This window comes from Paenibacillus sp. NPDC058071 (assembly GCF_042885235.1).
Taxonomy (GTDB): domain Bacteria; phylum Bacillota; class Bacilli; order Paenibacillales; family Paenibacillaceae; genus Pristimantibacillus.
This window is the reverse complement of record NZ_JBHVSK010000001.1, coordinates 115,343-171,989: the sequence shown is the minus strand read 5'-3', so window position 1 is coordinate 171,989 and position 56,647 is coordinate 115,343. Positions and strand designations below refer to the sequence as shown.

At 52.4% G+C, this 56,647-nt stretch carries 57 protein-coding genes (2 of these 57 cut by a window edge); 8 read left to right on the top strand and 49 right to left on the bottom strand.

Going from position 1 to position 56,647, the window contains the following annotated elements; translation table 11 throughout:
- The 3 genes from ACFVTB_RS00750 to ACFVTB_RS00740 form a co-directional block, all read right to left on the bottom strand.
- On the bottom strand, positions 1–1,904 hold the 5' portion of the coding sequence (locus tag ACFVTB_RS00750; protein ID WP_387743696.1) for an ATP-dependent DNA helicase. It extends 46 nt beyond the left edge of the window; the window shows 1,904 of its 1,950 coding nt (coding positions 1–1,904); the start codon lies at positions 1,902–1,904; the stop codon falls past the left edge of the window.
- A 78-nt stretch (positions 1,905–1,982) separates the two neighbouring features.
- The gene (locus ACFVTB_RS00745) at positions 1,983–2,201 is read right to left on the bottom strand and encodes a cold-inducible protein YdjO-related protein (RefSeq protein ID WP_387743693.1); all 219 of its coding nucleotides are present in this window, start codon (positions 2,199–2,201) and stop codon (positions 1,983–1,985) included.
- Between the two features lie 101 nt (positions 2,202–2,302).
- The gene (locus tag ACFVTB_RS00740; RefSeq protein ID WP_387743690.1) at positions 2,303–3,625 is read right to left on the bottom strand and encodes an alpha-L-fucosidase; all 1,323 of its coding nucleotides are present in this window, start codon (positions 3,623–3,625) and stop codon (positions 2,303–2,305) included.
- Positions 3,626–3,742: 117 nt separating this feature from the next.
- On the opposite strand from ACFVTB_RS00740, the gene ACFVTB_RS00735 reads away from it, so the two are divergent.
- Complete coding sequence (locus ACFVTB_RS00735) at positions 3,743–4,564, top strand: AraC family transcriptional regulator (protein ID WP_387743687.1); 822 nt, start codon at positions 3,743–3,745, stop codon at positions 4,562–4,564.
- 126 nt (positions 4,565–4,690) lie between these two features.
- Here ACFVTB_RS00735 and ACFVTB_RS00730 read toward each other — a convergent pair whose 3' ends face one another.
- The 5 genes from ACFVTB_RS00730 to sleB form a co-directional block, all read right to left on the bottom strand.
- Positions 4,691–5,218, bottom strand: a complete 528-nt coding sequence (locus tag ACFVTB_RS00730) for a YceI family protein (RefSeq protein WP_387743684.1) — start codon at positions 5,216–5,218, stop codon at positions 4,691–4,693.
- Between the two features lie 386 nt (positions 5,219–5,604).
- On the bottom strand, positions 5,605–6,156 hold the full coding sequence (locus ACFVTB_RS00725; RefSeq protein ID WP_387743681.1) for a GNAT family N-acetyltransferase: 552 nt from the start codon (positions 6,154–6,156) through the stop codon (positions 5,605–5,607).
- A gap of 43 nt (positions 6,157–6,199) precedes the next feature.
- Complete coding sequence (locus ACFVTB_RS00720) at positions 6,200–6,976, bottom strand: hypothetical protein (protein ID WP_387743678.1); 777 nt, start codon at positions 6,974–6,976, stop codon at positions 6,200–6,202.
- A 24-nt stretch (positions 6,977–7,000) separates the two neighbouring features.
- On the bottom strand, positions 7,001–7,531 hold the full coding sequence (locus tag ACFVTB_RS00715; protein ID WP_387743676.1) for a hypothetical protein: 531 nt from the start codon (positions 7,529–7,531) through the stop codon (positions 7,001–7,003).
- Between the two features lie 205 nt (positions 7,532–7,736).
- Positions 7,737–8,393, bottom strand: coding sequence for a spore cortex-lytic enzyme (gene sleB, locus ACFVTB_RS00710; protein WP_387743673.1), 657 nt, complete (start codon positions 8,391–8,393; stop codon positions 7,737–7,739).
- A 255-nt stretch (positions 8,394–8,648) separates the two neighbouring features.
- On the opposite strand from sleB, the gene xerS reads away from it, so the two are divergent.
- Positions 8,649–9,752, top strand: coding sequence for a tyrosine recombinase XerS (xerS, locus tag ACFVTB_RS00705; protein ID WP_387743670.1), 1,104 nt, complete (start codon positions 8,649–8,651; stop codon positions 9,750–9,752).
- A gap of 39 nt (positions 9,753–9,791) precedes the next feature.
- Here xerS and ACFVTB_RS00700 read toward each other — a convergent pair whose 3' ends face one another.
- On the bottom strand, positions 9,792–10,322 hold the full coding sequence (locus tag ACFVTB_RS00700) for an ADP-heptose synthase (protein ID WP_387743667.1): 531 nt from the start codon (positions 10,320–10,322) through the stop codon (positions 9,792–9,794).
- Positions 10,323–10,461: 139 nt separating this feature from the next.
- On the opposite strand from ACFVTB_RS00700, the gene ACFVTB_RS00695 reads away from it, so the two are divergent.
- Positions 10,462–11,451 carry a YpdA family putative bacillithiol disulfide reductase gene (locus ACFVTB_RS00695; protein ID WP_387743664.1) on the top strand — a complete coding sequence of 330 codons (990 nt, stop codon included), beginning with the start codon at positions 10,462–10,464 and terminating at the stop codon, positions 11,449–11,451.
- A gap of 23 nt (positions 11,452–11,474) precedes the next feature.
- Here the strand turns inward: ACFVTB_RS00695 and ACFVTB_RS00690 are convergent, their stop codons facing one another.
- The 9 genes from ACFVTB_RS00690 to ACFVTB_RS00650 all read right to left on the bottom strand — a co-directional run bounded on the left by ACFVTB_RS00690 (position 11,475) and on the right by ACFVTB_RS00650 (position 19,835).
- A complete protein-coding gene (locus ACFVTB_RS00690; protein WP_387743662.1) occupies positions 11,475–12,815 on the bottom strand; it encodes a DUF4129 domain-containing protein in 1,341 nt (446 codons plus the stop codon).
- Positions 12,812–13,921 (bottom strand): DUF58 domain-containing protein, encoded by a 1,110-nt coding sequence (locus ACFVTB_RS00685; RefSeq protein ID WP_387743659.1) that lies wholly within the window; start codon positions 13,919–13,921, stop codon positions 12,812–12,814. The genes ACFVTB_RS00690 and ACFVTB_RS00685 overlap by 4 nt, the downstream gene beginning before the upstream one ends.
- A gap of 7 nt (positions 13,922–13,928) precedes the next feature.
- Positions 13,929–14,885, bottom strand: coding sequence for an AAA family ATPase (locus ACFVTB_RS00680; RefSeq protein WP_387743656.1), 957 nt, complete (start codon positions 14,883–14,885; stop codon positions 13,929–13,931).
- A gap of 65 nt (positions 14,886–14,950) precedes the next feature.
- The gene (locus tag ACFVTB_RS00675; protein ID WP_387743653.1) at positions 14,951–15,874 is read right to left on the bottom strand and encodes a polysaccharide deacetylase family protein; all 924 of its coding nucleotides are present in this window, start codon (positions 15,872–15,874) and stop codon (positions 14,951–14,953) included.
- A 92-nt stretch (positions 15,875–15,966) separates the two neighbouring features.
- Positions 15,967–16,998 carry a phosphotransferase gene (locus ACFVTB_RS00670; RefSeq protein ID WP_387743650.1) on the bottom strand — a complete coding sequence of 344 codons (1,032 nt, stop codon included), beginning with the start codon at positions 16,996–16,998 and terminating at the stop codon, positions 15,967–15,969.
- On the bottom strand, positions 16,995–17,642 hold the full coding sequence (locus ACFVTB_RS00665) for an MOSC domain-containing protein (protein WP_387744877.1): 648 nt from the start codon (positions 17,640–17,642) through the stop codon (positions 16,995–16,997). Before ACFVTB_RS00665 ends, ACFVTB_RS00670 begins: the two co-directional genes overlap by 4 nt.
- A gap of 325 nt (positions 17,643–17,967) precedes the next feature.
- The gene (locus tag ACFVTB_RS00660; protein ID WP_387743647.1) at positions 17,968–18,267 is read right to left on the bottom strand and encodes a hypothetical protein; all 300 of its coding nucleotides are present in this window, start codon (positions 18,265–18,267) and stop codon (positions 17,968–17,970) included.
- Between the two features lie 71 nt (positions 18,268–18,338).
- Positions 18,339–18,950, bottom strand: coding sequence for a DUF3298 and DUF4163 domain-containing protein (locus tag ACFVTB_RS00655; RefSeq protein ID WP_387743644.1), 612 nt, complete (start codon positions 18,948–18,950; stop codon positions 18,339–18,341).
- Positions 18,951–19,109: 159 nt separating this feature from the next.
- Positions 19,110–19,835 carry a phosphonate ABC transporter ATP-binding protein gene (locus ACFVTB_RS00650; protein WP_387743641.1) on the bottom strand — a complete coding sequence of 242 codons (726 nt, stop codon included), beginning with the start codon at positions 19,833–19,835 and terminating at the stop codon, positions 19,110–19,112.
- Positions 19,836–20,002: 167 nt separating this feature from the next.
- Between ACFVTB_RS00650 and ACFVTB_RS00645 the strand changes: the two genes are divergently transcribed.
- Positions 20,003–20,227: a hypothetical protein gene (locus ACFVTB_RS00645; protein ID WP_387743638.1), complete on the top strand. Its 225-nt coding sequence runs from the start codon at positions 20,003–20,005 to the stop codon at positions 20,225–20,227.
- A gap of 72 nt (positions 20,228–20,299) precedes the next feature.
- On the opposite strand, the gene ACFVTB_RS00640 is transcribed toward ACFVTB_RS00645, so the two are convergent.
- Entirely contained in the window at positions 20,300–20,437 is a 138-nt protein-coding gene (locus ACFVTB_RS00640) for a hypothetical protein (RefSeq protein ID WP_387743635.1), read from the bottom strand.
- A 156-nt stretch (positions 20,438–20,593) separates the two neighbouring features.
- Between ACFVTB_RS00640 and ACFVTB_RS00635 the strand changes: the two genes are divergently transcribed.
- Entirely contained in the window at positions 20,594–21,328 is a 735-nt protein-coding gene (locus ACFVTB_RS00635; RefSeq protein ID WP_387743632.1) for an HAD family hydrolase, read from the top strand.
- 238 nt (positions 21,329–21,566) lie between these two features.
- Here the strand turns inward: ACFVTB_RS00635 and ACFVTB_RS00630 are convergent, their stop codons facing one another.
- From ACFVTB_RS00630 to pdhA, 11 genes are all read right to left on the bottom strand, one after another.
- Entirely contained in the window at positions 21,567–23,900 is a 2,334-nt protein-coding gene (locus ACFVTB_RS00630) for a type IA DNA topoisomerase (protein WP_387743629.1), read from the bottom strand.
- A gap of 37 nt (positions 23,901–23,937) precedes the next feature.
- Entirely contained in the window at positions 23,938–25,071 is a 1,134-nt protein-coding gene (locus ACFVTB_RS00625; protein WP_387743626.1) for a hypothetical protein, read from the bottom strand.
- A gap of 54 nt (positions 25,072–25,125) precedes the next feature.
- Positions 25,126–25,443 (bottom strand): hypothetical protein, encoded by a 318-nt coding sequence (locus ACFVTB_RS00620; protein WP_387743623.1) that lies wholly within the window; start codon positions 25,441–25,443, stop codon positions 25,126–25,128.
- A 105-nt stretch (positions 25,444–25,548) separates the two neighbouring features.
- Positions 25,549–27,033 carry a glutamate synthase subunit beta gene (locus ACFVTB_RS00615; RefSeq protein ID WP_387743620.1) on the bottom strand — a complete coding sequence of 495 codons (1,485 nt, stop codon included), beginning with the start codon at positions 27,031–27,033 and terminating at the stop codon, positions 25,549–25,551.
- A gap of 274 nt (positions 27,034–27,307) precedes the next feature.
- On the bottom strand, positions 27,308–27,811 hold the full coding sequence (locus tag ACFVTB_RS00610) for a dihydrofolate reductase (RefSeq protein WP_387743617.1): 504 nt from the start codon (positions 27,809–27,811) through the stop codon (positions 27,308–27,310).
- A gap of 18 nt (positions 27,812–27,829) precedes the next feature.
- The gene (locus tag ACFVTB_RS00605; RefSeq protein WP_387744874.1) at positions 27,830–28,786 is read right to left on the bottom strand and encodes a thymidylate synthase; all 957 of its coding nucleotides are present in this window, start codon (positions 28,784–28,786) and stop codon (positions 27,830–27,832) included.
- Between the two features lie 82 nt (positions 28,787–28,868).
- Positions 28,869–29,360 (bottom strand): acyl-CoA thioesterase, encoded by a 492-nt coding sequence (locus ACFVTB_RS00600; protein WP_387743614.1) that lies wholly within the window; start codon positions 29,358–29,360, stop codon positions 28,869–28,871.
- 127 nt (positions 29,361–29,487) lie between these two features.
- Positions 29,488–30,903: a dihydrolipoyl dehydrogenase gene (gene lpdA, locus ACFVTB_RS00595; protein WP_387743611.1), complete on the bottom strand. Its 1,416-nt coding sequence runs from the start codon at positions 30,901–30,903 to the stop codon at positions 29,488–29,490.
- 6 nt (positions 30,904–30,909) lie between these two features.
- On the bottom strand, positions 30,910–32,229 hold the full coding sequence (locus tag ACFVTB_RS00590) for a dihydrolipoamide acetyltransferase family protein (RefSeq protein ID WP_387743608.1): 1,320 nt from the start codon (positions 32,227–32,229) through the stop codon (positions 30,910–30,912).
- A gap of 27 nt (positions 32,230–32,256) precedes the next feature.
- Positions 32,257–33,234: an alpha-ketoacid dehydrogenase subunit beta gene (locus ACFVTB_RS00585; protein WP_387743605.1), complete on the bottom strand. Its 978-nt coding sequence runs from the start codon at positions 33,232–33,234 to the stop codon at positions 32,257–32,259.
- A gap of 48 nt (positions 33,235–33,282) precedes the next feature.
- Entirely contained in the window at positions 33,283–34,362 is a 1,080-nt protein-coding gene (pdhA, locus tag ACFVTB_RS00580; protein ID WP_387743602.1) for a pyruvate dehydrogenase (acetyl-transferring) E1 component subunit alpha, read from the bottom strand.
- A gap of 409 nt (positions 34,363–34,771) precedes the next feature.
- On the opposite strand from pdhA, the gene ACFVTB_RS00575 reads away from it, so the two are divergent.
- Positions 34,772–35,506 carry an alpha/beta hydrolase gene (locus ACFVTB_RS00575; RefSeq protein ID WP_387743599.1) on the top strand — a complete coding sequence of 245 codons (735 nt, stop codon included), beginning with the start codon at positions 34,772–34,774 and terminating at the stop codon, positions 35,504–35,506.
- A 185-nt stretch (positions 35,507–35,691) separates the two neighbouring features.
- The gene (locus ACFVTB_RS00570; protein WP_387743596.1) at positions 35,692–36,093 is read left to right on the top strand and encodes a cupredoxin domain-containing protein; all 402 of its coding nucleotides are present in this window, start codon (positions 35,692–35,694) and stop codon (positions 36,091–36,093) included.
- A gap of 511 nt (positions 36,094–36,604) precedes the next feature.
- On the opposite strand, the gene ACFVTB_RS00565 is transcribed toward ACFVTB_RS00570, so the two are convergent.
- Both ACFVTB_RS00565 and ACFVTB_RS00560 read right to left on the bottom strand, forming a co-directional pair.
- Complete coding sequence (locus ACFVTB_RS00565) at positions 36,605–37,108, bottom strand: low molecular weight protein-tyrosine-phosphatase (protein WP_387743593.1); 504 nt, start codon at positions 37,106–37,108, stop codon at positions 36,605–36,607.
- On the bottom strand, positions 37,108–37,743 hold the full coding sequence (locus tag ACFVTB_RS00560) for a trimeric intracellular cation channel family protein (protein WP_387744872.1): 636 nt from the start codon (positions 37,741–37,743) through the stop codon (positions 37,108–37,110). Before ACFVTB_RS00560 ends, ACFVTB_RS00565 begins: the two co-directional genes overlap by 1 nt.
- A gap of 213 nt (positions 37,744–37,956) precedes the next feature.
- On the opposite strand from ACFVTB_RS00560, the gene ACFVTB_RS00555 reads away from it, so the two are divergent.
- A complete protein-coding gene (locus ACFVTB_RS00555) occupies positions 37,957–38,601 on the top strand; it encodes a thiamine diphosphokinase (RefSeq protein WP_387743590.1) in 645 nt (214 codons plus the stop codon).
- 158 nt (positions 38,602–38,759) lie between these two features.
- Here ACFVTB_RS00555 and ACFVTB_RS00550 read toward each other — a convergent pair whose 3' ends face one another.
- From ACFVTB_RS00550 to rnz, 17 genes are all read right to left on the bottom strand, one after another.
- Positions 38,760–40,724, bottom strand: a complete 1,965-nt coding sequence (locus ACFVTB_RS00550) for an endonuclease MutS2 (protein WP_387743587.1) — start codon at positions 40,722–40,724, stop codon at positions 38,760–38,762.
- A 467-nt stretch (positions 40,725–41,191) separates the two neighbouring features.
- Positions 41,192–41,314 carry a hypothetical protein gene (locus ACFVTB_RS00545; protein ID WP_387743584.1) on the bottom strand — a complete coding sequence of 41 codons (123 nt, stop codon included), beginning with the start codon at positions 41,312–41,314 and terminating at the stop codon, positions 41,192–41,194.
- A 119-nt stretch (positions 41,315–41,433) separates the two neighbouring features.
- Positions 41,434–42,216: an MBL fold metallo-hydrolase gene (locus ACFVTB_RS00540; RefSeq protein WP_387743581.1), complete on the bottom strand. Its 783-nt coding sequence runs from the start codon at positions 42,214–42,216 to the stop codon at positions 41,434–41,436.
- Positions 42,213–42,887 (bottom strand): GNAT family N-acetyltransferase, encoded by a 675-nt coding sequence (locus ACFVTB_RS00535; RefSeq protein ID WP_387743578.1) that lies wholly within the window; start codon positions 42,885–42,887, stop codon positions 42,213–42,215. Before ACFVTB_RS00535 ends, ACFVTB_RS00540 begins: the two co-directional genes overlap by 4 nt.
- Before the next feature lie 81 nt (positions 42,888–42,968).
- The gene (locus tag ACFVTB_RS00530) at positions 42,969–43,646 is read right to left on the bottom strand and encodes a GNAT family N-acetyltransferase (RefSeq protein WP_387743575.1); all 678 of its coding nucleotides are present in this window, start codon (positions 43,644–43,646) and stop codon (positions 42,969–42,971) included.
- A 55-nt stretch (positions 43,647–43,701) separates the two neighbouring features.
- Positions 43,702–44,562, bottom strand: coding sequence for a carbon-nitrogen hydrolase family protein (locus ACFVTB_RS00525; RefSeq protein WP_387743572.1), 861 nt, complete (start codon positions 44,560–44,562; stop codon positions 43,702–43,704).
- Positions 44,563–44,577: 15 nt separating this feature from the next.
- Complete coding sequence (locus ACFVTB_RS00520) at positions 44,578–45,933, bottom strand: HAMP domain-containing sensor histidine kinase (RefSeq protein ID WP_387743569.1); 1,356 nt, start codon at positions 45,931–45,933, stop codon at positions 44,578–44,580.
- On the bottom strand, positions 45,930–46,628 hold the full coding sequence (locus ACFVTB_RS00515; protein ID WP_387743566.1) for a response regulator transcription factor: 699 nt from the start codon (positions 46,626–46,628) through the stop codon (positions 45,930–45,932). The genes ACFVTB_RS00520 and ACFVTB_RS00515 overlap by 4 nt, the downstream gene beginning before the upstream one ends.
- Before the next feature lie 149 nt (positions 46,629–46,777).
- The gene (locus ACFVTB_RS00510; protein ID WP_387743563.1) at positions 46,778–48,361 is read right to left on the bottom strand and encodes a serine/threonine protein kinase; all 1,584 of its coding nucleotides are present in this window, start codon (positions 48,359–48,361) and stop codon (positions 46,778–46,780) included.
- Between the two features lie 217 nt (positions 48,362–48,578).
- The gene (locus ACFVTB_RS00505) at positions 48,579–49,601 is read right to left on the bottom strand and encodes an SAM-dependent methyltransferase (RefSeq protein ID WP_387743561.1); all 1,023 of its coding nucleotides are present in this window, start codon (positions 49,599–49,601) and stop codon (positions 48,579–48,581) included.
- A gap of 52 nt (positions 49,602–49,653) precedes the next feature.
- Positions 49,654–49,995, bottom strand: coding sequence for a cyclic-phosphate processing receiver domain-containing protein (locus ACFVTB_RS00500; protein WP_387743558.1), 342 nt, complete (start codon positions 49,993–49,995; stop codon positions 49,654–49,656).
- Complete coding sequence (locus ACFVTB_RS00495; protein ID WP_387743555.1) at positions 49,992–50,828, bottom strand: deoxyribonuclease IV; 837 nt, start codon at positions 50,826–50,828, stop codon at positions 49,992–49,994. The genes ACFVTB_RS00500 and ACFVTB_RS00495 overlap by 4 nt, the downstream gene beginning before the upstream one ends.
- A gap of 5 nt (positions 50,829–50,833) precedes the next feature.
- Positions 50,834–51,649 (bottom strand): DNA-formamidopyrimidine glycosylase, encoded by an 816-nt coding sequence (mutM, locus tag ACFVTB_RS00490; RefSeq protein ID WP_387743552.1) that lies wholly within the window; start codon positions 51,647–51,649, stop codon positions 50,834–50,836.
- A gap of 39 nt (positions 51,650–51,688) precedes the next feature.
- Positions 51,689–52,528 carry a TIGR01457 family HAD-type hydrolase gene (locus ACFVTB_RS00485; RefSeq protein ID WP_387743549.1) on the bottom strand — a complete coding sequence of 280 codons (840 nt, stop codon included), beginning with the start codon at positions 52,526–52,528 and terminating at the stop codon, positions 51,689–51,691.
- The gene (locus ACFVTB_RS00480) at positions 52,500–53,915 is read right to left on the bottom strand and encodes a ribonuclease H-like domain-containing protein (protein ID WP_387743546.1); all 1,416 of its coding nucleotides are present in this window, start codon (positions 53,913–53,915) and stop codon (positions 52,500–52,502) included. Before ACFVTB_RS00480 ends, ACFVTB_RS00485 begins: the two co-directional genes overlap by 29 nt.
- Positions 53,912–56,197: a DEAD/DEAH box helicase gene (locus tag ACFVTB_RS00475; RefSeq protein ID WP_387743544.1), complete on the bottom strand. Its 2,286-nt coding sequence runs from the start codon at positions 56,195–56,197 to the stop codon at positions 53,912–53,914. The genes ACFVTB_RS00480 and ACFVTB_RS00475 overlap by 4 nt, the downstream gene beginning before the upstream one ends.
- A 255-nt stretch (positions 56,198–56,452) precedes the next feature.
- A protein-coding gene (gene rnz, locus ACFVTB_RS00470) for a ribonuclease Z (protein WP_387743541.1) crosses the window boundary here: on the bottom strand, positions 56,453–56,647 show its 3' end. It continues 741 nt past the right edge of the window; 195 of the gene's 936 nt are visible here — the last part of the coding sequence; the start codon falls outside the window, past its right edge; it ends in the stop codon at positions 56,453–56,455.

Below are 56,647 nucleotides of genomic sequence, written 5' to 3'. Positions count from 1 at the left end.
TGCGAACGCACGTCTTCCCGGTTCAGCTGCTCGCCGAAAATAACGATACTCCCGCTGTCGTCCCTTGTCCGGATCAGCCTTCCAATCCCCTGCTTCAAGCGCAAGAGCATATATGGCATATCGACCGTTTCGAATGGCCGCTCTTCCTCCTTGCGCCGAGCGGCGAATACGGGATCGTTCGGCGGGAACGGAAGCGTCCATAAAATAACTTGGGACAAGGATGAGCCCGGAATATCCAGTCCCTCCCAGAGCGATACGGCGCAAAGCACGCTTGACTCGTCGTTTTGGAACTCCGCTATAAGCCGGCTGATTTCAGCGCCGCCTTCATAGAGGAATCGATACTCGGACAGTCGCCCGCTTTCCACTAGCAGTGCACGGAACTGATTGAGTTCCTGCTTATCGGAGAACAGCAGCAGCGTTCTGCCTTGCGACTGTTCCATCCGTTCCATCGCCAGCTCGGCTTTTTGCCGGAAGCTGTACGACCGCCCGGCGTCTTGCAGATGCACGCTCATGCGCTCTTCATATTCGTACGGCGAAGGAACGGAAAATCCGAGCGTATCGGTTACGCCGAGTGCAGCCTTCATATAATCGAACGAGCCATTCGCAGACAGCGTCGCCGAGGAAAACACGATCGGCATCTTTCGCGAAAAGACATGCTCTGCCAGCACTTCTTTCACGCCTCGCGGCATAATGACGAGAGTCAGCCCGTTCTTGTCCGGCATCGCCCAGCTGATCGGCTGCTCCTGCCGTTTGAACAAAGAAAGTGCGAGTTGAATCATTTCGATATGCTCTTCTACGATTTTAAGCTGGTAGTCATCTATCGTGAACAACCCGCTTTCGTAGACGAGCTCTTCCTCGATAAGCGACAGCGTATCCTGGAGGGCGCTTACTTCGCGCAGCAGTTGTCCGTCCCAGCCGATTTCCTTCCGGTCCGATCCTGGAGAGTCCGTGCTTTGACGTTCAATCGCCGCAAACAATTGCTCGCTCTGCACAAGCGCGTCTTCGACGGCCACGGCCAGCGTTTCTCTGACGCCGTCTTGCAGCAGCCGAGTCATGATCGATTCGAAAACGGCATGGTTCAGCTTGTAAGTGAGCGCTTGTTGAGCCGCTGTCTCCAGCAAATGGCCTTCGTCGAAAACGACGGAGCTATGCTCAGGCAAAAGCGGAAGCTGCCCTTCGCGTTTTCTCGCATCGCTCGTCCATACATGCTCCATATAGAAATCATGGGAACATATAATAAGATCGACAGCTTTCCGGTAATGGTCGCGGGACAGCGTCTGGCCGCAACGGTGACGGCGATCGCAGACAAGGCAATCCTGAAACACGTCCCAGCCGATCTTATCCCATTGCGAGTCGTTGAGCTGTTCGTAGTCTTTACGGCTGCCGTATGGAAAAAAGCTTTGCATCGCCGCCGGCTTATGAACAAAATCGGGAAGCTCGCGATAAATATCGTCATACAGCTCCGCATCGTCAAGCCCAGATCGGGCGTCGTCCAGCTTGTTCAAGCAAACATATTGGTCGGGCGATTTCGCAAGGCGTACATCGACCTGCACATCGAGATGCCGAGCCAGCTTGGCGATGTCACCCTCCTGCTTAACGAGCTGCTCGATTAGCGATTCGTCCGCGCAGGCGATGACCGCAGGCTTCCGAGTATAACGCGCATAGCAAATCGCGTACAGCAAATAAGCGAGCGTCTTTCCGGTGCCAACGCCCGCCTCTGCGAATATCGTCTGTTTCTCCGCATAGGCGCGTTCCAGCTGGAACGCCATAAAAATTTGCTCGTCTCTCGTTTCGAAGCCTGCTTCCGGCAGCTTCTCGTAAAACACGTCGGCAATCCAATCGCTCGCCTGTTGAATAAACGGCTGCTTCGGATCGAATGAAAACGGATAAGGATTCCCTGTCATATTGCCTCCATCACTGCAAACGACTGCGTGCAAGCACGCAGTCGTTTATGTAGTCCCTGATTTAAATCGGTTGTCGGATTAAAAATCGGATTTCGGTTTGCGCGGCTGCCTCTTCGGTTTGTTCTGCACGGCCGGCAAATGCTTCATGCTGCGGTGCATCGGCCCTTTGCACATCGGGCACTGCTGCTCCGCTGTTGCAAATTCTTCTCTGACCCACGCTTTACATTCCGGATTTTTGCACTTCAAAATTTTGGTAGGCAGCAGCTTCGGTTTCTCGATGTCTTCACTTGTAGCCAATGATTCGCATTCCTTTCATCTGTACGCTTACAAACAATCTCGATAAATATAGCAGATTCGAATAGCGCAAGTCAAAGGAAATCCTCATCCAGCCGCTCTATTTAGATAAGTTCCAGTTCAATAACCGTATTTCGTGAATCCGGCAATGGATAAGAGAGTGAATCCGCTTTAGAAAAATTGACGTAAGCATCATTCACAAACTCAGCTGTGTTCCAAGGCCTGCTCAAGATGAGCTCCGAGCCGTCAGCAAGCAATCGCGCTTTCTTGAGCTTGCCGGCAAGCCCGGCTAGATTAATCGGGCCGATGCTCTCTTCGAATACATGGGCATACAGCTTATTTCCGCGCTGCGTATACCGTCCCCATTCCGGCTTCGACCATTCGGAGGAGCCGCAACCATAGATACTGCTGCCATTGCGGCTCATCCAGTCGCCCACTTCGCTTAAAATATCGAGCGATTCCTTCGGGATATTGCCTTTCGCATCGGGTCCCACATTCAACAGCATATTGCCGTTTTTGCTTACACATTCGACTAATTTGCGGATGATGGTTGATGGTTTTTTATAATAGTGATCGGCTGCCGCATATCCCCAATTGTTGTTGAGCGTAACGCAGGCTTCCCAAGGCAACGGTGTCCCGTCATGCGCAACGATGCCGCCCGGCGGAATAATTTGCTCAGGGGAAGCGAAGTCTCCGGCGTAAATGGTCGGATCATCCGTATACATCGTGCCGCCGCCCTCGCTGCTGCCTTCCAAGCGGTTGTCGATGACAATATGCGGCTGCAGCTCGCGCATCATCTCCATTAGCTCCGTAGCCCGCCATTTCTCGCCGCGCATCGTATCGTAAGAAAAGTCGAACCACATAATGTCCAGCTTGCCGTAATTCGTCAAGAGCTCGCGCACTTGGCCGTGCATGTAATCGACGTAGCGGCCGAAGGTTTGCGGATCGCGTTTGAAGTTCTCATCATTCCTCATCGGGTGGAAATTGTCCCCATATGCCGGGTAATCCTCGTGATGCCAATCAATGATGGAATAGTACAAACCAACCTTTAGGCCCTCTGCGCGGAAAGCCTCCAGAAACTCGCTTACAAGATCTCGGCCTGCTTTCGTATTCGTTGATTTATATTCGGTCAGCTTGCTGTCGAAGAGACAGAAGCCCTCATGATGCTTTGCGGTTAGAACGGCATACTTCATGCCGGCCTGCTTCGCGGCTTTTGCCCATTCTCTCGGGTTATAGTCAACAGGATCAAACTCATCGAAATATGGCTCATAATCTTCCACGCTTATCTGTTCGGTCGAACGAATCCATTCGCCCCTCGCCGGAATCGCATATAGTCCCCAGTGGATGAACATCCCGAAGCGTTCTTTCAAAAACCACTCCGTCCGTTCGATTCTTTCTTGAATCAGATTTGCTTTTTGCGTGCCCATTGTATCAACCTCCGTCAGCTGGAATGACTTTGATTTTAGCAAGGTTATGATAGAATAGACAGATAGATGCCTAACCTGTACGGGTACAAAACTAACTATAATCGAGGTTAAGCCGCAATGACCGACAACCGGGATATGGCCGTCCAACAAATGGTCGCCAACATGCAGGTTCACATATGGGAGGCCAAAAAACAGCAGTGCTGGCCAGAATGGAGAGACATCGACTATACGCCGTCCTACAATAAGCTCTATTATATTTTAGAAGGAGAAGGCTGGCTGAAGATCGGAGAGCATGAGCTCTATCCGGTACCGGGGCAGCTTATCTTAATGCCGGCTCACATCCAGCAATCGTATTCAACGATCAGCGACAAGCCTTTTCTAAAATATTGGTGTCATTTCTCTGCAACGGTCGGTGACTCGGACGTCTTCCAGTGGCTGGATGTGCCATATTGCTATGATTCGCTTGATCCGGCGATCATGCGAGAGCTGTTCGGACAGCTGTCGGAGGCGAACAGGCAAAGCTCAGTAACGGCGCGGTTAAAAGAAAAATCGGTGCTGCTCGACATTCTATCGCGCATTATCGAACAAGAGCCTATCCATATTTTGCAAAACAAGACGGATGAAATGGAGCGGCTGTCCATTATTCAACAGTACATCGAGAATCATCTGCATGAAGAGGTGACAGTTGATCGAATGGCTGCCTTGCTGCATTTGCACCCCAACTATTTTATAAAATACTTCAAACGGCATTTCGGTATCCCGCCTCTCCGTTATGTGAATTTGAAACGGATGGATAAGGCAAAATTGCTGCTGCAGACAACGTCCTCGAGCATTAAAGAGATTGCCCTGTCGACAGGCTTTGAAGATGCGAACTATTTCTCGAAAATGTTCAAAAAAGAAGCGGGCTACAGCCCTTCAGAATACCGCTCTCAGCTTTAGTGCGAGTGAGTACATCGTCTAGCATGCACCCCATCTTTGGCGAAAACTGCGCAAACAGAAAAGAAGGGGCATCCCTTAGTCATCTCTGACTTTTGGGACACCCCGCCCTCTGCTATCCAAACGATTTTATTTGTTCAGCTCAATCTCAATGATGATTTGCACTTCATCGCTGATCAGTACGCCGCCCGTCTCCAACGCGGCATTGTAGGTCAATCCATAATTGCTTCGATTAATAACGCCTTTGGCGCTGAAGCCCGCTATCTCCTTGCCCGATGGATCTTTGCCTGCGCCCTCGAAAATAACGGCAAACGTCTCGGAGCGAGTGACGCCGTGCAGCTGAACTTCCCCGGTCACGTCATATTTCCCTTCACCCGTTCGTACGATGGAAGCCGCCTTGAAGGATAGGGTCGGATATTTCTCGATTTCGAAAAAGTCGCCCGTCCGTAAATGGTTGTCCCGATCCGCGTTACGCGTATCGATGCTGGCCAAATCGATATTGAACGCTATATCCGCGCTAGTCAAGTCTTGCGGGTCCGCCTCGATCAACGCTTCAAACGTATGAAAAGTGCCTTTCACATTCGCGATCATCATATGTTTAATGGTAAAGTCGATGCTGCTGTGCGTGAAGTCTACGTTCCATTTAGATTTTCCCATGATTAAAACCTCCGAATTATGTGTTAATTACTAATATATTATTAATTACTTTTAGTAAGTATATATAATATAATCGGAAGCTTTTGCCTTGTCAATCGTTTCCTCAAACTTTTTTTATCAAGCTCAAAACCGAATCAGTGCTTGACTTATTGGAGGGGAGGCGTTACGTGTCAGAGGGTTCTTCCGATCGCCATTAAAGCCCGATTCCTTTAGTTGATAGTGGTTTGCGGTAGGAATCTGGCTTTAAAAGCGAACACTTCCGTTTCTCCAGAAACCCTCTGCCCCTCCACTTTTTCTCCTTTTCCTTCAATCACTGATTTTAAGTTTGAGTCTAAGAATGAAATAAAAAAAACCGCTCGCAAACGGAACGGTTTGGTGCAGCCCTTTTACCTGGACTTGTATTCATTGCTCAGCATAGAGAAAATAACGGCATCGATAAACTTTCCCTTTTCCCAATAATATTCGCGGAGGTATCCTTCTTCCCGAAATCCCGACTTCTCAAGCAACTGCCGCGAACGGTCGTTGGCGGAGTGGATAAGCGCTTCTATGCGATTCCAGCCCATCTGTTCAAACCCGAATTCAATAACGGCAGCGAGTGCTTCCGCCATAATGCCCTTTCCCCAATAAGCAGGATTCAGCTCGTAGCCGATCTGCGTCCTGCTATGCTCCCTCCTCCAGCCGTGGAAGCCGCAAGTGCCGATGATATTCGAAGGATCATGCGAAAGGGCGATGCCAAAACGCAAGCATATGTCTTGCCTCCACCCTGCTTGCCACGTTTCTATTAAGGCCAAGGCTTGGCTTGTCTCCGTGAAGGTTTCCAAATCGTAATAATCGGTAACCCTGTCATCTGAAAAATAGCGGAACAAAGACTCGGCATCGCCAGCCGTCAGCTCCCGCAGCAGCAATCGTTCTGTTTTCAGATCTGGAAACGGAATCATCCCCGTCCACCTCGTCTCATTATCTCGGTCATTTTCGTTTACTTCACTCTTGAATAGACGCATGCGGGACCGTGTTAGTTGCGCTCGCGGATTTGCCTGCAATCAACGCTGCGGATGCGCGATATTCCTCATGGCATGACTTCAAATATCGCAACACGCCGAAGCCTCCCGTCTTAAACACCTTGCGATGCTGGCGCCATACGACGAGGATCGTGCCTTCAAACAGAATGCGATGAAAGGCGCGTGAGAGAAAATGGCGGATTGCACCCTGCTTGGCCGCCAGCTTCCGCAGCGTAAGCGACTGGAACTCCACATGCTTATTCTCGTCTCGCAATATTTGATCGCAAAGCCCTCTTAAGGCTGGCGACTTCGTGCAGTTTTTTAACGCTTCATAATATACTTTTGCAATGATTTCCGCCGTAATTAATACGGTGACGGACAATTCCAGCCCTGCAAACTTTCGCAGCTTGCGAAACACGCCGTCCACCCAGTGCGCCCGGATAAGCGGAATTTGCTGGACTTTCATAAATTGGCCTAAATCGCGTGCGTGACGTTGCTCCTCGCGAATAAAAGCTGTTATCGCCTCCAGATAGGCATAGTCGCCGGAGCGTTCCGCGTAGGCTCTCGCCTGAAACAGCAAATGCCGTCCTTCCGAACTTTCACCAAGCTGAAATTGCTGAATGGAATCGGCGATAATGGCCCTCTCGGATGCCGATAGCCCATAGGGATCATTCCAAGCGATCTCCGCCAATTGATCTTTGTTTTTACGGAAATATTCGCTCCAATCCGCAAAATCGACGATTGCTTTCTTATCTGCCATCGCAGCATCACTCTCCTTTGCCGATCAAACGCGTGAAGACCGGGCGCTGCCGATCAACGGATCGGTGCTCTCTTCTTTGACTAGCCGCCGGAAGCTGCGTTCGTCGAAGCCATTTTCTGCAAATCGGAATTGAAGGCCCGAGCGGCGCTGTGCCAAATCGATGAGTTTGCCGAGCTGAGATGACGTTTCTTCAACAAGCTGCATCGTACCGACTATATCCAGCGCTTTGCAGTCTGCGCTCTCGACAGCCTCTCCGAAAGCAGTAACGGCATTCTCAATTTCAGCGATCAGCTTAGGGGGATCGTCCATGCTGCCAGAATGTCCGGCTTCTGGTAACAGTGCGGAATCGGTCGACTTTCCGATTAATAGAGCCGTCTCGTTCCGGATGAGCCGAACAATTCGGGCAACGATTGCGCCGAAGCTGGCTTGCCCGCTTTCCTTGCGCCAGAGCGAGTCGCCGTCCATAAAAGCGGTGCATATCATTAGCATCGGCATATAATGCCTGGTCATTCGCAGCTTGACGATCGATTTATACGTATACAGCGGATTTTCCATTCGATGAATTACCCCTTTGTCCGTTTGGTTTGGATACCCCCATTGTAGGCGGAAGCCCAAAACGCGAAAAGAGAAATTTATGCCGCCGGTTTTTCCTATTTTTGCGTCCGATTCATTTCCGGTTTATATGAAAAAAACCGCCGCCCTTTGAAATAAAGGAACGGCGGTGCCTGAGCTATACCGATTGCATGGTTTGGAGCATTTGTTATCTCGCAAAAATATGATTGCCGATTTGAACCGTTTGCGGACGCGACCAAATCCATTTCGATGTCGCTGTTTTCGGGTTAAAATAATACAGCGCATCTCCCGTTGGATCTACGCCCCGCAGCGCATCCTGCGCCGCCCGGTAAGCCGTAGAGTTCGGCGTCAAATAATATTGACCGTCAGCAACCGCAGTGAACGCGCCCGATTGTTCAATAACGCCTTGAATCGTATCCGGGAATTGCGAAGATGCGAGACGGTTCAATACGACCGCCGCAACCGCTACTTGTCCGGTATAGCTTTCCCCGCGAGCTTCGGAATATACGATTCGAGCAAGCAAGTTCATTTCGCGCTCATTCGCCGACACTTTTTTTAGCGTGCTCCATGTCTGGCTGCCGGCGACGCCGTCGCTGTTCAACCCGTAATCGCGTTGAAATCTTCTAACGGCATCTTCCGTCTGTCTGCCGTAAAAGTCGGTCAGCGCGTTGTTCGTAAAATAGCCAAGCGTCTTCAGCCGATACTGCAAATCAGGAACATCAATTCCTTGATCCCCGTATTTCAGCGTCGCCGGTGCGGCCGCCATTGCCGCTTGAAGCGGCATAATCATCATTATTGTAATAATAAATAATATACTTTTTATCATAATTTTTTTATTCCTCATTATTATGAAGTCCTCCTCATAATTTTAATAATTCATATTGTAAAAAATCGGCATTAATCATGTTGCTCGGCTTATTTTTTACGAGTTTAACATAATGCCTCATAACAAGTAACCCTAATCCATTAATTACATTTATTTGCTAATGCAACATTTGGGATGATGCTTCCTGCTCCCCGCCGATGCTTTTCATTGTTCCGGACAGCCCAAATTGGTACAATATAGAAAGCGAATCGAACAAGCGAGGTGTCTGTCAGCATGAATGTCATAAAAGTAAAAGACCGTCAGGAATTGGACAAACGAGTGCCCAAGATGCCCTGGTACATAGAGAAGTTCGTCAATTACAAGCTTCCGGACCTCTCCCCCTCCTCCCTCCTGGAGTATGTGCGGGACTACGAATTGTTTTTGACCTGGATGATCGTAGAAGGCCTATCGAAAGCGACGGTGGTTAAAGACGTCGCGCTTAGCGAACTGGAACGTCTCCATATGGACAGCATCGATCACTTTCGTATGTTTCTTGCGACCGACCCGGCGCACGCCAATACGAGAACAACGATTACGCGCAAATTATCCTCGCTTCGTTCTTTGTTTCATTATTTAAGCCAAATCGCCGAGGATGACGACTTTTACCCTTTGCTCAAGCGCAATGTCATGGCGAAAGTAACGATTAAAAGGACGCATAAGCCGAAGGATACGGCGGCCAAGCTGGAAGGCAAGCTGCTGCAAGAAGAGGAAATAGCCGAGTTTATGGCCTATATCGCCCATTATTACGAGAAGGATGTCGCGGACAATAAGCAAGCGCTATTCTCCTACCAGCTCAATCAAACTCGGGACTCCTGCATCGTCAGCCTCATTCTTCATTCCGGCTTGCGTGTATCCGAGGTCGTTAATCTGAATGTGGACGATATCGACGTCAAGAAACAGCTTTGCTACGTATTCCGCAAAGGCAAGAACGACGATACGTTTAAAACGCCGGTTTATTTCCGTCAGGAGGCGACTGCCGACCTGATTGCTTATTTGCAGCTAAGGGATGTCCGTTACAAAGCGCCGAGACGCGAAAAAGCCCTCTTCCTTGCCATCGCCAACGGCAAAAAAGAAGGCTCCCGCATGACCAAGCGAGCCATTCAAGAAATGGTAATCAAATATGCGAAACGGTTCGGCAAGCCTTACTTATCAGTCCATAAGCTTCGCCATTCGTTCGCAACCGATTATTATTTACGCAACGATCTGTATATGACGCAGGAGCAGCTCGGGCATGCCTCACCGGAAACGACGCAAATCTATGCGCATTTGACTGACAAAACGATGGCTGAAGCGATTGACCGCATTCGTTCAGAAAACAAACAAGCCGGTTCCGTATAAAACGGAATCCGGCTTGTTCTATTGAGGTACCCACAGCGGCTATTCGCCGCGTAAACCCGCGTCAACAGTGGAGATGCCTTCCTCTACTGCGAATTCGAAATCCTCGATATCGTACACCTGCACCGGAACTTCGGCTTCGATCAGCCGATCCTGGAATTCAAACTGATCGGATAAAAGCGGTACGTTCAGCTTCGAGCCGGTGAGCAGAAGCTCGGTCTCGATCGGATCAAAAAATTCCCCGTAAGAAGCGTTGTCTACCGCGTGCACGACGGTAAACTGAATTTCATCGCTGAGCAGCAGCGGAGAGCTCTCCCGCCATGGCATCTGCATCGCCTTTTCGATTTTTTTCCGGTTCAGCGGGTCTTCGAAAAACGCGATCAGCTCCGAAATTTTACCGCGCACATGTGCATCGTCATCCGCATTATCCATAACCGGGTCGGACCCGTCTCTCATATCGTATAGTTCAAGTATCGTCGAATAAGGCACGACATAATCGATCGGACGGCTCGGAACGAGAAGATGTCCATAAGTTGCCACCATAACTGCCTCTATTACAAATCGCCGCCGCATGCTTGCTCCTCCTTCGGTTGAAACGGTTCCACATTATTATACAATATTCCTTTGCGTGTACAAGATAGCCAAACGCCAAATTTGCGTTATTTCCGCGCGGCGCGGTACAATTGGAAAATAGATTATAGGAGGAGAGGACATGAATCATCAGGAAGAAGCTATCATAATCGGAGCCGGCCCCTGCGGTTTAGCAGCCGCCATCGAGCTTCAGCGTATTGGCATAAAACCGCTTATTATTGAAAAAAGCAATATCGTACATTCTATTTCGCAGTATCCCACCTATATGAACTTCTTTAGTACGTCGGACAGGCTGGAAATTGGCGATATTCCTTTCACAAGCCCGTTCGAGAAGCCGTCTCGACTGGAAGCAATTAATTATTATCGGACAGCCGCTCTGCGGCACGAGCTGAATATTAATGCCTATGAAACCGTAACGAGCCTCTCGCCCTCTCCTGACGGGCGCTTCAAGCTTGAAAGCGTCGACCGTTTCGGCGACCAACAAAGCTACTCCAGTCGTTACGTGATCGTCGCCACCGGTTATTTCGATCATCCGAATTACTTGGGCATACCGGGCGAACAGCTGGACAAAGTGACCCATTTCTTCAGAGAATCGCATCCGTACACCGGCATGGAGGTTGCGATAATCGGGGGCAGCAATTCGGCGATCGACGCTGCGCTTGAACTGGAACGAGCCGGAGCGAAAGTAACCGTCATCTACCGGGGCGAAACCTATTCCCGCAGCATTAAACCTTGGGTACGCCCCATATTCGAGAAGAAAGTTGAAAACGGTACGATTCGGATGCTGCTCGCTTCCCGCGTCGTTGAAATCGACAAACGCTCAGTTGTCGTCGAGAACGGGGAAGGACAAGTTTCGCTGCCGAATGATTTCGTCTTGGCTTTGACGGGCTTTCATCCGGACCGTGAATTTTTAACGGACGCCGGCGTCGAAATTACTGAGGAAGGATTCCCTTCCTTTGATGAAAATACAATGGAGACGAACGTGCCGAGCTTGTTTCTCGCCGGCGTCGTCGCCTCCAAGCATGAAGCGAATGAAATTTTTATTGAAAGCGGACGTTATCATGGCACCAAAATCGCGGCGCACATCGTCGCTTCTCGGGTCGCTCCTTAATACGGCGAAGCCTGGTTTACTTTTTATCGGTTGCGGCTTGCATCGTCAAGCCGCTTTTTTAATTGCTCGGCCTGTTCGGCCTCCGGCTGTATATCTCCGTAACGGACCTCCGTGTATCTTTGCAGCAGCTGGTTTTCCGCTTCGCTCATCCTTTGCCCGCTGCGCCGCGAGGCGATGTCGGTCGCCGTTTCCGCTGGCGTTAAATGCGGCTGAAACGAATACCCTTGTTCAATCTCCCTTAGCAAATAACGCCGATACAAGTATCGGATGCGCTCCGCGCTTCCCGTCAATTGTTCCCATTTCAGCGCCGAAGGCGATCGCTTTCTTCGATTGGAGGGATTTGTTTTTCCCTTTCTTAATGTCGTTAAATTTTCAACCTCGTCCACATAGCCCTCATCTTCTCCCGGCCGTTCAGCGGAACGCTCCAGAAGCCGATCGGCAATGGTCCGAATCCCCTTATAGAGCCATTTGCCGATAAAGAACAGCAGCACCAGAACGCCCGCAATGATGATGAACCAAATGATCAGCTCCAGCGCCTTCTCCAGCAGCTGGAGCCAAGCAGCGGGCTCGGGCGCTTCCTCCTGCGGCAGCGGCTCGGCAGGCTCTACAGGAACGTTCTCTTCCGGAGGCAGCTCGCGTTCAACCGGACGATTAATAAAGGCAAGAATGGCTTCCCAAATCGATCGGACAAACCGTTCCACCGCCTGTTGGATTTGCCGGAATAGGCTCATAACCGTTAACGCCGCGACAAGGATAGCGACCAGCGCCCGATTATGCTTCTTGAAAGATCCGGCGGCAGATACGTTCTTCCGTCCGTCCGCTTCCGTTTCTCCAGCTACGAGTCGTTCGTTTGCAAGGAAGAAAAAGAGGATGAGAGCTGCAACGCCTGCATAAGTCAGTATCCATTCATAGGGCGCGAACAGCTCCAGCCTGCCCTTTAACGGCTGAACAAGCAAATGCGTGATTAAACCGTATAGCACAAATGAGGTCGGGAAAGCCACTCTCCAGGCGCTTCCGACACTGATAATCCCCCTCAGCGTCGATACAGTGCTGATTACAATCGACAATGCAATGTAATCATAGGAAACGGCATGACCGCCCATTGTGCTTACAGCAAACAGCAGAACGCCATGTGCCGCCCCTCCGAGACAAGCGAACAGCCACCTTGTAATTCGGCGTTCCGCCCGCGGCAGCGCAAGCACTGCGGCAGCACCGAGCGCCCCGCATAGCGGAAGAGTCAGCAGCCAAATCACCGTCATCGCGGGCACATATGCGAGTGCCCCCGAAACTGTCGCTAAAGGCAAATAAAACAGCGTCTCCGCAGCGCTTCTGACCGCGGCTTGTCCTATCCTTTTTCCATTCATATGGCGGCACCCGCCTTTTCCACATCATCCGGCTCTAATTGCCAGACTGCCACCGCATGACCGTCTGCGCGCAACCGATCAGCGATGGCTTGCAGCCCATCATTCCAGTACGCCGAAATAACGAGTATATCTTGTCTAAAAGCAAGGTTTCGGCCTTCCCTCTCCAGCAATTCGCTGAACAGCTCCGTCCGCGAGAGCGTAAGCGCTGCCATCGTCTCAAGCAGCTCCGTCAATTGTCCGCCGCCGCTTCGAGACTCTACCATCGTGCTTTCCACTCGTCCTTCCACCGTCAGGTTCGTACAGAAGCCGGCCTCCATTCCTTCCTGCAGAACGGTTTGGGCCGCTCCGGCGGCCCATTCGATGCCGCGCTCGATGAGCGCTTCATCAGTCACGTCCCGCCACATGCCTTCGCGGTCTTCACCGTTCAAATAAATCATCAGCTTTCGGTCAGCCGTGAAATCGTATTGGTGCACCTGAAGTCTGCCCGCCCTTGCAGTCGCTTTCCAATTCACTTGCTTGTAGCTGTCGCCGGGGCGATAGTCTCTCGCTCCCGTGACGACAAACGGATCCTCGACAATCCACCTTCGAACCGAACGATCTCCTTGCCAACTGCTCGTCGGCAGCTCGTGAACCGGAACTTCGGCAGGCAACGGGTAGACGATCAATTCGCCGTCTCCGTCGAGCTTCAGTTGCTTCGTCATATAGCGGGTGCCTAGCAAGTCGCTGCCGGTGAGCGTCACCGATTGCAAGCGGTAACGGCCCCGCTTGGCCGCTGTTATTTTATGCCTCCGAGTCACTTTCGTGTACGGCTTAAGGGTAAAAAAGCTTTTATGATTTTGCAGCAGCTGTCCGCTGGATACATCCAAATTATCTTGTTTCTTAAAGGTCAGTCCGGATGAAAGCTGCGACTCGACTCGAAGCCACGGTACCGGGAGCCATTTCTCGTTGGAAAGCTGCTCGATGAGCTCCAACTGCTCGCCTCGGAAGCAGGCTTGCTTTTGGAAATGCCGACTGTAAGTAATACGCCGCAAGCTATAGCGGGCAAACAACCTAGCCTGAACGAAAAGAATGAGGATAGCGAAAATGCCGAACCAAAGCAGCAGCATGGTTGACCTAACCGACGGAAAGGCCGGCTTCCGTCGGCACTTCCGTCTCCTTCAGGATGGCGGCAACAATATCGGCGCCGCTTTGCGTGCGGTGCATGCCCCGAAGCGACAGGCGATGAGCGAGCACCGGCGCGGCCATCGCTTTCACGTCGTCTGGCGTCACGTAATCGCGGCCGTTAAGAATCGCTTGTACTTGAGCGGCGCGCAGCAGCGCTTGGCTTCCGCGCGGGCTAACGCCCATCTGTACCTCGGGACGGGTTCTCGTCTTCTCGACGATCGAAAGCAAATAACGCAGCACATCGTCCGATATGCGTACGCTTCTATACGAGCGCTGCGCTTCGGCGATTTCGGATGCCGTCGCTACCGGCTGCAGCTGTTCCAGCGGATCGTCCGTTTGGAAGCGGCGCAAAATTTGCAGCGCCTCCTCCGTTGTCGGATAGCCCATAGCGATTTTAAATAGAAATCGGTCGAGCTGAGCTTCCGGCAACGGGAACGTGCCCTGGTGCTCCACCGGGTTTTGCGTGGCCAGCACCATAAACGGCTTGTCCAGCTGCCTCGTTTCGCCTTCAACGCTTATTTGACGCTCCTCCATGCACTCCAGCAGACTCGACTGTGTACGCGGCGTTGCCCGGTTAATTTCGTCAGCCAGCAATAAATGGGTAAAAAGCGGCCCGGAGCGAAATTCGAATTCGTTTTCCTTTTGATTGTAATATTGAATGCCGCTCAAATCGGAAGGCAGCAGGTCCGGCGTGAATTGAACGCGCCGGAACTGCAGGTTGAGCGATTTGGCGAGCGACTTGACGAGCAGCGTTTTCCCCGTGCCCGGAACGTCTTCGAGCAGCACATGCCCGGATGTGACAAGAGCAATGAATAGTTGGTCAACGACGCGGTCTTTCCCGACGATAACGCGGCCGATGTTGGCGCGCAGACGATCGGCAAGATCGGCAATAGCTTGATAGGACATAGTTGCAAGCTCCTTTTCGCATATAGTCATTAGTAGGAACAGCATCGAGCCGCTATTTACGGAGATTACCCTTTCCAACCGCTGCGGCTGCGCTGCAGTTTTTGCAGGTCGCGCCAATGAATGAGTTTGATCTTCTCCTCGGCTATCGTCCGTTGAATGTCTCTGTCGCGGAACAATTGAAATTCCATGCCGCGCTTCGAAGGCTGGCCGTGGAAGGACAGCAGCTCATCGGTCACGAGCGAAGGGTGAATAATAAGCTCGGTCACGCCGGGCTGCAGGCTGCGCAGTAGTGATTTCATATCCTTTTTCAACGAATCGTACGTTTCATCCGGCTGCAGCGGGAACGGCAGGCCAACTAAGTAATCAAGAATGACGACGCCCTTGGAATCAGCAAGCTGCCCCAACTGGCGCGCTTGCTCGGCCATTTCCGGCGGCGCAATTTGGCTTTCTCCGGCGGACACGCGCCGCGGCAGTCGGAATGGCAGGCCGTACTTGGCGCAGACGTCGAACACTTCGGGCAAAAAGTTTTTGCCTGTTTCCAGGCCGTATAAGCTGCCCATATGATTATCCGCATGAGTCGGCTGCATGCCATAAGACAGCGCGGTTTCGATCTGGGCAATCATCTCGGCCCGCACTTCAGCGGAATCGGCCTGAAGCTCGAACGTCTTGCAATCTTTCGGAAACCAGCCTTCGCTCGTCACAAGCGAACGGGACGCCTCCGACTTGCTCAAGGGCCCCCAGCGGTATGAGTTCCATTCGCTTGTAAATGTCAAGTGAATGCCGATATCATATTGTGGGTTACGAGCGCTCCACAAAGCGGCCTCCTTCGCAGATCTGCACGGCATCATAATGGTGGCGGAGCTGATCGCTTGTTCCTCAAGCAGCTGCTCGGCAGCCGCATTAAATGATTTGCACAAACCGTAATCGTCCGCATTCACGATTAAAAGCCGTTCTTCGCTGCCGTATCCGAGTTCCGTTCCGACATTCATGTCCGATCCGCTCCTTTATCATCATATTTATTTCCTATTCTGGCTCAAAGCCGAAATCTGTGGCTTTTGCTTCAAACGAGGGGTGCGCTAATTTAAAGTTTGAGTCCCCTATCTTCACCGCTGGCCAGATGCTGGACTGCCAGCTCGCTAAGCCATGATTCATGCTCTTCCGTCCAGCGGCAAGCCGCCTCGACGTTATCAACAATCCCGGCAAGAACGGTTGGCGAATCCAGTCGTTCCAACAGTCTAACCGCAAAATGCAGCGCCACGTCTATTAGCCTTAGCCGGACGAGATCGGGCATTAGCTCCGCTTCTATGACGGATAGCTTTCTTACGCTGCCAAACCCTTCGCAAAACAAGGCGATCCTTTCCTTACAATTCGCGTTTTGTCTGCTCAGAAGATCGGCTATAGCGACGGCCGGTTCCATGGCCCCCGCGTCCATCGTTACAAACTCAAAGTCGAGTATGGCGGTCACATCGTCCCGGACGGAAAGCGAATTTGACGCGTTCACGTCCCCGTGAATCCACTGTCGGGGCAGCGATTTGATTGCTTCCAGCCGCTCGCCCAACCGTTTTCGGCAACGGGTAATCGCCGCAAGTTTCTCGGAGCGCTTGGTAAGTTCCTCATACGAAGACGTCAACTCGGCCACCGCAGCGTCATTGATCGCGGCGTACGAGTCCTCCAACATCCAATAAGGCTCGTAAATGGGCTCTGGCAATGCCTTCAGCCTTTCTAGCGCCAGCGAGATTTCGGCAGCTGCCGCACCTAGGGAGCGAACGATTTCCGGGCGAGAGACGTCGGGCCTTTCGCCCGGAATGAATTCGAACAATGCCGCCAGCGTTCCGTCGGACGCTAATGTCACCGTATTTCTCTGCTCGTTCGGCAGCGGAACGGGCGTCAACAGCGTCAACCGCTCGTCTGTATGTAGCGCTTTCAATACGGCGTGTTCGAATTCCGCCTTCTTGCTGTCTTTATGATTGTTATATTCGCGAAGCACATAACGTTTATTTCCCGAACGGATCAACGTTGTCGTATTGTTCATGCCGCTCGGACCCGGCTCTGTTGTCCAATCCGATCCGAGCCGGTATTGCTCGAGATATACAGACATTCGTAGTCTTGTCAAAACGTCACGCCTCCCGACCGGTCTCCCCCGCTCGGGCGCTCCTCTTGCAGAAGCTTACTCAGCCGCGTCGCTATCGTTTCCTTCCAGCTGGCGGACAGCGCATCCACCGCAAGCAGCGCTTGCATACCATCTATATCCATTTTGTCTGTGTGCATGATGCGGTTTGCTTCGGTGATCGTCACACCGGACGGGTCGCGCCGCGTTAACTCAAGATGCGTCCCGGCCGCAACGTCTCCTTCAGTCAGCACCCGAAAATAGAAGCCTGTGTAGCCTGTCTGAACGACTTGGGCGGTGAGCTCCGGTCGTTCGTGCCTTAGACCGATTTTGTAGCAGGGCTGCCGCGGCTGACTGATCTGTACCATCACGTCGCCAGCCTTAAAGCAATCGCCAATGCAAAGCTGCTGCTCCGACCATTCGGACAGCGTCCAGTTTTCTCCAAAAGCGCCGAACGGCAGCGTAGTCTGGAGTACGCTTTCCCAATACGGGTAATGCCGCTCGAAATAAACGCATACTGCCTTGTCGGGACCGCCATGATGAACGAGATCGGCTTGCCCGTCGCCGGAGAGGCCGCTTTTTCCCAGCCTGTGTGTCTCAGCCGAAGACGACTTGAAAATGCCAGTCATAACCGGCTTGGCGCCATGCATCGCTTCAACGGGCTTGCCGATGTTGAGCGATACGATGAGGCCGCTATACGAAATCGTCAATGGAAGTCCTCCCATCTTCTAGGATCAATATCTCTATTATAATCGTTGTAGGGAGAAGTTGGCAAAGTAAAGAAGACACGTCGTCAGCGCCTTTCAGTTCGACATGCTTTCACTCGTTCCGGCAATCGCTGTCGAATTCGTATAATGTGTAATTATTTGCGGTTCCCCGGGAAATAGACCGTTCAACATTTCCTTATTTCCCGCCTCCGTTTATCGAGTATCCCCTCGTTCAGATGCAAAAAAAGCTTCTCCATGATCCTGCGTCCTAGCCAAGGACGCGAATCATGGAGAAGCTAAATATAGCGGCGACGATTAAGGCAACGGCGTTAATGAGCAGCCACAAACCGCGATCTTTTCCGGAGGGCAGTCTATGCTGAACTCCAACGTTAACGGCAATGAGAATGAGCAAGTACACGCCAGCAATCGCTGCGCCGGTCAATCGCTCAGTTATCGTCGGCGGCGACATGAAGCCGAACAGGAGCAGGATGCTGCCGACAAGTACGTAAGGAAAAACAGCTCCAAGCAGCAAATGGGCGATGATGGAAAGCCATTTAATCGGACTCATCGTATCATTCTCCTTTACGGGCAAGTTCGCACGCTAACGAAGGAACGCATCCGCTGCTGACTTGCTCGAGGTTAATTGTTTTGAATCATCGGACCGAGAGGTCCGTTTTCGTTCACGATATCTTCAATGTCGAAGACAGAGATCGGAAAGTATGGAAAACCAAACGCGTAAGGCGTCAGTTCGTACAGTGCGAAATAAAGGACTAGCGACCGATCCGCTACATAATAATCCTGATCGGGACGAATCGCGTGAAACGGCTCCAGCGTGCTGATGTCCCTCGTCCTAATCTGTGCGGCAACATGCTCGGAAAGTCTGGCTACGTAGTTGCTGCCCGGCTTGAACAGCTCGCTTAGCTTGTAGGCATGCCCCGTTGAAACGCGAAAAGTCAACGACGTTTGCAGCGTAAGGCCATGCGCTCCACCCGTGTAAGCGTAATTAAACAAGGATAGGCTCAATATATCCTTTTCATTCGTTTTAACTTCGTAGAAGCCTTGCATTTCCGACCGCGGATCGTCGAGCGAGCCCTGATCGTTAACCAACTGCTGCGCAGCCAGCCGAATCGATTCGTTAATCTGTCGAGTCGCCGCCTCGTTCGGTCCGCCGCTCACGTATGGAATCCATAGCTCGGCTTTCGGAAACACGGCGCGCGAGGATTGTACAATTACAGGGGATTGAAAGGCCATAATGAAGCCACCTTCCTATTCGGTAAGATGCTTCATTCTATGCACGAGAAGTACGGTCTCATGCCTTACAAACAACAAGAGACGCTCGCTTGCAGCGCGCTGGATCTGCGCCGTGCGCTTCCGACGCGCTGCAACCCCGCTGATCAGCCGCGCCTTCTCCTACAGCAGCATCTTCTCTCGCTCGGTCAGCCTTCTTCCCTTCACATCAAGCACAATTTCGCCGTTGTTCAAACCGATAATGCGGTCGGCAAAACGTTCAGCCCAATCGCCTTGATGCAGTACGGCGATTACGATAACTCCTTGCTCCGTACAGAGTCTCTTCAAATCGCCAAGCACTCGGTCGGCCGTGTGCGGATCGAGACCGGCAACCGGCTCATCGGCTACAATGACTTTTGCTCCATGCACCAGCGCCCGCGCGATGGCGATCCGCTGGCGTTCCCCGCCGCTCATTTGCACCGCCTTCTGATGAGCCTTATCGAGCAAACCCATCTTCTCGATTGTATCCATTGCGCCCATATAATCGTCATTCCGCACCATGCCTGTCCATCTGCGCCATGCCGGCGTTTGCGACACTGAGCCGATGACGACGTTTTTCAACCCAGTTTTATTCGGGAACAAGGCCGGCTTTTCTTCCAAATAGGCTATTTCTCGGCGGACTTTCATTTTACCGGCCAAGCCTTGCTTGAGCACGTCCTGCCCGTCGAACAGATAGCTGCCTCCGTCCCACTTTTCCTGCATCGAAATGCATTTCAGCAGCATCGACTTGCCGCTGCCGCTAGCCCCTTTTATGGCGATGAACTGTCCGGTCTGCGCTTCGAAGCTGATGCCTTTCAGCACTTCGGGTCCGCCCGGAATTTGTTTTTTCAAATTAGTAATTTTGATCATTTGTCCGAGTCCCCTCGCTTATGCATTACTATTTCTATAAATCTAGTTTACGGGAAACAAAAAACAGTTTCCACACGAACAAATGTTTGCTATAATAGAAATAGGAACAAACGTTCCATTTCGGTAGTTTTTAACCATTCATTTTATTATAAGGAGGCTGGATCACCATGAACCTGACTTGCGAAAACTTTCGGTATGAAGAGAGAGGATGGCCGCGCCGGGACTTGACTTTCAAGTTTTACTCGAACGGAGCACTTACCATTCTAGACAATCGCTCGGAGGAGGTGATTCAGCCGAACGATTTGAAGGGCGACAGCTTGGACTTCTATATCCGCAGAAGAATTGCTTTTATTAAGAAGCAACTGTCCGATTCGCAACTGCGGTACGCATAAGCCCCACAGCGCCCAAAGAACGGCCGCGGAGATTGCGATCTCCGCGGCCGTTCTTTCTTTGCTTGCGAACCGTTACGGAAGCTGTTTGTTAATACCGTTCAAGCTGGGCGGACGTTTGGCGAATTTGTCCATATTGACGGTGACAGCCTCTTCCTTGAACCTTGAACGATTTTGCTGATTATCCTTTTTATCGCTCTTGTTGATTGGCATGCGGATCACTCACCTCCATTCCCATTATGGGAATAACCCGCCTATTTTATGTCATGCCCCTGAGCTTTTGTCCTCGTCTCGCTTCATTGACGAATGGCTTCCTATGCGGTAGATTGTTCATACGACATGCTAATGTGTAAAGGAGTCTCACGATATATGAAGCAGCAGCTTTTTTTCGATCTTGACGATACGTTAATTCATTGTAATAAATATTTTAATTTGGTCATCGATCAATTCGTGGACGCCGTGACGACTTGGTTTGCCAGTTATCCAGATGTTACTGCCGAGGCGGTTCGAAGCAAGCAAATTGAGATCGACATCGCTGGAGTCGCAGTGTTGGGATTCAAAAGCGAGCACTTTCCGCAGTCGTTCGTCGATACGTATAACTATTTTAGCGACGTCCACGGCCGGAACCGATCCGCCAAGGAGCAGGATATGCTGTGGAAGCTAGGTCTCGGGGTCTACGAGCACGAAACTGAGCCTTATCCGCACATGGAGCAAACGCTCGATAAGCTGGCGTCGGAAGGCCATACGCTCCATTTGTACACCGGCGGAGAGATAGCGATACAACGGCGAAAAATCGAATCGATGCAGCTAGAGCGCTACTTCGGATCACGAATATTTATTCGCCGTCACAAAAATGTGGAGGCGCTCGATCAAATTTTGTCCGAGGGCGGCTTCGAACGCAATAATACGTGGATGATCGGAAATTCCATCCGCACCGACGTCGTACCGGCGTTAACGGCAGGCATTCACGCCATTCATATGCGTGCAGATACGGAATGGTTATACAACGTTGTACAGATCGACGTAGAGCCGAAAGGCGCTTTCCTGACGTTGGACAAGCTTGCCGACATTCCTCCGGCTATCGGTCAATACTTGAATAAATAATGATAACTGTGACATATAAAAGAAGGCCGCTGCCCGACGCCAAGTGCGTATCGGAAACGGCCTTCTTCTATTTTATAAAGTTAACCGGCTCAAAACCGAAATCAATGCTTGATTCTAAATGAAGGAAGCGCTGCGGATCAAAGGGTTTTCCAATTTTCAGTCAAGCTCTGATTTTATGTTTGATCCAGTTAACATCATTAACCTCATTAATTATTATATGCATTAATTAATATGGTTCTCACGTCCGCATTTCCAAAGTGCCTGAACTGCGATCAACCATTACCAATTTGCCTTTGACGGAGCTTCCGTCGGAGCGCTTGAACGTCAATGTGCTCGTCGCCCCTTTCTCCGCCAACGCTTTAACCATGGGTATAGAGATCGACTTCCCCTGCTGCTCTTTCCAAATAACGAATTTGCAGCCTTCGCGGAAGGCAGAACAGCCATAACCGCGTTTGCCTTCAATTATCGTGCCGCTGCATCCTGGACGCGGGCAAGGGACAATTGGTTGTAGGTATGGCGCAACGGTGGACACGCCAGAAGCAGGCGCTGACGCTGTATTCCGAAAAGCCGGCGCCTTGTTTCCCGAAGCGGCGCTCGTGGCTTCCACTTTCGCTCCGCGCTTAGCGGTCGTCCTAACACTCCCGCTCTGTCCGGCTGCGGTTGCTTTACCGCTTCTCGTTCCGGATTTTCGTCCGGAGGCCGGACGCTCGCGTTCCTCGAACGTTCCCGGTGCGGCTGGACGCTGCTGCCTCACCTTATCGACAACCATTTCGGCGAATTGCTTCACTTTGGCGATAAACTGCTCGTCCGAAGCTTCACCGCGCGAAATCTGATGAAGCCGCTGCTCCCACCTGCCAGTCATTTCTGGAGATGCAAGCAGCTCGACGCCTGCACTGCGAATCAAATCAATGGCCGCGCTGCCCTTTGAAGTAATTTCGAGCTTTTTACCGGACAATGCGATATAGCCGACATGCTTCAGCCGTTCGATCGTAGCTGCTCTGGTCGCCGGCGTGCCAAGCCCGCTGTCCTTCATCGCTTCCCTCAGCTCGTCGTCCTCCATCGATTTGCCGGCGCCTTCCATCGCTTTCAGCAGCGTCCCTTCCGTATAAGGCTTGGGAGGCTGTGTCGTTTTTTCCTGTGCCTCGACGTTTTTGCTCCTTACCTGCCCCTTCGGGTCGAGCCTAAACGGCTGATCGAGCTCGATCTCCTCGTCATCGCCCGCATCGTCTCCGCCTTTGCGCTTGCCTTTGCGAGCGGACGGGGCCGCATCCTGTTGAAGCACAACCTTCCAGCCCTGGTCCAGCTGTTCTTTTGCTTTCGACCGGAACGTTTCCCCCTCGACCTCGGTCAAGACAACATGATTGTTATAAACGGCCGGAGGATAGTAATGGGACAAGAAACGGCGAACGATCATGTCGTACACATTCTTCTCTTCCGCACTCAGCCCTCCGGCTTTCTTTGGCGTCGGCATAATCGCATGGTGATCCTCGACCTTAGACGGATTGCATACGGCTCTGTTGCCTTTATGCACCCTGCCGCGATCCGCTCCTGCAGCGAGCTCTCCGTAACTATCCGTGCCTTGCAGCATCGTAAGCACTTTCTGCATAACGGGCAGATTTTCTTCCGTTACATAGTTGGAGTTCGTACGCGGATACGTAATCACCTTATGCTTCTCGTACAACGCTTGCGCGATATCGAGCGTCTTTTTCGCCGAATACCCGAACCTGCCGTTAGCCTCACGCTGCAACAGCGTCAAGTCGTATAGCTTGAACGGATATTCCTTCGACTCATTGACCCGATAGTCCTTGATGGCCCCCGGCTTATTCGTCGTTTTGGCAGCAAGCGCCTCGGCCTTTTCCTTATCGGTCAACCGATCTCCTTGCCATATGCCTGTATAGGTAAAGCCGCTCTGATCGAACACCGCCTTCACGATATAATACACATCGGACTGAAAGGCGGTAATTTCTTTGTGCCGATCGTAGAGCAGAGCCAGTACCGGCGTCTGAACCCGGCCTACCGACAGCAGCGCTTTGTGCTTGATCGTAAACGCGCGTGACGCATTCATCCCTATCAGCCAATCCGCTTCACTGCGAGCCCGAGCTGCTTTCGTAAGCGGTTCGTACTCTCCGTCGCTGCGCAGGTTGTCGAACCCTTTGCGAATCGTCTCCGGCGTCAAATCCGAAATCCAGAGCCGTTCTGTCGGCTGCGACAGCTTCAAATATTGTCGGATATAGTGAAAAATAAGCTGTCCCTCTCGCCCGGCGTCGCAAGCATTGACCAGTCGTCCGCAGCGCTTGGCGAGATCGCCGATCTGCTTCAACTGATCCTTCGTTCTCGGGTTGGGCCAAAGCTTGAACGTATCGGGAATGATCGGCAAATCGCGGTCATTCCACCTTTTATAACGTTCGTCGTACCGATCCGGCTCCGCTAGCGCAACCAAATGGCCGATCGCCCATGTAATGATATAGCGCTCACCTTCCAGGTAAGTCCGCCGATTGGCCGCTTTCGGCTCCACGACTGCCGCAATCGTGCGGCCCATATCCGGTTTTTCGGCAATTATTAACGTCTTCAATCCATCGCCTCTTTACTGAATGGTTCTTGCTTCTTGCCTATTTCTCCAAATGACTTATAATCGCGCCGAACAGACTACGAACGCCTTTCGACCAATTCGGATCTTCCGCATACTTGCGATTGATCCATACGATCGGATCGGTTCCTTCTGGACGGCCCTTACTCAAATTAACGATCGTCCGCGCCGCGATTTCCGCCGAATCGTGAATCGTCGTATTGTAATCTTCCCAGCTGTGAAACACGTTGAAAGGATTATTGACGATTTCTTTCGCCAGCTTGTTTGTCTTCGGGACGAAGCCCTGTTCTTGACCCGTAATCGCGAACAGCAATACGGGATGAATATCGAACGCTTTAGCGGCATCAATAATTGCATCCATATAAGGCTGTTCCGCCAGCATCGAATTTCGTCCTTCCAAGTAGGCGGCAAGCTTCTTCTTATCGATCTGTGTGTACCGCAGCTCCGTTGGAAGCCCGTCTATCGCTGACAAGCTCTGCGGAGCTTGTGCAATCGGCTCGTTTATTTCGCTCTCCGAAGGGGCGGCGGGCGCAGCCGGTGTGAGCCCATACAGCACAGCCGAGCCTGCTAAGAGCAAGAAGAGCAAGCCGTATACATAGGGCTTGACCGGCCGCTTCGCGGGCAGGTCGGCGGGACGCGAAGCAGACGGGCCTATCGGCATTGGGATCACATTGGCCATGACCGTCGCTGCCGTCTCCGCGACAGGCGGTGCTGCGGCCGCATTCGCTTTAAAGCGCTCCCATGACAGATTACTGTGAGGCCCGTCGATTGCCGACTCTGCCGCTTGCAATTCGGTTAACATCCGTTCAAAACGTTCCGGAGCGATCGCTATGCCGGCCCGGGCTTCCGCCCACCGCCGAAGTGGCTCGACAATCTCTGACGAGTCGACGTCGAGCGCCAAGCAAGCTTCGAATATATCGTCCGTTCGAACGGGCGTTTGCCGTTCGATGACCGATGCTCGAATAAGCGAAACGGCTACCCTCCGCTTCACCTCTTCGTCAAAGTCGGGCAATTGCTTATGAATAATACGGTTTACCGCATCTGCGACGATCTGCGCTTTTTTATCTTGCGGCATTTCCGCGAATTTGTGCTGCACATACCGGCGAATGTTACTGACATCCGAGGGCGAGAGCACATAAGCTTGTCCGGCTGGCATGAGGACCGCTCCTTTTGCGTTATCTCATCCCCGATTTTACCACAACTTTCCTCCTTATGGGGAGGTTAGATTCGCAATAGCGGACTGGATTTCAGCAGATTCGACGTATGCGCGTATTTGCTCTTTCTCAAACGCCGTAAACTGGTATTCGCAATCGACATCCTCATCCTGCGGCACGATTTGAGCAATTGCACCGCTCGTCGTACAAATGACCAGCCCGCTGAAATCGATCAGATCGTCCGGTAATGGTGTATCCGCCGACAGCTCGAAACGCAGCGTCAGATCGACCCACTGTCGGTCCCTTTTCTCAATGTGGCTTCGAATAGCAATAAATTTGAGCTCTGTGACGCGTTCAGATCCATATTTAATCATCGTTTTCCCTTCGTTCACTTCTTATTGTCTATTTGATATTCCTAACGACAACAAAAGCGCCCGAAGGCGCTTTTGTTGTAAGCACTATGCTGAGGGTATTGTCGGTTAAGGCAATTGTGACGCACCCATCAAATATTTGTCAACCTCACGAGCCGCTTCGCGGCCTTCATTAATCGCCCATACGACCAAGCTTTGTCCGCGACGCATATCGCCTGCGGCAAACACTTTCTCGACATTCGTCGTATACTTTCCGTATGCCGCTTTCACGTTCGTACGGCGGTCCTGCTCCAGACCGAATTGGTCAACCAGCGTGTTCTCCGGACCTTCGAAACCAACAGCGATCATCACTAGATCGGCTGGCCACACTTTTTCCGTACCTGGCAGCTCCGTATAAATTTTACGGCCGGTTTCATCAACCGTACGTTCGATTTGCACCGTATGCAGCTCTTTCAGCACGCCGTTCTCGCCGACGAATTTCTTCGTCAAAACGGAAAATGCGCGAGGGTCTTCACCGTACAAAGCTTTCGCTTCTTCATGGGCGTAATCGAGCGTGTATACGTTCGGGAATTGCGGCCAAGGGTTGTTCGCCTGATCGCGCTTCAGAGGCGCTTTGGCATGTGTACCGAATTGGGTAACCGATTTGCAGCCGTGACGGAGCGCCGTAGCAACGCAGTCGGTACCGGTGTCGCCGCCGCCGATCACAATGACATGCTTGTCTTTAGCGTTAATGTAATTACCGTCCTCCAGATTGGAGTCCAGGTAGCTTTTAATCGTCCCGTTCAAGTAATCCATCGCCTGATGAACGCCTTGCAAATCGCGGCCTTCGATATCGACCTCGCGAGCTTTCGTCGCGCCGCCGCAAAGGACGATCGCATCGAACTGCTCCTTCAATTCGTCACCCGTAATATCTTTGCCGATCTCCGTATTCGTAACGAATTCGACGCCTTCTTCCGCCAGTAAATCTACACGGCGTTGTACGACGTTCTTTTCCAGCTTCATCGTTGGAATACCGTATGTGAGCAAACCGCCGATACGATCAGCGCGTTCGTATACCGTTACCGTATGTCCAGCTTTGTTCAACTGAGCGGCAGTTGCCATACCTGCAGGTCCGGAGCCGACAACGGCTACCTTCTTGCCAGTGCGCATTTTCGGCGGCTGCGGAACAACCCAGCCTTCTTCGAAGCCGCGATCGATAATAGCTTGTTCAATCGTCTTAATTGTAACCGAATCGCCAATCAGGCCGACCGTGCAAGAGCCTTCGCACGGCGCCGGACATACACGTCCGGTAAATTCGGGGAAGTTATTCGTTTTGTGCAGACGGTCAAGCGCTTCGCGCCACAATCCGCGGTAAATCAAATTGTTCCATTCGGGAATAAGGTTGTTCACCGGGCAACCGGAAACAGTGCCGCCGATTTCTATTCCGGTATGGCAGTAAGGTGTTCCGCAATCCATGCAGCGGGCGCCTTGGGTACGCAATTGCTCATTCGACAAATGCTTATGAAATTCTTCCCAGTCCTTGATCCGTTCAATCGGATCGCGGTCGGCAGGTAGCTCGCGTTGATATTCCATAAATCCAGTTGGTGTAGACATGATTGCAATTTCCTCCATCCGTCATTCTCTTGGCCATGCCAGCCTTCTCTCTCATCCCTAAGAAAGCGTGCAGCGCCTTCTATCTCAACGCAAAACGTTATTCCCTCGCTATCCGAGAGCGATAACCGTTTGTGTTAGGAGGCCCCAACGGAATACGACACTATTCATATCCCATATTAGCATACCATTTTTAAAAATCCTATCATTTCATTCAGGTCAACGTATATGGATTATCCGTACAATCATTTGCACTAATTGAATAACGTTCGTAATATCAACCATTCTGTTCCGCGCGAGTAAACGTCTGGAAAGTGAAATTAAAAGCGTTGGCTTCGTCTTTGCTTACTTCCGTCGCTCCAGTCAGCACCCACTCGCCCTCCGGCAAGGATGGGAAATAGGCATCTCCCTCAGCCACCTTGACATCGACTTCCGTCAACAGCAGCTTGTCTGCATGCGGCAAAAATAAGGCGTAAACTTCAGCCCCGCCAATTATCATCAGCTCCCCTTCTCCTCCGAAACGCTGAGCCGCCTCCTCCACGGAATGTACGGTTTCGCAGCCTTCGAATACGGCGCCGATTTCTCTTGTCAGCACAACGTTTCTTCGATTCGGAAGCGGCTTGCTGCGCAGCGATTCGAACGTCTTCCGGCCCATCAGCACCGTTTTGCCGGTAGTCATTTGCTTGAAATAGGCCATTTCCGCCGGCAAGCGCCAAGGAAGCTTATTTCCGAATCCGATTGTCCGGTTGCGGTCCATTGCCGCGATCATTGTAATTGACATAAGCTGTTTTCCTGCTTTCTATACGGCTACCGGAGCCTTGATGGTCGGATGCGGATCGTAGCCTTCGACTGCGATATCGGCAACATCCACGTCGAAAATCGACGCAACGTCCTTACGGATATGCAGCGTCGGCAGCGAACGCGGCTCTCGTTCCAATTGCGATTCGATCTGATCCAGATGGTTCAAATAGATATGGGCGTCGCCCAACGTGTGAACGAAGTCGCCAACCTCAAGTCCGCACTCCTGTGCGATCAGATGCGTCAGCAGCGCGTAGCTGGCTATGTTGAACGGAATACCCAGGAAAATATCGCCGCTTCGCTGGTACAGCTGGCAGCTTAGCTTCCCTTCCGAAACGTAAAATTGGAACATGGTGTGGCAAGGCGGCAGCGCCATCGAGGGCACGTCCTCCGGGTTCCAGGCCGAGACGATCAACCGACGTGAATCCGGATTTTTCCGAATCGATTGAATCACTTCTTTGAGCTGATCGATGCTGTCGCCGCGAGTCGTTTGCCAGTCGCGCCATTGCTTGCCGTACACGTCGCCTAGCTCTCCATGTTCGCGGGCAAAAGCTTCATCCTCAAGCACTTGCTGCTTGAACGAATCCATCTGCTCCGTATACAGCTTATTAAACGCTTCATCGGTTTGCGAACGCAATCCGAAATTGGTCATATCAGGTCCCGAGTAGGCGTCGCTTTCCACCCAACGTTTAAACGCCCATTCGTTCCAAATATTATTGTTGTGCTGCAGCAGATAGCGGATATTCGTGTCGCCTTTAATAAACCAAAGCAGTTCGCTCAGGATCAGCCGGAAAGGAATTCTCTTCGTCGTCAGAAGAGGAAAGCCTTCCTGCAAGTTAAACCGCATCTGATAGCCGAACACCGACAACGTGCCAGTTCCCGTGCGATCCTCTTTCTTCGCGCCGTTCGCCAGCACATAGCGGAGCAGATTCAAATATTCGTTCTCGCTTGTCTCTATTTTCGTCGTCAAATTCAAACATAATCCCCCGCTCTCATGCAAAATCATCTTCATCTATCTTACCATTAACGCTGTAAAATGACTATCGCCGTCCGTCCGATTTCCGCTCCTCTATGCGCCTTCTCCGCTGCGCAAACCGGTCGGGCGCGCTTTCGAACAGCTTATATTCCTCTTCCGACTCCGGCACGAGATACGGGACCTCCGCCGGTTTGCCGTCCGCTCCCAATGCAACAAAGGTGAAAAAGGCAGTGACGTTAGTCGTGCGCAGGCCGCTGTATAAATTTTCCGACTGCACGACCACATATACCTCAAGCGAACTCCGGTGCGTCCAAGTGACGAAAGCCTCCACCTCAATCACCTCGCCAACCCGGATCGGCGCCAAAAAATCGAGACTGTCCGTTGAGGCCGTGACAACCTGCATTCTGGCATGGCGCATGGCGGCGATCGCTGCCGCTTTATCCATATATTCCATTACTTTTCCCCCGAACATCGTCTCATGATGATTGGTGTCGGTCGGAAAAACGATCTGTGTCATTATTGTTCTGGATTCCTTCGCCAGCTTGCCGTGTTCCATCGTCCGCATCCTTCCTTCAACGGTTATGCCGTTATTATATGCAAAAGGAGGCTCGCATGCCTAGCGGCTGCGATGCCTCCCTTGTCTTGCCTGTTTATATTGCCTCTAACCCGTACGGATGAAAAGCTTACTTCACTACCGTGTGGATCGGATGGCCGAGCGCCACTTCCGCAGCGTCCAGTACGATTTCGCCAAGCGTCGGATGCGCATGGATTGTAAGCGCGATATCTTCGAGCGTAGCGCCCATTTCGATCGCGAGGCCAAGCTCGGCGATCATGTTGGATGCTTCAATACCGATAATTTGCGCGCCAAGCACGAGGCCGCTATCTTTGTCCGCAACGAGCTTCACGAAGCCTTCGTTTGCGTTAAGCGACATAGCGCGTCCGTTGATTGCGAATGGGAATTTGCCCACTTTGACGTTGTGGCCTTTTTCCTTCGCTTCTTTCTCGGAGTAGCCCACGCTAGCGCATTCTGGATCGGAGAAACATACAGCAGGCACACATTTGTAGTCGATAACGCTAGGCAGGCCGGAAATAGCTTCTGCCGCTACGCGACCTTCGTACATGGCTTTGTGCGCAAGAGCCGGTCCAGCGATGATGTCGCCGATTGCATAGACATTCGGATTGCTTGTACGGCATTGTCCGTCTACTTCTACCAGACCGCGCTCGCTGACTTTAACGCCAGCCAACTCAAGGCCGAGGTCGCCGTCAGTGTTCGGGCGACGTCCAACGGTTACGAGCAAGTAGTCAGCCGTTACTTTTTCTTCTTTGTCGCCGACTTTGTACGTCAGCGTAACATCGTTGTCTGTTTGCTCGGCGCTTTGCGCCAGAGCTCCAGTTACGATTTCCGTGTTGGTGCCTTTCAGCTTCTTCGCAACGATCGAAGACATATCTTTGTCGAAGCCTGGCAGGATCGAATCGCCGCCCTCGATGACGGTCACTTTCGTGCCGAACTTCGAGTACATTTGGCCAAGCTCGATGCCGATGTAGCCGCCGCCGATAACGATCAGGCTCTTCGGAATTTCAGGCAGCGACAGCGCGCCAGTCGAAGAGATGATGCGTTTGCTGAAAGGGAATGCTTTCAGCTCAATCGGACGGGAACCCGTTGCGATGATGCAGTTTTTGAAACGGTAACGAGGCGCTTCTTGATCGTTGAATACGCGCGCTTCGTTCTCGTTAATGAACATAACCTCGCCGTTGAAATATTGCACTTTGTTCGCTTTGAGCAAAGAAGCAACGCCGCCGGTCAGTTTTTTAACGATGCCGTTTTTGAAATCTTGCACTTTATTCCAATCCACTTTCACGTCGCCAGCCGTAATGCCGAACGCCGATGCGTGGTTAATCGATTCGTATTGATGGGAAGCCGAAATCAGTGCTTTGGAAGGGATGCAGCCGACGTTCAAGCAAACGCCGCCAACGTTCTCTTTATCTACAACCAGCACGTTTTGTCCGAGCTGCGCCGCGCGAATTGCTGCGACATAACCGCCAGGACCTGCGCCGATGACTAATGTATCGATATCTAAAGAAGCGTCTCCTACTACCATGATTCGTTACACCTCCATGATGAATAGCTCTGGTTGACCCAGCAGCTGTTTGATATAATTCATGAAATTTTGAGCCGTTGCGCCGTCGATGAGACGGTGGTCGAAGCTGAGCGACAATGCCATAACCGGAGCGGCAACGATTTCGCCATCGCGCACGACCGGTTTTTCGGAAATGCGGCCTGTACCGAGAATCGCAACTTCAGGGAAGTTGATAACCGGCGTAAAGAACATGCCGCCTGCCGAACCGATGTTGGAGATCGAGATTGTGCTGCCTCTCATCTCGCTCGCAGTCAGCTTGCCGTCGCGTCCGCGAACCGCCAGATCGCGAATGGAATCAGCAACCATCCAGATGTTTTTGCGGTCGGCGTCATCGATAACTGGAACGATAAGTCCGTTATCGGTGTCCGTAGCAATACCGATGTTGTAGTATTTGTGGTACACGATTTCTTGATTCGCTTCGTCAAGCGTAGCGTTCATGATCGGGAACTGACGGCATGCAGCCACCAATGCCTTCACGATGAATGGCAGATAAGTGAGCTTCGCGCCCTTCTTCTCTGCATATGGTTTATATTTCGCACGCAGTGCAACCAACTCGGTAACGTCCACTTCGTCCATAATGGTAACGTGTGGAGCGGTATATACCGATTTGACCATTGCGTTCGCGATTGCTTTGCGAATGCCTTTGAACGGTACGCGCTCTTCCGGACGGTAAGGCGTTCCCGCTGCAACTGGCGCCGCACTGCTTGCTGCTGCTGGAGCTGCCGCTTGATCCGCAGCTGCTGGCGCTTCTGCTGCAACTACAGCTGGAGCTGCTGCTCCGCCATTTGTTACATCTTCACGTGTGATACGGCCGTTCTTACCTGTACCTGTAACTTGCGTCAGATCCACGCCTTGCTCGCGCGCGAATTTGCGCACGCTTGGCGTTGCAAGCACTGGGCCGCCGGATACTGGCGCCACAGCCGCTGCTGCAGGTGCAACCGGCGCAGCTGCCGCTGGAGGAGCCGCTTGAACAGGCGCCGCAGCTGGAGCTGGAGCCGCAGCTGCCGGAGCTTCTGCCGCTGGAGCTACTTGCTCAGGCAATTCGCCTTCAGCATCGATGATTGCGACGATTTCGCCGATGTGGCAAACTTGACCGTCTTTCACCAATACTTCTTGTACCGTTCCGTTTACCGGACATGGCACTTCGACAACCGCTTTATCGTTTTGCACTTCCATAATAATATCGTCATCCGTTACCTTATCGCCTGGCTTGATGTGCACTTTAATAATTTCGCCTTCGTGCAAGCCTTCGCCCAGCTCTGGAAACCGGTATTCAAATTTCGCCATTGGAGTACCTCCTTTTCCCAACAATAATTAGAAGTTAATTACTTTATTGACAGCGTCGACAATACGAGCTGGCGTAGGAAGCCATTGATCCTCGATTTGTGCGAACGGATATATAGTATCTGGACCGGCTACCCGAAGAACAGGAGCTTCCAGGTGCAAAATCGCTTTTTCGTTGATTTGCGCAATTACTTCGGCTGCAATACCGGATGTTTTTTGCGCTTCTTGCACGACGATCGCACGGTTCGTTTTTTGAATGGACGCGACAATCGTGTCGATATCGAGAGGCACAAGCGAGCGAAGATCGATGACTTCTGCATTGATGCCTTGTGCAGCCAGTTCATCCGCCGCTTTCACAGCTGTATGAACCATCATGCCGTAAGCGATAATCGTTACGTCGCTGCCCTCGCGGACAACGTTTGCTTTGCCAATCTCAACTGTGTATTCGCCTTCCGGCACTTCGGCGCGGAATGCGCGGTACAAGTTCAAATGCTCCATGAAGAAAACAGGGTCATTGTCGCGAATTGCCGCGATCATCAAACCTTTTGCATCGTATGGATTGGATGGAATAACAACTTTGATGCCCGGCGTTTGTACCGCCAAGCCTTCCAAAGAATCAGTATGCAATTCAGCCGCTTTTACACCGCCGCCGAAAGGCGTACGGAATACGATCGGGGAATTGTAGCGTCCGCCCGAACGATAGCGCATGCGCGCCGCTTGAATAAACATTTGGTCCATCGCTTCGTAGATGAAGCCTACGAATTGAATCTCGGCAACGGGACGGAAACCTTGCAGACCCATTCCTACCGCCAAGCCGCCAATCGCCGATTCGGCAAGAGGTGTATCGAATACGCGATCTTCGCTGAATTCCTGCTGCAGCCCTTCCGTTACGCGGAATACACCGCCGACCTTACCTACGTCCTCACCGAAGACGAGTACGTTTTCGTCACGTTTAAGCTCCACGCGCAATCCGTCGCGGATCGCTTCCAACATATTCATTTGAGCCATTTCGTCAGATCCTCCCTCATTTTTGCTTCCGCAAATCATCAGCCTATCTTATTGAAAGTCAGCTTTTTGCTCTTCCAAGTATTTCGGAGTCGTTTCGAACATCGAATCGATCAAGCCGCTTACGGACATTTTTTCCGTTGCTTCTGCTTTCTTAATGTTCTCATTAACGGCAGCTTTCGCTTCTTCCTTCACGCGAGCCGTATCTTCTTCCGACCAGAGGCCTTTTTTCTCCAAGAATTTGCCAAAGCGAATGAGTGGATCCTTGAGGCTCCATTCCGCTTCTTCTTCTTTCGTCCGGTATTTCGTCGTGTCATCGGACATCGAATGCGGACGGAAACGGTAAGTCAGCAGCTCAAGCAGCGTCGCGCCTTCGCCGTTGCGACCGCGTTCGGCAGCTTCCGAAACCGCTTTGATGACAGCAAGTACGTCCATACCGTCGACTTGTACGCCAGTGATGCCTGCTGCAACTGATTTGTGCGCAACAGAAAGCGCAGCTGTTTGTTTTTCGTAAGGAGTTGTAATGGCAAAACGGTTGTTTTGCACCACGAAAATTGCTGGCAGTTTGAATACGCCGGCAAAGTTAAGCGCTTCGTAGAAATCGCCTTCCGATGAACCGCCGTCGCCTGTATAAGCGATCGCTACGCGCTTCTCATTGCGTTTCTTGAACGCCATCGCCACGCCTGCTGCATGCAGCACTTGCGCGCCGATGATGATTTGTGGCATCAGGACATGCACGTCTTGCGGAATTTGTCCGCCGTGCTGATGACCGCGGGAATAAAGGAAAGCTTGGTGCAGCGGCAAGCCATGCCATACCAGCTGCGGCATATCGCGATAGCCCGGGCAAATAAAGTCGTCTTTGTTCAGCGCGTATTCGCTGCCGATCATCGAAGCTTCTTGGCCGGATACTGGTGCATAAAATCCAAGGCGTCCTTGACGGCCGAGGTTAACAGCGCGCTCGTCCCAAGTGCGCGTAAATACCATACGGTACATAACTTCTTTCAATTGATCATCTGTAAGCTCCGGCATATATTCCGGGTTGACAACGTCTCCGTCGAGCGACAATACGGATAGCGGTTTTACAGGTTCCGTTTGAACTTCATAGGGCAGTTTGCTTAGCAATTTGCTCATTTTGAACGCTCACCTCAATCATTAATATTTGAATATTACTGTACTCTGTTATAGAATTATTATAAACCTGTTTACCGAAAATGGTCAAAGCAAAAAACAAAAAAACCGCTGTTTTTTCGCTTATACAACCGATTATATTAAGAAATTGTATATGTAACAGATTATATTTTTCTGTATAACAGCGTAGTACAACTCCATCATTTTCCTAGTCATGGCGCATAAATGTAAGCGTAAAGCAAACATTATGTCTGACTGCCGCTCATTTCGGGGCGCTTCTGCACTCCTACATGCCGCTGGCAAGTAAACAGGCTTTCGATGCGCAACTATGACATCGGGGCCAATCACCCTTCACCTTACTATTGTTTACCCACAAGTTGACTAATCCATTCAAATAGACAGGAGAACCGAAATGACAGACGAACGTTATTTAAAAAGAACAGTGGTCAAGGAAGTCGTTCCTAGCCGCTACTTGCCGGAGGGACAGCGCAATCTTCGCGTTTATTTGCCTCCAGGCTACAACGAAATATTGACTTACCCTGTCGTTTATTGCCAAGACGGAGAAGATTTTTTCAATTTCGGCCGTATTGCTACGACAGCCAACCGACTCATTTTGGATGAAGGGGCTGAGCCCTTTATTATCGTCGGCGTCGATGTCGACAAATCACAGCGCACCTCGGAATATTCACCGGACGGCGAGCGGCATTACAACTACATCCGTTTTTTTGCGGAAGAAATGCTTCCTTATATAGAAGAAAAATATCCGGTTCGCCGCGAGCCTGCGGAACGCTTATTGGCCGGGGACTCGCTCGGAGGCACCGTCTCCTTCCATCTGGCGCTGAATTATCCTGCACTGTTCACGAGAGTAATGTCGCTTTCTGGCGCTTATTATGATCGTTCCCGCGATATAATGGCGTCGCAGACCGATTTAAGCTGGCTTGAGCTTTATATGATCGTCGGCTTGCAGGAAACCGCTTATGAGACGGAAACAGGACCAATGAACTTTGTCGACATTAACCGCCATGCCCGGGAGCTGCTCAAGCAGCGCGGTGCGCGGTTCTCCTATAAAGAATTGAATGGTCAGCATCAATGGGGCTTTTGGCAGAAGGAGCTGCCTGAAGCGCTCCTTTACTTTCTAGGTCAGTAACGGCTGTTAGGCCCGCCAATGATGAAGCATTCTATCATCGGCGGGCCTTTTGTTTGGAGTCATTGGATTAAACCGCCGTCCTTTAGGGAAGCCTAATTCCGATGAGGTTATGCGGCAAGGCCGATCATGGAACGCATCGCCTGCTAGACTGCCTCCACCATCTGAGATACAGGAGGATTTGCAACATGCGCAACAATTATCGCTTGTTCGCGATCATGGCGGCTGTCGCCATTATGATTATGCTGACCGCATGCGGCGGCGGCAACAAAGCCAACAACGGCGGAACGAATAACGGGGGCGGTAACGCCGGCGCACCAGCCGGAGGTACTAAAGACATCACGATCAAAGCCGAGAACTGGAAGTTCAATCCGAAAGAAATTAAAGTGAACGTCGGCGATACCATCAACTTGAAAATGGAAAACGTCAGCGGCAACCACGGCATTGAAATTCCCGATCTGAACGTAAATTTGAAGAGCGGCGAAACCAAATCGTTTACCGTAGACAAAGCGGGCAGCTATGCTTTCCACTGTTCGATTCAGTGCGGTTCCGGCCATAACGATATGGTCGGCACTCTCGTCGTTTCTTAAGGTAGTTAAAACAAAACCGGTTCGCGATAGCGCGGACCGGTTTTGTTTTTTAGATGGAATGCTGGTCTCGTTCCACACGCTAGCGGGCGCTTAAGGCAGTAGCTCCTACTCTATGCTCGACGTGGGCCAAGTAACTGGCTCTTACTTTTACTCGTTACACCTGACCATACCACGCCGTTCGTCGTTTGCGCCAACTCACGGAGGAATAAATGCAAAAACGCAGTTATTTCCTCGATTCACGCCCCCCATTGCCCAATAACGTCCTTTTTGCAGTTATTTCCTGGCTTAAACCGTCGGTTGAGTCTATATAAAGAAAAATAACTGCCAAAAGGCAGTTATTCCCACATTCTAGGTTAATTCCAGGCCAAATAACTGCGGAAAGGCATTTATTTAGCCGCACAATATGATAAGGTAACTCGCAAAGGAAGCGGAGCCGAGGCAGCCAGCTAACTAACAAGATGCAAGGGAACAAGTCTAGCCACCCTGCTCTGCCCCTGCCAGCGATTCGAGATTAGTTACTTCCTTTCAACGCGCTGCGAACCTGTTCCAGCAGTCTGTCGCACCCTTCGTCCACCAGTTCATAAACATAGTCGAAGTTACCAGTGTAATAAGGGTCCGGCACATCGACGATACCCTTTTCCGGCAGCAATGACATGAAAGTGAGCACTTCCGCGCCTCTGCCCTTATCCGCACCGGACACAGCGCCGTCAATCAACTCTCGTACGTCCTTCTCGTTCTTGGTATCCATGCAAACGATGTAATCAAACTGATCGTTATCTTGTCCGATAAATTGCCGGGCCTTCATCCCGGCATAGGATATGCCTTTCAAGTCAAGCTGCTTGCGGGTGCCTTCATGCGGAGGATGGCCGATATGCCAATCGCCCGTTCCCGCCGAATCCACTTCAACGATTCCATCCAAACCCGCCTGCTGCAGCTTGCTGCGGAAGACAGCTTCCGCCATCGGCGACCGGCAAATGTTGCCTAAGCAAACAAATAAAACCCGAACATTCGACATTATACCGTTTCCCCTTTCTTCTGGATAATTTTTTGTTTGAGCGAGCGTCTAGGAAGCTTCCATTTATAGTGAACGGAGAGCATACGCAGCGTAATAATAATGACGAAAAGAAATAGAAGATGAATGGTGGAATGAAACCAGCCTTGCGCGATGACGAGACCGGCAAGCATAGCCCAAACCGCATAAATTTCATCTCGCAGCACCAGCGGCTTTCTGCCCGCCAGCACGTCGCGGATAATTCCTCCGCCAATCCCTGTAAGCATGGCCGCCACAAGCACCGCGCTTGTCGGATGCTTCATTTCGGTCGCATACAACGCGCCTTGAATCGCGAAGGCGGCAAGTCCGATTGCGTCGAAAAAAGCTTCGCTTTTCCGCCATGTTACGATCCACCTGGACGGTAAAATAAAGGCAATCAGCATCGCAATCAGCGCGATTTTAAATAGATGCCCTTGATTCCACAACGTCGTAACCGGAATACCGATCAATAAATTGCGGATGACGCCCCCGCCGAATGCCGTCACAAGACCGAGCACGAATACGCCCAAAATGTCGTATTCCTCTTCCATCGCCACAACCGCGCCGCTGACTGCGAAAGCGACTGTGCCGATAATGCTGAATACGGCAAAAATATCAATATCCAACCGTTCCTCCTCCGCTTCCGTTCCGATCCCGCTATCCGGGCATTAATTCTGTCCTTTCCCATTTTATCCGCGGACACCCTGTTACGCAATGAGAATTTTCACGAAAATCCGGCATATTTCGGTTAAAAGCTGGTTTTTGTTCGGTATTTGGCAGTATACTGTTCAACAGCGACTAACCTTGCAACCGCTCGAAAGGGGCTAATATTCATGACTAACCGAGTCGTTATATTTACAGGAGGCAGCCTCGACGACTGGGCTCTTGCCCATATCCGCCCGGATGACAAGCTGATAGGTGCGGACAGGGGCGCATCATTTTTGATCGAACACGGCCTAATCACAGATCTCGCTATCGGCGATTTCGATTCCGTAACACCTCAGCAAATGGAGCAAATCCGACAAATAAGCCGGGAAACGCTTGATTGCGACCCGATTGACAAAAATTACACGGATACAGAGCTGGCTTTTCACCATGCACTGGAGCTTCGCCCGGATGAAATTGTGCTGATTGGCGCGCTCGGAAGCCGCTTCGACCATACGCTCGCCAATGTCCAACTGTTGGCCTTGGCAGTAGAGCACAACATTCCGGCATACATTTTCGATGAACATAATGCCATTCAGTTGGCGGTAGGGCCAGCCGCAGTGACGGTCGAGAAAAAAGACTATTCGCATATGTCGCTGCTTCCCTTCTCATCGCGTGTAACCGGCATCTACTTGCACGGCTTTCAATATCCGCTTAACGACGCCACGCTGCAGACCGGCCAATCGCTCGGTATAAGCAACGTTATTGCCGAACAAACCGGCATCGTCGAATGGCGCGAAGGTCAGCTTCTCATTATTCGCAGCAAGGATTAACCGACAAGAGCCGCTTCGGCGGCTCTTGTCATAACTCCCTCTTGCGGGCGTTGTTGTATTTTAGCGAAGTATTTTTAGCGAAGTAAGTACTCATCGTACTTCCTCAGTGTTGGATCATCCTGCATCCCACTTCGACCAAAACCAGCATCCTCGCCTCTCTACTCCTCTGGGTTCATTTCGATCTGCAGCCCTTCTATATGCTTGCGGCTCATCAGCTTGCGTATTTTTCGATTTCCCTTCGTATCGAAAACAATGTCCATATCGTAATCCTCGCCCGGATACAGCTTCTCCTTCGCAATGTACGGCTTGAGGCGCTTTCGATTAAACTTCAGCTTTTCTCCTTTTACCTGTACAATCACTTCGCCCCGCTCGTTTGCCGGCCTGAATACGATGCCGTGTCTGCGCAGCGGATAAATCCAAACCGCATCGCCTTGACGGAATTCGCTGACGGCCGGCTTCGTTTGCTGGGGATTTGACCTAACGGATGCTTCAGTCACCTTCGTCTCGTATACGACCTCTATATCGCTTATAGCATTATCGAGGATATGCGGTGGTACTCGTGTCGGATTAAGCAGCGATTCGGCTGGAATAGCGGGCGTCCTCTCCTGCACAAGCAGCTTAGCTCGTTCAAGCACCTTCTCCGGAAGTCCGATGCGGCTAGCAATTGCAAAAGCTTGACTTTCACCAGCAGCTCCCACTTCCAGCCTGTACAGCGGCTTTAGCGTAACCGGATCAAAAGCCATGCGAGCGTTCATGCAACCCGGAGCAGTTGAAGCAAATGTTTTGATCTCGTTGAAATGTGTCGTAGCCGCTACGAGGGATCGACGCGCCAGCAGTTCTTCGAGTACTGCAATTGACAAAGCAATCCCTTCACCTGGATCGGTTCCGGCTGCCATCTCGTCCAGCAGGAGAAGCGAGCGGTCGTTCGCTTTTTCCAGCATTTCCTTCAGTATGGTCAAATGCGAGGAGAAGGTGCTGAGCGATTGCTCCATGCTCTGTCCATCTCCTACATCGGCCAATACTTCCGTGAAAATCCCGAATCGGCTTCCCTCCTCTGCTGGCGGCAGCAGGCCAGATTGCACGAGCAGCGTCAACAAACCTATTGTTTTCAGAGCCACTGTTTTACCGCCCGTATTTGGCCCCGTTATAATGAGTTGTTTCCAGCGCAATCCAAGCTCGACGGTCAAAGGCTCACTCTCGTTTCCGAGCAATGGATGGCGGGCCTGAATAAGCCGAACGACCGGTTCATCGGTCAAAACCGCTTTTTGTCCGCCGTAAGACCTGGAAAGCTTGCCTTTCGCCATAATAAAATCCAATACCGCCATCGCTTCCGAATTGCCGCGAAGCTGTGCGGCGTTCTCATCCGCCAGATCGGATAATCCGGACAAAATAACGGTTCGCTCGCGTTCCTCGTCTGCCTTCCATTGCCGAAGCTCCTCTTGCAGCCCTGCTACATCGATCGGTTCGATGAATAGCGTCTGTCCGCTGGCCGATTCATCCCATACCGTTCCCGGCACCTGCTTGCGCAGCTCCCTTTTGACTGCGATAACGGAATGTCCTCTTCGTTTGCTGACGATCGGCTCCTGCAGCGCCGACTTGTATTTCGATAACGAAGCCTCGAGTTTGCGTTCAATTCGATCCTCCATCAACGCGATTTGACGTCGGATCGCCGCCATATTGGCGCTTGCCTGATCGGTAACGGCTCCGAAACGAATACATCGATCCAGTTCTTGACGAAACTGCGGCAAGTCATACATCGAATCGGCATAACCGGCAATCGTCGGCGTCAACTGACGCTTGCTGTCCATATATCGTTTCAATTGGCCGACCGAAACGAGCCACTTGAGCAGCAGCTCCAGCTCTTGCTCCGCATAAATCTTGCCTTTGCCCAGCAGCATAAGCAGCGCGTCTATGCCCTCCATAGCGGACAGCGGTACGCTCGCTCCTGTTGCGAGCATGGCCGACGCTTCCTCGGTTTCTGTCAGCCAGGCAGCGATTTGATTGCGTACAACGCTTGGCGCAAGCCGCTCAGCCAACTCTTTTCCAGCAGGCGATACCGCATAGGATACAAGCTTCTCCTTCATTTTCCCGTATTCCAATCGATTCATAGATCGTTCATTCATATAAGATCGCTCCTTTGGCATATTCGAAATAGGCATAAAAAAAGAACGGGACGCATGCGCGCTCCCGTTCTTTTTCATGACCTCGGCCGCCTTTGCCTAAAGGGAGCCAGCATGAGGGCGGGCTGCGATAAAAATCGCATACCCAACTGCTATCCCTTTAAGAAAACGCAAAAAACCGTGCTGCAAGAGCACGGTGAGCCGCTGATGTCATTCAGTCGGAGTCCACATGTTCTTAACTCTTGGCATCGGACTCGCGATTGTCGCACAGTTAAATAAACATGCCGATTTCATTTCGGCAAGTCAACTGGCCAGCCGCATACATGCGGCACGCGTCCGATCTATCCAATTAGGAGTTAAGAACACCCGTAATCATTAAAATGGCCCCTTTCGGAATGACAATCCAAATTTCTGTTTTTACTGTATTACATTTGTGCTCATTTTGTCAAACGTCTTCGTCGCCCAATTCCTTAAAACGAACTTTGATGAGCGTATCCCAACTCTTCTAGAAACGCATAAATTGCTTTTAACGGCTGCTTAGTGGAAGCACTTGCTCCTGCAAGGAACGAAACCAACAAAACTTTCTCTACCATGTACTGCAGCTCCTACAGCGATTGCAAACGCACTGAAACCAGCATCTCCGCAAACGAAAAAGACGTATTCCCTCCCCACCACACATAGCGGAAACGAATACGTCTTACTCATGCGCCAGTCAGAGCGCAAACGATAATCCCGAAATAGCAAACCTCGCACATTCCGGCAGCGGATAAAACTGGCGCAGATCAATATCATGCGATAAATGCGTGAAAAATACGCGGCGCGGCTTCCACTCTTCAATAAGCTCCAGAGCTTCTTTCACGTCATAGACGGAGCGCGTTTCGTATGGATAGGGCTCCTCGTAAAAACTCGTTCCGAGCACCAGCACATCCAATCCGTAGAGCGGCTGCTGTTGCTGCTCTGTCAGCCCGATCGCGTCAGAGCAGTATGCCCAGCTTGCACCCGTCTCCACTTCATCGAAACGATAAGCGTACGAATAGCCGTTCTTCCCATGATGAACACGCCAGCAGCTGACCGTCCATCCACCGAGCTGAAACGGCTTGTCGGCTTCTACGAACTGAATCTGCTTGCCTAACCATGGAAAACGGGCCAAAACCTCGACAATCACTTCCGCTGGCGCATAAGCCGTTCCTTGGCGACCCGTCCAGCGGCAGGCGTCAGCCCACTCTACCAGACCGCCAATATGATCGAAATGGGCGTGGGTTAACAAAATGCGGTGGATGTCGCGAAGACCCGCCGCCTCCATTTGTCTGCCCCAATCCGGCCCGCAGTCGATCAGCGTTGTGCCGCTCTCTTCATCCTCGATTTGCACAAGCGACCGCAAGCGCCTATTGACACCGCCTGCTGACGACCGCGCTTCCTCGCATACTTCGCAATCGCAATAGACGCGAGGAACGCCCATCGAGTCTCCCGTGCCGCGAAACGTTACCTGCATCATAACGGCAACAGCTCGATTTGCTCCATTTCCCGAAGCGCGTCTACCATCGCATGCCAAGCGTCCGGCTTATTCGGCAGCGCCGAATAATACTCTTGCAGGAAACGAACGACAAGCTCGGCTGGAATCCGGTCCAGCTCCTCGTCTGCCGGCAAGAAGCTCAGATTCAGACCTTCGACCGCTTCACCTTCATGGTCCCAAGAAGGATGAACGTAGTCGATATTAAGCCTTTTATAGCCCATATGGGAAAGCACTTCACGTCTGACGTAAGGGTTCATTGGCGTTACGCCGCCAAAGCCGTGCTCTTCCGCCGACTGAGGGTCGTAAATTTCGGCAAACATGCCGAGCGGCTCCGTGCCGGATTGAAGCGCGAGACGCGCCAAATCCTTTTCACGATTGCGCATGAGAAATCGTCCGATCCCTTTGCCTGCTTCGCCGATAATGGTGAAATCGGTCATCGCCGTCCGGAAATGCGGATAGTACCGGTATTCGGTAGAACCAATCACTCGATCGTCCTCGTCGATAGCAACGTAAACATGGATGCTTGGGTCTTCCAGCGGCTCTCGCCACAGTTCATAAGCAAGCACTTCCTCCGGCGGGAAAATACGCTTCAAAAGCGCATGCAGCTCGGTAAAATAACGATCTTCGATTGAAGTGATGCGATAATAACGCATACGTTCACTCTCCCTTCCAAACCTCTATGTCATATATCTATCTATAATCTGCTTGCAGCTTACAACATGTATACTTATGCCTCACGGCTGTTCCCCGTACACAAACGGATTGGCCCACTCCATCAGAACCGCGTTGCCGCATGACTCCTCGTCGTCCAAGTAATGAGAGGCGATGCCGACCGGGGTGCGTCCGCAGCGCAGCAGAAACGAAATGACCGGGTCTCTCCGCTCGCCGGACATGACGCTCTGCACATACTGCTCCGGCGTCATCTGACCGGCTGCCAGATGATAGCCCGGCATGCGTCCGGCGCCGAGCAGCCTGCGCAGCTTTAAAGCAACAACCGTTTCGTACATCGTTTGCATAAGCCATTTGCCAATACCCGTTTTGCGATAGGCTGGAACGACGCATATATCGGCTACGTACAACGTATCGCCGAAACGGTTATGATTGCGGATGTAGCCGCTGTCCGTTACCGTTTCCCAGCTATGAGCATGTTCGTAATCGGCCATGTCCACAATCAGTCCGGTCATGGAGCCAATAATCTGGCCGTCCATTTCGGCGCATAAAGCGCCTTCCGGAAAACGGCCGATATGCTCGCGCAGCTGATCTACATTCCACCAAAGCTCCTCGGGGTAAGGGGGCGGAAAGCTTTGGCGCTGCACTTCGATCAGCGCTTCGAAATCCTCTTCGTTATACCGGCGAATAATTGCTTCAGCCGGTTTGCCGTCTTCCCGAAATACGTATAGACGTTTTCTCACGAGAATTTCCTCCCTCACTTCCGAACAAATTCGGCAGATTCATTGAAATGAAAAACTAAGACCAATCCGGATACAAATCGGTTCTCCGGTCGCGCCACGTCGTAACCGAGCCGCCAGCCCGGACGTCCTCAAGCAGCGAAAGATCGAGGTCCGCAACGACGAGCATATCGTCGTTAATCACCCCTTCGCTGAGAATGCCGCCTGGCGGAAATGGGATGTCATTCGGTGCGATAATCGCCGCTTGACCGTAATTAGCGCGCATAAAATCAACCTTTCGCAGCGCGCCAACCGTACCGGTCGTAACGACGTATACTTGATTTTCAACCGCTCTCGCATGGCAGCAGTAACGAACCCTATGGAAGCCGTGACGGTCATCCGTGCAAGAAGGACAAAAAATGACGTCCGCCCCTTTAGCCCGCGCCATCCTTACGATTTCAGGAAATTCGATATCGTAGCACGTCAGCATGGCGATTGTGCCGAAAGCCGTTTCGAACACATTCAGCCCATCGCCTGGCGACATGCTCCATTCGGAAACCTCCGTCGGCGTCAAATGGATTTTCGGTTGTCGGTCGATCTGGCCGTTCGGGTGAAAGAGATGCGCCGTATTTTGCCGCTTGCCGTCTCCCACGTCTACGACATGCGTCCCGCCTACAATGTAGACCCCGTATTCGGCAGCAAGCGAGGCGAACAACGTCTCGTACGCTTCCGTAAATTCGGGAAGCCGGTCGATTGTCAGCGCTTTTCCTTCCCCGTCTCCGATCGACAGCAGCTGCGTCGTCATAAACTCGGGGAATAAAATAAATTGCGTGCCGTACTCCGAAGCGTTGCGTACGTAATGCGTCACCTGCTCGGCGAATTGCTCAAATGAAGCAATGTCGGCCAGTTTGTATTGCACCGATGCTACCCGGTATTTCAACCTCATCCCGCTCCTCTACTTCCGTTGTTTGAACTGAAGGGAAATGGTCGTGCCGAGATCCGGCAAGCTGAATACGTCGATTTTCCCTTCATGCATGTCGACGATTCGCTTGGCGATTGACAAACCGAGGCCGACGCCGCCGGTCGCTCTGCTCCTTGCGCCGTCTACGCGATAAAATCGCTCAAACATATGCGGAATTTCGTTTTCCGGTATGCCGATGCCCTTATCCTTCACTTCGATCTTGACGATGTTCTTCATCAAGGAAATGTTTACTTCAATCGGATCCTTGCTGTACTTGATCGCGTTGTCGAGCAGGATAACGAGCAGCTGCTTGATCTTCTCCTTATCCCCGTACATGCGGATCGTCTTCGCTGCCGCCTTCACGCGGATTGGACGCTGGAACGTCGTTTGCAGCATGCCCGACAGCTCGTTCACGACCTGTACAACATCAAACAATTCCTGCCGCAGCCAGTCCTCCCGTTCCGCCTCCGCAAGCGTCAGCATCGACTTGGTCAAGTTCTGCAGCCGCGACGTTTCGCGGTCGATGGCGTCGATCGCTTCGTTGCGGACATTTTCGTCATCTCGTCCCCACCGTTTTAGCATGCCTGCATAGCTGCTAATAACAGTAAGCGGCGTTTTCAGCTCATGGGAGGCGTCAGCGACGAACTGCTTTTGCCGCTCGAACGTTCGATCCAGCCGCTCAATCATTTGATTGAACGCCCGTACAAGCTGCTGCAGCTCGGCCGATTCCTCGGAACTGGTCGATTCGATTTTGCGGAGCTTGCCGCTGCGGTCGATTTCCCGCATCGTATTGACCATCTGCTGCATCGGCGCCGTTAAGCGCGATGTAAACCAGTACGTGCCGAAGATCGAGAACAGAATAGCGCCCGCGCTCGTGACCGTGAGCGCCGCTACGAGAATTTGCAAGTAATCGTCTAGCTCGTTGAGCACCCGATTGACCTCTAGCATCGCGACGATGTCAGGACCGTCGTATAGCGGAATGCGCATATACAAGATCCGTTCGCTGCTTTTCGAAATCATGCCGGTATCGTGCTGCCGCTGAAAGACAACGGGCAAGTTCAACAGCACCGGATCGGAACCGGTAATGTTGACAACTTTGTTGTCCGGCAGCACGATGCGAATCATCTCGTTCACGTTGTAATATTCGCTTAGCAGATCGGGGTCGTACATGCCCTTGCCGTTCTGAATGAGCGGATTTTCCAGCATGAGATTGACCTTGTTGCCAATGACGCGTTCTTCGCTTTCCGTCGTTATTTTAATGACATAGAAATAAACGAAAATATTAAATAAAATCAATATAAAGATTAACCAAAAAATGGTGAAAAGCGTAAATCGTTTACGCAGCGTCATGCGTCTGGCTCCTTAATCATATAGCCGACTCCGCGTACGGTATGAATAAGCTTGTGCCGATAGCCCTTGTCCAGCTTTTGGCGCAAATAACGGATGTACACGTCGACCAGATTCGTCTCGCCGATAAAATCATAACCCCATACTTCTGATAATATATCCTCGCGCGACTTCTCCTCGTTCTTGTTCTCAACCAAGTAAACGAGCAGCTCAAATTCACGCGGCGTCAATTCGATAAGAATATCTTTGCGGAATACTTTTCTCGTCCGCAGCTCAATCGTCAGGTCGCCGACCTTAATCTGATCAGAGCCCTCCGACTCTTTCGGATACTGTTGGAAAATGCGCAAAATGTTGCGAACACGCGCCAGCAATTCCTCCATCGCAAACGGCTTCGTAATATAATCGTTAGCGCCATGCTCGAATCCGCTTACTTTGTCGGGCACCGTATCTCTTGCCGTAAGCAAAATTACCGGAACCGGGTTGCCGGCTTGCCGCAAGCGGCGAAGCACCTCGATGCCGTTAAGCTCGGGCAGCATCACATCCAGCAGAACCAATTCCCACTCGCCGGAAGAGGCCATCTCATAGCCGGTTCTTCCATCAGCGGCGGTGCCAACTGTATATCCTTCATGCTCAAGCTCGAGCTGCAAAATGCGGGCGATGCCCGCTTCGTCTTCTACGACTAGGACGCGATCGTTCATTCTAGTTGTTCACCTGCTTCCTCACGGTTCGTTGCCGAACCTGTAATAAAAATATAATAGTGAAGCTTAATCGTAATTGCAAGCAATAGAGACGGCGCTCCTTGTGCCGCCATATCGATATTTCCCGCATTATTATAGCACAGCACAGCTTATTTTGTATCGAGCCCTCTCCTGATCTCTCTCAAAATGGGATGCATCGCTTTGTCCAACTGCCCCTTTAGCGTGCGGTCGTCCGTCGCCCATTTGCCTCTCCATAGCTGCGTCAGCCATTTCTCGGCAGGCAATTGCGGAATGGCGGCAAGCGGCGGCTTTCCAAACATCGTTAGCCAATCCGCTTGCCTTTTGAAAGGTACGGCCTTATTGGCAATCCAGTACAGCTTGCCTCCATTCGACTCCAGCTCCCAGGACAGTTTTTCCAGCTTATCCAGCCTTTCAGTCCGTAACTTGGAAGGATACGGGTCGGCAACGGCAAACACCGTTTGCGACTGCAGCAGCCAAGGCCAGCATTCGTCTTGCTCCAGCGCATTGCCCATGTCGAGCAGCGCCGTTCGGCCGGGGGCTTGTCCAAGCAGCACTTTTAGCTTTTCTAAGCTGTCGTTCGCCATCCCCGTATTCGTATAAGGCGGTGCGAAACAATGCAGGCCCCCGGACGACCAGGAGTCGAACGGCATCTCATTCCGTTGCAAGGAAGAAGCTGTACCGTTCAGTAAAATTTGCCACTCTGGGCGGGAAGAAGGAATTTCTGCCGCGGCGCATGCCACCCCGGATTCTGCCAGCAGCTTGGCCGCTGTAATGGCCACAAAAGTTGAGCCGGCTCCGGGCGATAAGGACAGAAAAGAAACTTGCGGCCTCTTCCGCGCCGGTTCTCGGTGCACTGTATGTACCAACGGTCTGTTGACCGATTCATTTCGAGCCAGCCGTTCCAATTCAGATTCCAATGCCGCCATTGAAGCCCACCGATTGCCCGGTCTCTCCTGCAACATTTTCCCTAGCAGCGTTTTAAACACAGGAGGCGTATCCTCCTGCAGCGCATGCATCGGGTCGCCGCGAAGTATAATATCCGAGCGATAATATCGTCCACCGCTCAGCAAATAGAAAAGCAAAGCGCCTAGACCATAGATGTCGGTACAGGGTCCGCTTTGCATGTCCCCGCTCGCTTGTTCGGGCGCCGCGAAGCCGGGCGTGCCTAGCAGCTCCGTATCCTCGCCGTAACCGAGTTTATACTGTCTCGCAATGCCGAAATCAATCAGGCGAATATGGCCGCCTTCCTCGATCATCACATTGGAGGGCTTCAAGTCGCGATGAATAATTCGCGGCGTTTGCCGGTGAAGGTAATCGAGTGCCGAGCAAAGCTGCAGCGCCGTTTGCAGCACTTCGTGAAACGGCAGCCTTTTACCGAATCGTGCGAATCGACCGGACAAATCTTCTCCGTAAATATAATCCATGACCAGTGCATCTGCATGCAACGCAGCAACCGTGAAACGATCAATAATTTGCGGCAAATTCGGATGGCTGAGGCGAGTTAGCAACGCCGCTTCCTCCGTCATTCGGCCCTCGCTCCGCTCCTCTCCTCCCCCAGCCGAGACGGTCAGCTTGACCGCTCTCAGCTTTCCGTACAGCTGTAAATCCTCCGCCGCATAGACAGCGCCCATCCCGCCGCTGCCCAGTTTTCCCGTCAAGCGGTAACGGCCGTTCAGCACCGTTCCGTTCTCTGCTGACCTAAACCGATCCATTCCTGCCATCCTCCTCTATTAGGCAACAAAAAAAGCACCTCGATCCGCCTGCGGCGCCATGCTTTTCGCATAACTGCCATCAAGGTCGGATCGGGATGCTTTCCCAGTCCTGTTTCTTCAATTGCCTTCCATATAGCCCTATCCTACCATAGCTGAAGTCGTCCTTCAAATAGATATCGATTGAGGCGGCTGCTGCTTATAAACAGCCGATTCGTACCTATGTATCCTTCTTCGTCATATAGAGCGTAATCTCTTCCCGGTTGTGAAAGAGCTGCTTTGATCGACGAATGACGAATGCGGTTGACATCCGCTCTTTCACTTCCCGTATCGTCTGAAGCGGCTTACGGTGCATCAGCTTAACCGTGACGATCGCCGTCGCTCCCGGAACGAGAGCCTGCTCCAAATCGAGCACAAGCCGGCTCATTTGCATTGGACTCCAGCTCATATCGCATACAAGCAAATCGAACGTGTCTGGCTGAAATTTTACATCGGACGCGTTCTTCTTCAGGTAAGTCAGACGCTTATTGCCAAGCAGCGATGGATGTAGCTCGCCGGGATCGATTGCCGTTACCCGTACGCCTCTCTCCAGCAGCAGCGACGTCCATCCGCCGGGAGCCGCCCCGATATCTAGCGCTGCGCGGAAATTGGCGTAATCGAGGCCGAACTCTCTTTCCGCTTCCAGCAGCTTGAATTTCGCGCGAGAAATTTGTCCTTCTTCCCTCTGAAAACGGATCGCCCCGCCCGGCCAATCGGACAGCATGTCCTTTGGGCTTCCGATGCCGACATGAAGCTCATTCTCCGCTGCATAGACCGCAACGATCAAATCCGGACTTTGTACGACATGCTCCGCCCCGCATTCCGTTAGCGTCCGATCCAATGCAGCTTTCGTATCCGCCGCAGAGAAAGGATAGCTTGTCTTAGCGTTTCGCCGGACATGAACCGCCACATCCTTGCCGCTTAAATTCGATTTCGCATCGCTCACCGCTTCGGCAAGTCTTTCTAAGTCCGCGTCGTTGCCTTGCAGCTCAAAAGTCCGGTCAACAGGCTGAATATGCCGAAGAAAAGCCGGCCGCTCCTTGCTAATCGTATCAACGAACGTCTCCGGGGATACTTCACTCTCCACCATAAACACTTCTCCGGCGGCCAACGGCGATACTTTCAACCGTTCGAACAGCCGCCGGAGCTCCTCTATCGCATAAGGCGAATAACCTTGATTCGCCGTGCCAATCCATTTGTTCACGTTTCCAATCCTCCGTATCTAATAAAACCGCTTCGGCGGCGAAAAAGAACGCTTAATCTCGCGCTTGCTTCGCAATCTCTTCCAGGAGCGGGTCCGGCATCGGGCCGTTATTCAATCTGACGCTCATCGGGGCATGCTGCGACAGCATATGATACATTTGCATGCGGCCCGCTGCGCTCGAAGTGTGCAAGTACACCTGCTGCGGAAACCGGCCCGACTCGACGATATGGCGGACCACCTCGTAGCCGGTAGGCTCGCTCCAGCCCAAATCGTAATCCAGCGACAAGATGCCGATCGGCTCCGAATCGACCAGCAGTTTGCATTCCTCGGCGTTGCGCGCAAGCACGAAGCCGGCCGGACAAGGCCGGTAATCGTCCAAATATACATGAATCATGCAAGCGTCCCCCATTCACGCATTAGATTCAATTGCCGACCATAGGTGCCGTCTTCATCCGGAGGCGTTTCTAAAATAAACGGCGTTTGCCGAAGCTCCGGGAGCGTAGACAGCCATTTCAAGCTTTCCTCGCCAACAAAACCGTTTCCGAGCGCCGCATGACGGTCGCGTCTGGAGCCTGCCGGATAACGCGAATCATTCAAATGAACGGCAGCGACCGATTCCAGCACACCCAGCCGTTGCGCCTTGTCCAGCCATTCGCCATCATCCGCTCCTTTCCATAGTCCGCTAGCGAACATATGGCAGCTGTCGAGGCAGTAAGCCAGTTTTTCCGGATAATCGCAAAGCTTGCGGATCTGAGCAAGCTCTTCGAATGTTGTTCCCATATACGCATGTTCGCCGGACTGCACTTCAATCAGCAGCTTCGCCTTGCCGTTCCATACGCCCGTAATTTCGTTCAAGCTGGCCACTATGAGCTGATAGCCCCGCAGCGGATCCGCACCCTTGTAAATGCCAAAGTGAACGACGACGCCAATGGAGCCGCACGCCTCGGCGATTTCCAAATCGTTCAGCAGCGATTGGATGACCTTCTGCCGGTAGTTCTCGTCCTCCGCTGCCAAATTCGCCGGATATGGCATGTGAGCGACCGAAACGATATCGTTGCGAGCGCAAAAATCGGCGCAGCTCGCCGCATCGCGCAAGTCCAACCTCTTGATCGACAGACTTCGAGGGTTTTTCGGAAAATATTGATAAACGGCGAGACCTTCATCCCGCGCTTGCATTGCCGCCGCAGCGTAGCCGCCGCGAATGCTCAAATGCCTGCCGATCCGCATCCTTGTTAGATCTCCTTCTGGCAGGAAGGACAGTAAAAGGCTTTGCGCGAGGACAGCTCGATCTGCACGATCGGCGTGCCGCATACGCGGCAAGGCTCGTTCGGACGGTCGTATACCGCGCAATGGTCGTTATAGCCTCCCGTCAGCGTATCGCCTGCCGTGAACGGCAGCTCCATATAGCCGCCCCGTTCGATTCCTTCCACTAGCACTTTATGCATCGCTTCATGCAACCGTTCCCAATCGCTTTCCGCCAGAAGCGGGATCTTCGTATCCGGCCGAATGCCTGCTGCAAACAGCATTTCATCCGCGTAGCAGTTCCCGATGCCCGAAACGACATGCTGGTCGATTAGGGATGTCTTGATCGCTCCCCGTTTCTTCTTAAAACGCGCGGCGAATGCACTGGCCGTCAGCCTTTTGTCGAACGGATCGGGTCCGAGCTCAGAGAGCTTCGCGTCCGCTTCTTTTACGGACAACAAATGGAGGAAACCAAGGCGAAGCCCGATAAAGTAGAGGCTTCCTTCCTCGAACTGAATCGTCACCTGCACGGTTCGGTCCGGCCGCTCCTCTTCATTGCCGAAAAACAGCAAACCGCCCAGCATTAAATGCAGGACGAGACGTTTGCCGTTGTCCAGGTGGAACAACAAATACTTGCCCCTGCGCTCGACGAACCAGACGGTTCTGCCCGTCAGTTCGCTGTCAAACGCTTCAGCCGACAGATTGATCGATTTCTCGCGGGTCACTTCTGTACCGACGATGCGGGCGCCCGCAATCCGATCGGTCAGCATCTTCCGATATGTTTCCATTTCCGGCAGTTCCGGCATAATTGCATTCTTCCTTCCTATCCGATCGCTTTCTTCTCCTTATCTCCCTATGCTACGGGAAATATACGAGATCAGTTCGTTTAAATTTTCTAGCACAACGTCAGGCTTGCAGCCTGCCGCTTCGGCATAATGTTCGAAATTGTCTGCAGTAGTAAGACCCGTTAGCACAAGTGCGGTTCCGCAGCCCGAGGCATGTCCTGCCGCAATATCCGTGGCGAGATTGTCACCAACGACCCACGTCTCTTCCGCTGCCATAGCCAGCTTGTCCAGCGCGTAATCCATCAAAATCGGCGACGGCTTCCCGATCAGAATCGGCTCTTTGCCTCCCGCTGCCTTCAGCATGGCTCCAATCGAACCCGCGCCCGGCGTCAAGCCGTTCTCTGTTGGAAGCAGCAGGTCCGGATTCGTCATCACATAAGCGGCTCCCCCGCGAATACGGCGAACCGCAGCTGCAAGCGTCTCGTACGTCAGCTTGCGGTCGATGCCTTGCAGAACGAAATCGGGAGCTTCAGCCTCATCATCGACGATCAGTCCCGCTTCTTTGGCGGCTTGCCGGAGGCCTGTCTCGCCGACAATATGTACGACCGCTCCCGGCTTTTGTTCAGCGATATAAGCGGCAGCAGCTTGAGCCGACGTGCATACGTCGCCAGCATCGGCTTCGATGCCCATCCGCCGCAGCTTCTCTGCCACTTCCTCAGGGGTAGCGGTTGAATTATTGGTTACATACCGATAAGGCAGTCCCCATTCCTTCAGTCGGCGGATCAACAAATCCGCTTGCTCAATCGGTCGGCTGCCGTGGTACAGGGTGCCGTCCAAATCGAGCAGCAGCCCTCCCATGCGCGGCAGCGGCTTATTCGCCGTTCCATTCCCATTCGTCATCTCGGTTGCTCATCCTCCCCAGCTTGCGCCGGAGCCTGTCCCTGCGTTTGCGAAGACCGTCCTGCTCCGCCCGTTTCTTCGCGTCCCTGCGTTGAAACAGAGCGCTGTCCAGCGACATCTCCAGCGCATCCGACGCATATCGTAAAGCCAAAGTGTAATCCTTCAGCTTATGCTCGTAATACATAGCAAGCTCGACGGAAGCAGCGATTGCCGTTCCCGTTCCAAGTTTTGCCGGCCGCTGTACGGCCTTCTGCCACAATAACACAGCTCGCTGCCAATTTCCAGCCTTCTTGTCTCGCTCAGCAAGCATCAGAAGCGTCTGTGCTGCGGCATTTTCCGACTCCGTCGCGCTCGCGTACAAATGCTCGGCTCGCTCCGCGCAGCCCATCTTCTCAAGCCATAGCCCCGTACGAACCATCTCCTCCGCTTCGCTCGGCAGCGGAAGGCGCGAACGCCCCGGATCGCCCGCCCCGTCGTTCAGCAAATGTCCGAAACGGATGGCCAGACAGGCCAGCGACAGCATATCCGTCTCGTTATGGCGGAATACACCGGAGAGCGGCGCCGGATCGCCGTCGGCCAGAAACCGAAAGTACAGCTGCGGCGCGAGCGAACCCGGTACATCATCCACCCGCTCGATGCCGAGCCGTTCCTCCTCGACGTGGCTTAGCTTGCACGAAGCAAGCGTATTGCGCCAAATGCTGCGCGATGGATGAAGGAAGTCGAGATGAAGCGGCTCCCACATCCGGCGGCCGAATCCGTTCATAATAAAGCGATTTTGCATGACTGGCCAATCGAACGTTCTTCCGTTATAGGTTACAAGATAGCGAAAGCGAGGAAGCAAGCCCTCCAAATAGAACAGCATGGCTCTTTCTTCCGCCGGATGACGGATAACCGCTTGCTCGACGACAAACCGATCTTCCGAAGCGTAAGCAAGCCCAACCATAAAAGGCACGTTTCCGGCGCCGACGCCGAGACCCGTCGTCTCCAAATCGAGAAACAGCAGCTCCTCCGGTTGGAGCGGAAGACCATGAAAGGAAGCTAGCCCGGACGCAGCCTCGCGCAGCTCGTCCAGCCGATGCAAGCCGTGCCGGTGCGCGGCCGGATACACAGCTTGGCGCAGCAGAAAGCTGCCTTTTTCATTGCTGTGCAGCTTGGCGCCAATCGGCCCCCATCCCATATGCAGGATCTCTTCTTCCGGTTCGTCTATCTTTAAGGCCGATGTTCTCGGCATGTTCGCGTCTTGGCCAATTTCATCCTCATACTGTTCGCTTCCCACAACGGTCCGCTGCTGCTCACCGGCGATTTCACTCCCGACAAGCTCCGGTGCGGCAAGCTGCGAATCGTTGCCGCCTCGCAGCCTGTTCATTCGCTCGCGCAAGCCGCTCATTCGCCGCCACCTGCTTCCTCCAGCAGTTGCAGCGCCTGGGATTTGCCAAGCAAGCCGACCTCCTCGATCGGTCCGACGCATGCCGGACAGCCGCTTTGGCAGGTGCAATTGCGGATGAGCGTCCGCGCCTGCCGCAACAGCTCGTCATGCACCTCGAATAGCCGTTCGCTTAGACCGATGCCGCCCGGGTAACGGTCGTAGAAGTAGATGGTCGGAAGCTGTGTATGAATTGCTTTTACTTGCGGCACAACTCGAATATCGAACGGATCGCACATCAAGTAGAGCGGTGCGATATGTACAAGGACGTTGGCGATGCCAAGCAGCGCATACTGCATCTCGTTTTTGCTTTTCCGAGCGGCCGCCTCCTCGTTGAAGCTAAACCAATAACCGCTCGTATGAAGCTCCTCCTCCGGCAAATGGATCGGGCCGGAGCCGATATTTTCATGCGTGCGAAGCCGGATTTTTTTGAAAATAGTCGGCTTGGCGTTGACCGTTACTTCGCCATATTGCCGAAGCAGCTCGCCTGACGTTCGCTCTTTGTCGACATGCAGCACTTTAAGCTCAACGGCAAGGTTGGCGTCCGTATAGTAATCGACGCTTACTTCCCGAACATAAGCTTTTTTCTCGGGATAATCGAGCTTCTCGACCTGATACTGCACGCCTTCGTGAATATAGATCGCTTCCTCGTGAATCAGCGTAGGTGCGCCGAAGCGGTCCACTTCGCCTAGCACGCGGCTGCCGTTCGAAATGTCGATAATGACGAAGTTTTCCTGCGCCGCCGACCGCAGCGATATATTGTGGGCCGGAAACGACTGCTCCATCCAATACCAGCGGTCGCCCGCGCGCGTCAGCACCTTCTCTTCGACGAGAAACTCCATCATATCCGCAAGCGATTCCGAGCCAAACTTCTCCCCTGACTCGAAGGGCAGCTCGTAAGCGGCACACTTCACATGATCGATCAAGACAAGCAAATTGTCCGGATGAATAAGCGCGCGCTCCGGCGGCCGGTCAAAGAAGAAATCGGGATTTTGAATCATATATTGATCAAGCGGGTTGCTGCTCGCCACCAGGAACGTAACCGAGCTCTCCTGCCTTCTGCCCGCGCGGCCCGATTGCTGCCAAGTGCTCGCAACCGTACCCGGATAGCCATTCAGCACGCAAGCCTGAAGCTGCCCGATATCAATGCCGAGCTCAAGCGCATTCGTGCTGACAACGCCGCGAATTTCGCCGCTTCTCAGCCCCCGCTCGATCTCACGGCGCAGCTTCGGCAAATAGCCGCCGCGATAGCCCCGAATTGTTTTATCATCCAGCTTGTCCTTAATAAGCTCCTGCAAATAAGTGAGCAGCAGCTCCACACGGACGCGGCTGCGGGCGAACACAATCGTCTGCACGCCTTGCTTCAGCAATAATCCGGCCAGCTTACGCGTCTCCAGTACGCTGCTGCGGCGTATGCCAAGCTGCTTGTTCACGACGGGCGGGTTGTAGAAGACAAAGTTCTTCTCTCCCATCGGCGCGCCGTTGTTGTCGACCAGCGCGACGCTCTCGCCAATCAGCCGTTCGGCGTGCTCCTTCGGATTGTCGATTGTCGCCGAAGCGCAAATAAATTGCGGCCGCGAGCCGTAAAACCGGCAAATCCGTTTCAAGCGCCGAATGACGTTGGCTACATGGCTGCCGAAGACGCCCCGGTACGCATGGACTTCATCGATTACGATATATTTTAAGTTTTCGAATAGCTTGACCCACTTCGTATGATGCGGCAAGATCGCCGAATGGAGCATATCCGGATTGGTGACCACGATATGTCCAGCATTCCGCACGACTTGTCTGACGGTAGGCGACGTATCGCCGTCGTATGTATGGCTTTTCAAACCAACGTCCATGAGTTCCGCCAGCTCCTGCAGTTCGGCTACCTGATCCTGCGCCAGTGCCTTGGTCGGAAACAAGTACAGCGCTCTTCCCTCTTCGTTCTCCAGCAACGACTGCAGGACAGGCAAGTTGTAGCAAAGCGTTTTACCCGAAGCGGTCGGCGTGACGGCCACGACATGGCTGCCGTGTCTCACTTGCCGATAAGCTTCCTCCTGATGCGTATATAAGTTCTCGATTCCTTTGGCGCGAAGCGCATCCTGAAGCTTCGGATGCATATCGCCAGGGAACGGCGCTGTTCTCGCGTCGCGCGGAGGAATCGTCCGCCAATGCGTTACGTTATCCATTATTTCTGAATCCTGCTTCAACATTTGCAAATATTCCGCAAGCCCTGAAGCCTTCCCCGTCCATCGGTTCATTGTCGTCTCTCTCCCCCGTTTCCCGACAATCTTATGACCATATTGTACTCGAATACATGTTCGCCCCGCAATTATCAATTGCTTGCAATTAGTCCCATCCTGCGGGAAGGGTGGATGCGGAATGAATGATGACTGAATCTCCAGCAAATGACGAAATAGTTGTCGATCGGCAAAAAAAAGAAGCATCCCCCTCCGTCCTTACTAAGGAACGGAAGCGGATACTTCTTTTTTGATAGCACTCGCCCTGCATTTGCGTTATTGCGTCTGCCGGCGAGATACCGTCGTATGATACAAATCGAATGCAGCCGTTGATTCCGGGAACACCGATTGGGCTTCTTGCTCAAGCTGCGGAAGATCATCGGCCGTAAATCGGCTGCTGAAATGCGTCATGACGAGCCTTCTTGCGCCTGCTTCGCGAGCCGCTGCCGCTGCTTCCATCGTCGTCGAATG

Coding starts and splice junctions, on each gene's coding strand:
- ACFVTB_RS00590 (WP_387743608.1), bottom strand. CDS start 32,229: ATGGCGAAATTTGAATACCGGTTTCCAGAGCTGGGCGAAGGCTTGCAC.
- ACFVTB_RS00625 (WP_387743626.1), bottom strand. CDS start 25,071: ATGCCAGCCGGACAAGCTTATGTGCTCTCGCCCTCGGATGTCAGTAAC.
- ACFVTB_RS00665 (WP_387744877.1), bottom strand. CDS start 17,642: ATGCATGGCGCCAAGCCGGTTATGACTGGCATTTTCAAGTCGTCTTCG.
- ACFVTB_RS00675 (WP_387743653.1), bottom strand. CDS start 15,874: ATGAATGTCGGAACGGAACTCGGATACGGCAGCGAAGAACGGCTTTTA.
- ACFVTB_RS00650 (WP_387743641.1), bottom strand. CDS start 19,835: ATGATCAAAATTACTAATTTGAAAAAACAAATTCCGGGCGGACCCGAA.
- ACFVTB_RS00690 (WP_387743662.1), bottom strand. CDS start 12,815: ATGAATGGAAAAAGGATAGGACAAGCCGCGGTCAGAAGCGCTGCGGAG.
- ACFVTB_RS00495 (WP_387743555.1), bottom strand. CDS start 50,828: ATGCGGATCGGCAGGCATTTGAGCATTCGCGGCGGCTACGCTGCGGCG.
- ACFVTB_RS00680 (WP_387743656.1), bottom strand. CDS start 14,885: ATGTCCTATCAAGCTATTGCCGATCTTGCCGATCGTCTGCGCGCCAAC.
- ACFVTB_RS00700 (WP_387743667.1), bottom strand. CDS start 10,322: ATGCGGCGGCGATTTGTAATAGAGGCAGTTATGGTGGCAACTTATGGA.
- ACFVTB_RS00740 (WP_387743690.1), bottom strand. CDS start 3,625: ATGGGCACGCAAAAAGCAAATCTGATTCAAGAAAGAATCGAACGGACG.
- ACFVTB_RS00600 (WP_387743614.1), bottom strand. CDS start 29,360: ATGGAACACGGCAAGCTGGCGAAGGAATCCAGAACAATAATGACACAG.
- ACFVTB_RS00640 (WP_387743635.1), bottom strand. CDS start 20,437: ATGCCAATCAACAAGAGCGATAAAAAGGATAATCAGCAAAATCGTTCA.
- ACFVTB_RS00515 (WP_387743566.1), bottom strand. CDS start 46,628: ATGAACGATCGCGTCCTAGTCGTAGAAGACGAAGCGGGCATCGCCCGC.
- ACFVTB_RS00735 (WP_387743687.1), top strand. CDS start 3,743: ATGACCGACAACCGGGATATGGCCGTCCAACAAATGGTCGCCAACATG.
- ACFVTB_RS00510 (WP_387743563.1), bottom strand. CDS start 48,361: ATGGATCGGTTTAGGTCAGCAGAGAACGGAACGGTGCTGAACGGCCGT.
- ACFVTB_RS00485 (WP_387743549.1), bottom strand. CDS start 52,528: ATGACGAATGGGAATGGAACGGCGAATAAGCCGCTGCCGCGCATGGGA.
- ACFVTB_RS00480 (WP_387743546.1), bottom strand. CDS start 53,915: ATGAGCGGCTTGCGCGAGCGAATGAACAGGCTGCGAGGCGGCAACGAT.
- xerS (WP_387743670.1), top strand. CDS start 8,649: ATGAATGTCATAAAAGTAAAAGACCGTCAGGAATTGGACAAACGAGTG.
- ACFVTB_RS00565 (WP_387743593.1), bottom strand. CDS start 37,108: ATGTCGAATGTTCGGGTTTTATTTGTTTGCTTAGGCAACATTTGCCGG.
- ACFVTB_RS00725 (WP_387743681.1), bottom strand. CDS start 6,156: ATGATTCCGTTTCCAGATCTGAAAACAGAACGATTGCTGCTGCGGGAG.
- ACFVTB_RS00575 (WP_387743599.1), top strand. CDS start 34,772: ATGACAGACGAACGTTATTTAAAAAGAACAGTGGTCAAGGAAGTCGTT.
- ACFVTB_RS00520 (WP_387743569.1), bottom strand. CDS start 45,933: ATGACGCTGCGTAAACGATTTACGCTTTTCACCATTTTTTGGTTAATC.
- ACFVTB_RS00500 (WP_387743558.1), bottom strand. CDS start 49,995: ATGATTCATGTATATTTGGACGATTACCGGCCTTGTCCGGCCGGCTTC.
- ACFVTB_RS00635 (WP_387743632.1), top strand. CDS start 20,594: ATGAAGCAGCAGCTTTTTTTCGATCTTGACGATACGTTAATTCATTGT.
- ACFVTB_RS00720 (WP_387743678.1), bottom strand. CDS start 6,976: ATGGCAGATAAGAAAGCAATCGTCGATTTTGCGGATTGGAGCGAATAT.
- ACFVTB_RS00615 (WP_387743620.1), bottom strand. CDS start 27,033: ATGTCTACACCAACTGGATTTATGGAATATCAACGCGAGCTACCTGCC.
- ACFVTB_RS00585 (WP_387743605.1), bottom strand. CDS start 33,234: ATGGCTCAAATGAATATGTTGGAAGCGATCCGCGACGGATTGCGCGTG.
- ACFVTB_RS00475 (WP_387743544.1), bottom strand. CDS start 56,197: ATGAACCGATGGACGGGGAAGGCTTCAGGGCTTGCGGAATATTTGCAA.
- ACFVTB_RS00540 (WP_387743581.1), bottom strand. CDS start 42,216: ATGATGCAGGTAACGTTTCGCGGCACGGGAGACTCGATGGGCGTTCCT.
- pdhA (WP_387743602.1), bottom strand. CDS start 34,362: ATGAGCAAATTGCTAAGCAAACTGCCCTATGAAGTTCAAACGGAACCT.
- ACFVTB_RS00550 (WP_387743587.1), bottom strand. CDS start 40,724: ATGAATGAACGATCTATGAATCGATTGGAATACGGGAAAATGAAGGAG.
- ACFVTB_RS00545 (WP_387743584.1), bottom strand. CDS start 41,314: ATGGTAGAGAAAGTTTTGTTGGTTTCGTTCCTTGCAGGAGCAAGTGCT.
- ACFVTB_RS00685 (WP_387743659.1), bottom strand. CDS start 13,921: ATGCTGCTGCTTTGGTTCGGCATTTTCGCTATCCTCATTCTTTTCGTT.
- ACFVTB_RS00535 (WP_387743578.1), bottom strand. CDS start 42,887: ATGCGTTATTATCGCATCACTTCAATCGAAGATCGTTATTTTACCGAG.
- ACFVTB_RS00695 (WP_387743664.1), top strand. CDS start 10,462: ATGAATCATCAGGAAGAAGCTATCATAATCGGAGCCGGCCCCTGCGGT.
- ACFVTB_RS00620 (WP_387743623.1), bottom strand. CDS start 25,443: ATGATTAAATATGGATCTGAACGCGTCACAGAGCTCAAATTTATTGCT.
- sleB (WP_387743673.1), bottom strand. CDS start 8,393: ATGAGGAATAAAAAAATTATGATAAAAAGTATATTATTTATTATTACA.
- ACFVTB_RS00645 (WP_387743638.1), top strand. CDS start 20,003: ATGAACCTGACTTGCGAAAACTTTCGGTATGAAGAGAGAGGATGGCCG.
- lpdA (WP_387743611.1), bottom strand. CDS start 30,903: ATGGTAGTAGGAGACGCTTCTTTAGATATCGATACATTAGTCATCGGC.
- ACFVTB_RS00730 (WP_387743684.1), bottom strand. CDS start 5,218: ATGGGAAAATCTAAATGGAACGTAGACTTCACGCACAGCAGCATCGAC.
- ACFVTB_RS00570 (WP_387743596.1), top strand. CDS start 35,692: ATGCGCAACAATTATCGCTTGTTCGCGATCATGGCGGCTGTCGCCATT.
- ACFVTB_RS00610 (WP_387743617.1), bottom strand. CDS start 27,811: ATGTCAATTACAATGATCGCGGCAATGGACCGCAACCGGACAATCGGA.
- mutM (WP_387743552.1), bottom strand. CDS start 51,649: ATGCCGGAACTGCCGGAAATGGAAACATATCGGAAGATGCTGACCGAT.
- ACFVTB_RS00655 (WP_387743644.1), bottom strand. CDS start 18,950: ATGGCCTTTCAATCCCCTGTAATTGTACAATCCTCGCGCGCCGTGTTT.
- ACFVTB_RS00660 (WP_387743647.1), bottom strand. CDS start 18,267: ATGAGTCCGATTAAATGGCTTTCCATCATCGCCCATTTGCTGCTTGGA.
- ACFVTB_RS00555 (WP_387743590.1), top strand. CDS start 37,957: ATGACTAACCGAGTCGTTATATTTACAGGAGGCAGCCTCGACGACTGG.
- ACFVTB_RS00715 (WP_387743676.1), bottom strand. CDS start 7,531: ATGGAAAATCCGCTGTATACGTATAAATCGATCGTCAAGCTGCGAATG.